Below are 57,671 nucleotides of genomic sequence, written 5' to 3'. Positions count from 1 at the left end.
CATCCTGTTCAATCCGGAACGACAGACCGATCCGTTGGCCATCGCCGCCGGTTTCGCGGTGCTGCTGCTGCCGTATTCGCTGATCGGCCCGTACGCGGGTGCACTACTGGATCGCTGGGACCGCCGTCAGGTGCTGCTGACGGCCAATATGCTGCGTGCGGCGCTGATCGCGGTGGTGAGTGTCGGGCTACTGACGGGGATCAGGGAGACACCGCTGCTGCTGTTCGCGCTCGCGGTGGTGGGGATCAGCCGTTTCACCGCCGCGGGAGTGTCGGCGGCACTGCCCAGGGTATTGGCACGCGCGTGGCTGGTACCTGCCAATTCGGTGTTCGCGACGATCGGTTCGGGCTGCGCCGGATTGGGGGCGGCCGTATCGGTGACGGTAATCGCCGTGCTCGGCGCAGGCGATTACTCCTCGGCGGTAGCAGTCGCGGTGAGCGCGGCCGCGGCGCTCGTCTGCGCGTTACTGGCCGCCGGGTTCGGCGCAGGGGTGCTCGGCCCGGAGCAGCGGGCGGCTCTGACGGGACGGTTACGCGCCATCGCCGCCGGTTTGCGTACCGGTGCGGCGGCCGTATGGTCGTCGACCACGGTCACCACCGCGATGATCGGTATCGGTACCCATCGCATCGCGTTCGGCGTGAACACCCTGATCATGGTCCTGGTACTCCGCGAGGCACCAGCCGATGGCGTATCGGTGGACAGCGGTCTGCTCGGTTTCGGCGTCGCCATCACCGCCACCGCTGCCGGGATGCTGGTCGCCGCAGTCATCGCGCCGGTGCTCATCCCGCGACTTGGCCGTCCACGCACCGTGGTACTCGGCCTGGCAACCGCAACCATCGTGCAGTTGTGCCTGGTCACGCCGGTCGCGCTGGCCACAACCGTCGGCGCTGCCGAACACGCACACCGGCTGCTGCTGGCAGGCGCTTTCCTGTTCGGCCTGGCCGGTCAGACGATCAAACTGACCGGGGATGCGGCCATGCAGATCGATATCGAAGACTCCCGGCGGGGACAGGTGTTCGCCCTACAGGACACCGTGTTCAATATCGCTTTCGTCCTGGCCATCGCGGTCACCGCGCTGATCGTCCCCACCAACGGCCGCTCCCTGCCCGTTGTCCTGGCCTGCGCCGCGATCTACAGCACAGGCATCCTCGCGATCCTGGCCAACAGCCGCCGATAGCTCGCGACCTGGACTGCACGCAACGCGCCGCTCATCCCGGCTTTCCCGGTCGTGCTCGGGTAGGTTGGCCTCCCGGCAACCGAATTCGGCAGGGGAGTCGGCAGCAAGATGGGGTTTTCCGGCGAAAGACCTTGGCGCGCTATGACTTGCGCTGTTCCCGCGGGCCCACCCGCACTGTTCGGCGTCGTACTGGCCGGGCTGCTCAGCGTGCCCGCTCCCGTGACGGCCGCCCCGCACCCGTGGGCGCCGCCTCCGGTGAACAGTTGCGGCGAGGTGGGTTTCGATCCACTGGCTCGGGAGCCAGACCCGTCGGCACCGCCCGGCCCGCCGATGCCCGCGGTGCCACCGCAGATCGATATTCCGGTGCCGATCCCGCAGCTCACCCCGGTGCCGGTGCCCGATCCACCGCACGACAACACCAGGATCGTGCCCGAGCCATTGCCCGCCGATCCATGCCGCAACCCGTGCCCGGATATTCGCGACACCGAGAAACCGAAGGCGCCGGAATCCGGTAGCCAACCGCACGAAGCACCCGCCCCGGCCCCGGACTCCGGTTCGGCCTCGGATAACGACCCCGTCCCCGACAGCGGAAACAGCTCCGGTTCAGGCCCCGGTTCCAGTGCGCCGATCAAACTGCCTCGGTTGCAGTTCGTACCGGAGATCGAACCCATCCCGATCCCGGTGCCCGGCGGTCCGGGCGAAGAACCGCAACCCGCGCCACCGCACGTGGTTCATCCCGCGGAGCCCGGACCGGTCGCCGCGCCCGTCGCCGCACCACAGGTGGAATCGGTGCGGCTGGTCGAACAGCTCACCGGGCACGGTTCGCAGAACCGCACCGATATGCGCTGGCAGGTCGACGGCACCGATCTGGGATTCATGTGGGAGACCCGCCCCGGCCAGATCGCCGTAGTGTTCGGCGACACCTTCGGCAAGGGGTGGGGGATCGGCGGCGCGGGTGGCGCAGACGAGGACTGGCGCAGCAATGCGCTCGGCTACAGTACCGACCGCGACCTGTCCGACGGGCTACGGCTGGACACCATGGTGCAGGACAGCCGCTGCCACGCCGCCGAACTGCTGGGCAGCCGCAAAATCAAGAACTGGGAAACGACCACCATCCCCACCTCCGGGTTCGCGCTGGGCGACCGGCAATACCTGAGCTACATGTCGGTCAACCGCTGGAGTCATATCCCCGGCCTGTGGTGGACCAATTACGGCGGGCTCGCCTACTCCGACGACAACGGCAGCACCTGGACCAAAGATCAGCACGCCAAATGGGAGAACCTGTTCGGGCTCAACCGGTTCCAGGTCGCGGCGATGGTGCCGCACGGCGATCACGTCTATATGTTCGGCACCCCCAACGGCCGGATCGGGGTGATCGGGCTGGCGCGGGTGCCCAAGGACGAGGTGCTCAACAAATCGGCCTACCAGTACTGGGTGGGTGGCACGTGGGCGCCTGCCGCCGAGAACCTGGCCACCCCGTTGGTGCCCGGTATCGCCAGCGAACTGTCGGTGCGGTTCGACGCTGAATCCGGGCAATGGCAGATGGTGTATCTGGATTCGGCGCGCGGCGCGATCGTCATGCGCACCGCGGCGCAACCGCAGGGCATCTGGACCGACGCCGTGCCGCTGGTCTCCACCAGCGACTACCCGAAGGCCTACGGCGGTTTCATCCATCCCTGGTCGACGGCGCAAGACTTGTACTTCACCATCTCGGCATGGGACACCTACAACGTGTACCTGATGCATGCGCGGCTGGATCAGCCGAGCTGACCTGCGGGACGAACCCGCTCAGCGCGCGGGCCGGAACCGTATCGCCTGTCCCGGCCTGGCCTGCGCCATGACATCGGTATCGGCGTCGAGCACCACCGCCACCACCGGGTATCCACCGGTGATCGGATGGTCGGCCAGGAAGACGACCGGCTGCCCGCTGGGCGGCACCTGGATCGAACCCAGCGCCATCCCTTCGGTCGGCAGCTCCGCCATCACCCGGCGCCGCAGCGGCGGGCCCGCCGCGCGTTCCATACGTGCGCCGATCCGATCGGTTTCGGCGCTCACCGTCCAGGTTCCGTGGAACAACGCATCGGGATCGGTGAACCAGTCCTCGCGTGGTCCTGGAAGCACGCGAATATCGAGCGGCGTATGCAGATCCGCCAGACCTGCCGACTCCGCTTGCGGCGCCTGATCGATGATCGGAAAGGTGCGCGGTGCCGGACCGACCGGAAGCACGTCACCGCAGCGCAGCGGTGGGGGACCGATACCGGAAAGAGTGTCGCGGCTGCGCGAACCCAGCACCGGCTGCACATCGACACCACCGCGCACCGCGATATAGCTGCGTAAACCCGTCCGGCTCAGGCCGAGCCGCAAGGCCTGCCCGGCGTCCAGCTCCAGCACACTGGCGTGCCCCACCGGAGTACCGTCCACCATCGCGGGCGCGGGCGCGCCCGTCACCGCGACGGTCAGATGCTGCTCGGCCCGCAGCGTCACACCGCCGAGCAGCACCTCGATGCCCGCATGGCTCTCCGGGTTGCCGACCAGTCGATTGGCCAGGCGCAGCGCCCCACGGTCGGCGGCGCCGGACGGGCCGACACCGGAGTGAAACCAGCCGGGCCTGCCGAGATCCTGGATCGTGGCCAACGGGCCGACGTGCTCGACACGGATCATCGCGCCCGTCCCGCATCGACAAATGCGACCACGGCACCGGCCCGGATCAGCGCCGGGGGATCTCGGTCGACATCCCACATCCGCAGATCGGTGTGCCCGATCAACTGCCAACCACCGGGTGTAGCCCGCGGATAGACTGCCGAATAACCACCCGCCACGGCGACCGCGCCTGCCGGGATGGCGGTACGCGGTTCGGCCCGGCGCGGGACCGCGAGCCTGCCATCCGACTCCAGATAACCGAAACCGGGCGCGAACCCGACAAAAGCACACCGCCACACGGTTCCGGTGTGGGCGGCGATCACCTCGGCGACGGACATATCGAGCAGCCGCGCCACCTCCGCCAGGTCGGCGCCGTCGTAGTGGACCGGGATACGAACCGGGTCCGGTTGTTCGACCAGCGGTGTTCCACGGGAAACATCGTCGAAGTCCGCGACGCGGCGCAGCAGTTCGTCCAACTCCCGGTGCACTCGTTCCACGGCGGCCGCCGACGTCAGCGTCACGAACACGGTTTCCGCGGCGGGCAATAGGTCCATGATGCCGTCGATGCGCCTAGCGCGTAGGGCAGCTACCACCGCGGGCACCTGTTCCGGCGGCGGTGTGATCAGCAGCGCCCGATCACCCGCCATCCTGATCAACCGATCCATCGCAGCTCACCTGTCTCGACTTCCTCGCTGTGCGGCGGTCGTCCACCATCTCCACGGGCCGAAACCGCCGGCCCAGCAGCATTATGTTCTTCACCGCAGTCACTTCGAGATCGTGACCCGGCCCCCAGGACACACTCGGACAAGGATGGCAGTCGCGGCAGTACTGTCAGAGGAACTATGGCCACGTATTTCGATCCGAAGTTCTGGTCGCCGATGCGGGCTGTCGACTTCGGCAAACGACTGCTCGGGCAGTCCTGGCTGGAACAGTGGCTTTCCCGTACCACCGCCTGGGTGGACCCGGTCGCCGACCTCAGCGCGGGCACGGTGACCGCGCTGCTCCCGGACACACTGGTGACCGTGCTCAGCGAGGGCATTCTGAGCAGGTTCGGTGGTCACACCATCACCATCACGCTGCTGGGTCACGAGCTGACCGGCACGCTCGAACTGCTGAAGGTGCGCCGCCGCGGCGCGTATTTCCAGTCCAAAACCGTGCTGACCGACCTGCGCTGGGACACCCACCCGGTCGAGGAGCTCACGGTGGTCGCGCACCGCATGCGGCTGACCCCCGGGGTGCCCACCAAGGTGCGGGCCGACCGGCTGGATATCGAAGGCGCCGTCACCACCGCGGCGCTGGCCGACTGGCTCAACACTCGCCAGCACGACTGGGTACTGACAGTGCGCGAGAACGGCCTGATCCGGGCCGTGCACCAGCGCAGGCGGATCACCGCGCTGATCGATCTGGCGGTGGTGGGCGATCAGTTGTATATCGACGTCCACCGGGCCAGCTGGTTCGGGATGCGGGTGCCGCGCAGCCTGCGCACACCTACCCCGATCCAGCTGCCCGGACTTCCGCACGACGCCCGTATCGAACACGTCACCCGCGACGGCGACCTGGTCCGGTTCCGACTGGAATTGGACGGGATCAGCGGCTCGTTCGACCTCGCGCAGATCCGCTCGGCGATCGTAGCGGGTACCACGCTGATCGTTTTCTGAGCACTCGGTACCCGCTCAGCCCTGGTTCTTCCACCATTCCCGCAGCGCATCCTCGGCTTCGGCGCGGGTGAGCGGGCCGCGGTCGAGCCGGAGTTCCTTCAGATAGCGCCATGCTCTGCCCACCTCGGGACCGGGCCGCAGCTCGAGCAGTTCCATGATCGCGTTGCCGTCCAGATCCGGACGGACCCGGTCGAGGTCCTCCTGTTCGCGCAAGCGCTCGATCCGGGCTTCCAAATCGTCATAGGTGGCGCGCAACGCGGCAGCGCGGCGTTTGTTGCGGGTGGTGCAGTCGGCGCGTACCAGTTTGTGCAGCCGGGGCAGCAGCTCGCCCGCGTCGTTGACGTAGCGGCGGACCGCCGAATCGGTCCACTGCCCCTTGCCGTAACCGTGGAAGCGCAGATGCAGGAAAACCAGCCGCGCCACGTCCTCGGTGAACTGCTTCGGGTACTTCAGCGCCCGCATCCGCTTGCGCACCATCTTCGCCCCGACCACCTCGTGATGGTGGAAGCTCACCCCGCCGCCCGGCTCGTTGCGTTTGGTATCCGGCTTGCCGATGTCGTGCAGCAGCGCAGCCCAGCGCAGCACCAGGTCGGGATCGCCCTCTTCTTGATCGATCGCCTGCTCCAGCACCGTCAGTGAATGCCAGTACACATCCTTGTGCTGGTGGTGTTCGTCGATCTCCAGTTTCATGGCTGGCACCTCGGGCAGCACCCGCTGCGCCAGACCGGTCTCGCACATGATGTCGATACCGTCGATCGGATGCGCGCCCGCGATCAGCTTGTCCAGTTCGGTGCGGACCCGTTCCGCGGTGATGCGGTCGATCTCACCCGCCATCTGGGTGATCGCCGTACGCACCCGGGGATGCAGAGTGAAACCGAGCTGGGAAACGAAACGCGCGGCCCGCAGCATCCGCAGCGGATCATCACCGAACGATTCTTCCGGCGGCGCCGGGGTGTCCAATACGCCGGCGAGCAACGCATCCATCCCGCCCAGCGGGTCGACGAACTCCAGCGAACCGTCCGCGGCGATCCGCACCGCCATTGCATTGACGGTGAAATCACGGCGGATCAAATCGCCGTCGATGGTGTCGCCGAAAGTGACCTGCGGATTGCGGGAGACCCGATCGTAGGCGTCGCTGCGGAAGGTGGTGATCTCCAGCTGCTGATCGGCTTTGGCCGCGCTGACCGTGCCGAACGCCAGACCGCCGGTGTCCCAGATGTGGTCGGCCCAGCCGCGCAGCAGCTCCTGTACCTGCTCCGGGCGGGCATCGGTGGTGAAATCCAGATCGGTGCCGAGCCTGCCGAGCACAGCGTCGCGGACACTGCCGCCGACCAGGTACAGCTGGAATCCGCCCGCGGCGAACAATTCGCCCAGCGGTGTCAGCACATCGGACAGCCGCCCCAGGGTCACCGCCGCCGCGGCGAGTAAGCGGGTACGGCGACCTGGCACTGCGTCGGCTGCGTCGGCTGCGTCATCAGGTTCGGTCGAAACCACGAACGCAAACCTTACCGAGCGGCGTCGAACCGGATTTCGGCGCGACCCGCATCAGGGAGTGCACCGGCCGGAGCCCTGCCGCTACTTGACCGCGGCTCAGGTTGTGCCCCAGGTCGCGACCCATACAAGGATGCGCGGCAATTTGGTTCTAGTATTGCTTGGTGTCTCCGGCCGATCGCGCGAACAGTCGACGCCGCCAGCCGCGGCGCCGCGGTTCGGCAGGCAGTGCGACAAAACCACGTATGCGCACGGTACGGGAGACTTCGGCAGGCGGACTGGTGGTCGACGGCCTCGACGGACCGCCCGACGGACGCAGTGCCGCGCTGATCGGCCGCACCGACCGGCGCGGCCGCCTACTGTGGTCGCTGCCCAAAGGACATATCGAAGAGGGCGAGACCTCCGAGCAGACCGCCATTCGGGAAGTCGCCGAAGAAACCGGCATCAAGGGCGAGGTGGTCGCCGAACTCGGCAGCATCGATTATTGGTTCGTTACCGAGGGCCGACGGGTACATAAAACGGTGCATCATTATCTGTTGCGTTCGGTCGGCGGCGAGCTGTCCGACGCTGATATCGAAGTCACCCAGGTCGCCTGGGTGCCGCTGAGCGAACTGAACAGCCGACTCGCCTACGCCGACGAACGGCGCCTGGCCGAAGTCGCGAACCGCCTGATCGACCGGATGGAGACCGGCAAGCAATGACGCGTGGACTGGGGCGGGTCATCATAGCGATCCTGACCATCCTCGGCTCGGTGGCTGCGCTGCCGGTACTGCTGGAACGGCCCGCCGTCGCCCAACCCAGCGGCACCGGGGACACCTCGACGCCGAAGTTCCTGAAACTGTCCCTGGATTCGGTGACCCCGACCGCGGTGACCACGACCAGCGACCCGGTATTGACGGTGTCTGGCACGGTCACCAATATCGGCGACCGGGTCGTCGACGACATCAGCGTGCGGTTACAGCGCGCCAGAGCCGTCGACGACCCGAGCGAACTGCGCACCGCGCTACGCCTCGACCAGGTCAACTACGAGATCACCGGCCCGTTCGAGGACGTTTCTCAGCGGTTGAGCCCCGGCCAGCGCCAGCAGTTCACCCTGAGCATCGCATTACGTGACAGCCAGCGCGCTTCCCTCGATATCACCGAACCCGGCGTCTACCCGCTACTGCTGAACGTCAACGGCGAACCCGCCTACGGCAGCCAGGCCCGGCTAGACGACGCCAGGTTCCTGCTTCCGGTGCTCGGACTCCCGCCCGCCGCCGAGGGCGGCACCTCCACCCCGGTGCCTGCCGGGCCTGCCGCTCCGGTGGCCACCACACTGCTGTGGCCGCTGGCCGACCGCCCCAGGATGCTCGCCGGAGCACCGGGAACGGTGAACGGGAAAGTCGAACTCACCGACGACGAACTTGCCTCCTCCCTCAGCAAGGGCGGGCGGCTCGATCAACTGCTCGACGCGCTGGAAACCGTGCTCGGCTCCCGCGACAGCAACCGCGACAACGACCTGGCCTCGGCGATATGCCTCGCCATCGATCCGGACCTGCTGCTGACCGTGCAGGCGATGACCAACGGATATCGGGTGCTGGCCAGCCCATCCGATCCCGACGGTGCGACCAGGGAAGGGACCGGCGCCGAACACGCCAAGGTGTGGCTGGACCGGCTGCGGGCACTCACGTCGTCGATGTGCACGGTCGCGCTGCCCTTCGCGCAGGTCGATATGAGTGCCCTGGCCGCGGTGAACGATCCGGCATTGACCGCGCGCGCCTTGACGGCACCGGCCGATCTGATCGATTCGATCCTGTCCACCCGGTCGGTGCGCAACGTGAGCCTGCCCGACTCCGGCAGTATCGACGCAGGCGCCGGTCACCTGCTGCGCAGCAGCGGTTTCACCACGGCCGTGCTGGCAGGCAATGCCGTGGTTCCGGAGGGCACCGCCAACCGTGATTCGGCGGTCAGTGAAAATCTCGGCGCCGCAGATTCCGCCGCAACTGTCGCGAGCGAGCAGGCCCCAGCGGATATCGTCCGCCTGCCCGGCGTCACCAAGCCCGACCCGCATCAGCCCGGACCCGGCCCGGCCGCACCCGGTAGCCCCGCGCCGACAGCGCAGACCGAACCGCCCACCGACCCGGCCCTGCATGTCGCCACCTTCGACATGTGGTCGGCCACAGCGCTGGCCGCGGTCGGTTCGAACCCGCCGACCCCGTCATTCACGCCAGAAGGGGCTCGCTACGAGGTCACCAAGGATTCACGGACCGCCCGCCTGCAGGACGCGCTCGGCGCGGTGTCGTGGTCCGCGCTGAACCCGCGCCCGGACCGGCCGCGTTCGCAACTGCTGATGCCGCCACAGCAGTGGGGCGCCAACCGCGACGAGGCGACCGCACTGCTGCGTCAAGTGGACCTGCTGATCCAGAACGGGCTCGCGTCGCCGCGGAAGTTCACCGATCTACTCGCCCAGCCCCCCAGCCCCGGCCCCTACGAACTGGATTACCTCGGCGGTGCCGTCCGGGACGCCAGCCCGGCCCGGTTCGTGCCGCCCGTGCGGGACCAGTCGCACCGCATCACCCAACTGTTGCGGGCGATGGTGGAGGTGCCCGAGTCCGAGCCGACACCGCGCCAGTTCCTCACTCCGCTGCGCGACGATCTGCTGCGCACGCTGAGCCTGTCGGATCGGCGCGGTGACTCCGGCCAGGCCGATACCTTCGCGCAGCGGCGACTCGACCAGACCACTGCGGCGATCGACGAGATCTACGAATCGGTGACGGTGCTACCGCCCGGCGGCGTCTACACCCTCGCCTCCGAACAGAGCCCGCTGCTGCTGGTCGCCCGCAACGATCTGCCGGTGGCCGTGCGTATCCGCTTCCGCATCGAGGCCCCCGCGGAGACGAAGATCACCGATATCGGCGAACAGCAGCTGCCGCCGCGTGGTGCGCGCTCGTTCCAGATTCCGACCGAGGTCAGCGATAGTCGCAGGCTGGTCATCCCGATTTCGCTCAGCACACCGGAGGGTGTGGTGCTCGGCCACGCCACCTCGGTGTCGGTGCGTTCGAACGCTTACGGCCAAACACTGGCGATAATTACCGCATGCGCCGGAATTCTGCTGTTCGTGTTGGCCGGGCGCCGACTGTGGCGCCGGTTCCGCGGACAGCCCGATCCAGCGGACAAGGGATTCGATCCGGGTATCCGGCGCCGGGTCAACACCTACGGCCGGGCACGCAGGCGTTTGCAGCGGCAGAATCGGGAAACCGGACAGTCCTAGCCACCTCGGTGTACCGCGTCCGGCATGGTGCGACGGGCGCACAGCGCGCTCGAGGGGATGATGAGAGGAGCGCGTGTTCCGAACAGCCGTGCGCGGCGGGCCGGGACACGAGCCATCCGGCTGTGCACCCGGGCGCAGCCGGTCGCAAGACCACAGCACCGGCATGCGGATGCGGCCACCGGCTGATGTTCGCTGCGACACATCCGACGAACCGGGACCGTAGTACGGCGCGGCACAGGAGGCATGATGGGCGACGATGAATCCTCCGCTCATCGGCAAACCCCTGGTTATCGCCCCGACGGTCCGCAGGCCCGCCGGGTGCCTGCCGCGCCCTGGGAGCGGGGACGACCGACGCCGCCGCGGGAACAGGATATGACGCACGACCCGTACGGCGACGCCCACCGCGAGGCCCCGCCGCAGATACCCCGTATCAGCAATCCCGGCACCGGCGAGCAGCGCCGGCTTCCGCCGCAGCCGCGTCCCATGCCGGGCGGGGCGGGGCACCCCGGCGAAGAGGGCTACCCCGTACCCGATCAGCCGCACCGCGCACCCGGTCCGCGGCCGATGCCACCCGCAGGCAGACCAGCGGGCCCACCGTCAGGCCCATGGCAGGCCGTACCGCCCCGGCGGGATCAGGCCGAGACCTGGTACGACCACGACCGAACGCCGTCTCAGGGCGACCAAGACCCACTACGGAACAACCCGATGCCGCGCGGGCACGACCACGCCCCACGCTGGGACGACTCGACATACCGGCTCCCCCAACCCGGGCTCCTCGACAGCCAGTCGCCGCTACACGACCAGAATCGCCCCCGCCCCGATCAAGCTCTCCCGGGGTACGACCCGATGCCGCCCGGGCCCCGAGGCCACGAGCCCAACACCCCGCACTGGGACAACTCAACACATAGGCTCCCCCACCCCGGCCCCTACGACGGCCCGACCCCGCAAGATGACGGGATTCGCCTCCGTCCGGATCAGGCGCTTCCCGGATACGACCAGGTGCCATCCGGGCCCCAGAACCACGATCCGGACGCCCCCCGCTGGGACGGGTCGACATACCGGCTCCCCCCACCAGGAGCGCTCGACAGCCAGATCCCACAACAAGACGGGAGCGGTACCCGCCCGGACCAGGCTCGTTCCGGATACAACCGGATGCCATCCGGGCCCCAGAACGATAATCCCGACATACCACGCTGGGACGATCCGTCGTTCCGGCTCATCCAGGCTGATCCGCTCGATGACCAGGCTCCCCTGGACGAGGAAACTCGGCGTTACGACGACCGGATACCGGGGCACGCCCCACTGCCCGCCGACCATGAGCACGAACGAGGTCCACTCGGGCAGGTACCGGACGGTCCGACACAGCGGCACGCACCCGCGCGACCGCCGGATGACTGGACCCAGCTTCAAGACGACGCAGTTCCTGGGCACGAGCAAGTGCCGCCCAGGCACCACCAACGCCTGCCAGGACATGAACAGGCTCGATTCGTGCCGGACCAAGCGCCCCTGCATGACCAGGCCCAACCACAGAACAGCCGGGACCAGCCTTGGTACGACCAGGCATTACCCGCGCATGATCAGGGGCCTGCCGAGCACGACCGGGGTCAACGCGGGCACGGCCCGATTCCGGTGCGGCCGGACCGGGTACCGCCCAGGCGGGATCAGGCTCCGAGTTACGACAGCAGACAGCCAAGCACTGGGCCGAACGCGATCCCGCCGCGCGAGGGGCCTCCCCAACAGCGGCGACCGCAGCAGCCGCGGCCGGAACACGGTGAGGCGCACGCTCGACCCGACCACGAGCCCTACTCAGCGCAGCAGCTGCGCCCACCGCATGGGCTGCCACAGGATGGGCGCCCGGTTCCGCCGCAGGCGCCGCCTGAGCAATTCCCGCCGCAGCAGCAACCGCCGCAGGTGGCTCAGCCCCGGCAACAGCCTCCGCCCCAGGAGCAACCGCTGCGGGGGCGTCCTCCTGCGCAGCCGGCTCGGGTCAGAGCGGGCGAGGACCGCGGCTCACGTCCCACCACCAAAGGCTTCCAGAAGGTCGACGTAGCCGAGGCGACCGGAGCAACAGCCGGTGACGACACATCGGGCGGTAAATCCGGCGGCAACGCCAAACTGCTACGCGATTCCGGTTCGATCGCCTTCGCCACACTGATCAGCCGGATCACCGGCTTCGGTAAACAGCTGCTGCTGCTCGCGGTGCTCGGCCCGGCGATCGCCAGTGCGTTCACCTCGGCCAGTCTCATCCCGAATATGATCGCCGAGCTGGTGCTCGGCGCCGTGCTCACCGCGATCGTGGTGCCCACCCTGGTGCGCGCGGAGCAGGAGGATGCCGACGGCGGCGCTGCGTTCATCCGAAGACTCTGCACGGCCGCGTTCGTGGTGTTGGCCACCGCCGCGCTGCTGGCGACCGCTATGGCACCGCTGCTGGCCACCCATGTCTTCGTCGCCGCCGACGGCAAAGTGAACACCGCGCTGACCACGGCGTTGACGTTCCTCTTGCTACCCGCCGTACTGTTCTACGGGCTGTCGGCGCTGCTCACCGCGATCCTCAATACCCGTCAGGTGTTCCGTCCTGGCGCGTGGGCGCCGGTGCTGAACAATCTTGTGGTCCTGGCGGTGCTCGGGCTCTACGCCCTCACCCCAGGTGAGATCACTCTGGACCCAGTGCGGATGAGCGATCCGAAACTGCTCGTCCTCGGCTGCGGTGTCACCCTGGGGGTGATCATCCAGGCGGTGAGCCTGCTCCCCGCAATTCGCCGCCAGGGGATCGACCTGCGGCCGCTGTGGGGTCTGGACGCGCGGCTCAAACAGTTCGGCACGATGGCCGCTGCGATCATCCTGTATGTCCTGATCAGCCAGATCGGCGCAGTTGTCGCCAACCACATCTCCTCACAGGCCGACGCAGCCGGTCCAGCGATCTACCAGAACGCCTGGCTGCTGCTGCAGTTGCCGTACGGCGTGCTCGGCGTCACGCTGCTCACCGCGATCATGCCCCGCCTGAGCCGCAATGCCGCCGCCGACGACACCCCCGCTGTGGTGGACGATCTATCCGTCGCCACTCGGTTGACGATGATCGCGCTGATCCCGATCGTCACCTTCCTGACCCTGGCAGGCCCGCAGGTCGGGCAGGCGCTGATGGGTTACGGACGGTTCGCCGAGGACGCCGAACGCCTCGGTATGGCGGTGGCCTGGTCGGCCTTCACGCTCATCCCGTATTCGCTGGTGTTGATCCATCTGCGGGTGTTCTACGCCAGGGAGCAGGCGTGGACGCCGACCTGGATCATCCTTGGCATCACTGCGGTCAAGATCGTCTTCTCTGCGCTGGCCCCATTGGTCGCGAGCAGCAGCGAACAGGTGGTCATCGTGCTCGGCGTCGCCACCGGCCTCGGTTTCACCACCGGGGCTCTCATCGGTGGCTATCTGCTGCACCGCAGTCTCGGTGATCTCCGCATGGCCAATGTCGGGCGGACCATCACCAGGGTGCTGCTGGCGTCGATCGCGGGCGGTGCGGTCATGCTGATCGCGGACAAAGTACTCGGGCTGGACCGGCTCACTCAGTCCTTCGGCGGCCCCGGTTCCTTCGTCCGGGTCGTCATCACCGCGATTGTGATGTTCGCGGTGGCGTTCGGTCTGATGCGACTGATCGGTATTCCAGAAATCGTGGCCATCACGGTGGCCATCTCGCGCAAGCTCGGCATCACCGCCCCCGCGCCCGCGCTGGATCTCGACGAACCCGTCGAGGACGAATACGCTACCCAGGTCCTGCGCAGGCCCGATCCGTATCTGGCCTACTCGAGCTTCGACCCGTACATGGATACCCAGACCATGGTGCTGCCCGTGATCCGCCCGGATTCGGTTGACAACACCGGCGGCGGCGCATTCCCGTACCCTGTTCGGCAGAGAAGCACAAGTGGCGAATTCGCCGGAGTTGCGACATACCAAGGCGAAGGAGGACCGAGGGTGAGCGACGACGCGGTGGGCGACGTCCCAGCCGCCGATTACCCCGCGAAGATGGCGAGCGGTCTGTCCACCGATGTCCCGCCGAACCAGGCGGATCCGTACGAGCCCGCGTCCCCGCAAGGCGACGCCGGTCCGCCCGGCCGCGAATCAGCGCAGGATAGTGATCAGGATCCCGGCGACAGGGAATTGCCGCCGCGCGATCCCATGTACGACACCGGGATGATCCCGGTGTCTGTTCCCCAGATGCCGCCCCCAGGTCCAGAAATGGGGCCACCGCGCCGGTCTCCGCGCGGACCCAAGCTGATGCCCGGCGCATCGGTGGCAGGCGGGCGTTACCGCCTACTCGCCGATCACGGCGGAACAAGGGGACTGCGGTTCTGGCAGGCACTCGACATCAAGCTCGACCGCGAGGTCGCGTTGACCTTCGTCGACGCCGACCAGAAGGCCGCCGACAACTCCGGGCAGGATGGCCCGCAGGCGATCCTGTCGCGCACCCTGCGGCTCGGCCGGATCAACTCGCCCGGCCTGGCGCGTGTGCTCGATGTGGTGCGCGGTAGTTCCGGCGGCATCGTGGTGGCCGAATGGACTCCCGGACGTTCCCTGCGCGAAATGGCCGAAACCGTTCCGTCCCCGATCGGCGCGGCCCGTGCGGTGCGCGCGCTGGCATCGGCGGCCGAACTCGCGCACCGCAGCGGTGGCGCGTTGTCGATCGACCATCCCGATCGGGTGCGGATCAGCGCGGCCGGTGACGCCGTGCTCGCCTTCCCCGGCACTCTCGGTGACGCCGACCCGCAGGGCGATGTCCGCGGCCTCGGCGCGATGCTCTACGCGCTGATCACTGCGCGTTGGCCGATCCGCACCGGTGTCAGCGGCGCCGCGGCCGCCGTCGGCGGGCTACACCTGGCCGATTTCGGTCCAGATGGCTCACCCGTCGAACCCCGCCAGATCCGTCCCGACGTACCGTTCGAGATTTCCGCGGTCGCGGTCCGGTCGCTGGATTCCAGCGCGGGTGTGCGTACCGCGGCCACGGTGCAGCATGTCCTGGAACAGGCGTCGGTGGTCGATCAGAAGACCGATTTCATCCCGGTACTGCGGTTGGGTCAGCGTGCCCCGGCGTCGGCCGACGATTCGCTGGCCGATCCCGAGCTGCTCGCGGCCGAGCGGGAGAAATCGCAGCGGATGATGTGGATCATGGTGGGGCTCGGCATCCTCACCGCGTTGGTCGTCGGCATCGTCATCTGGTGGATGGTGAGCATTTTCGCGCCGGGGGATTCGAGCGAACCGCTCAACGAGCAGGTCAATATCGGTCTCACCACCGATAACGCGCCCAGCTCCACCCCGGCGGCTCCCGCACCGACCGCAGGAACCACGACGGCGGCTGAGCCCGGCGTTGCGGTTCCGGTCGGTTCGGTGTCGGTGTTCTCCCCGGAGGGCACTCCCGACAGCCCCGAGAACACCGACGCAGTACTGGACGACGACCCATCCACCATGTGGCGCACCGACCAGTACTTCCAGCAGTTCCCGGCCCTGAAGAACGGGGTCGGACTGCTGGCGACGTTGCAGTCCCCGGCGAAGCTGAACAAGATCGCGATAACCTCCCCGAGCCCCGGCACCACGGTGGAGATCCGTACCTCGTCGACCACCTCGCCGACGCTCGACCAAACCCGGCTGATCGGCACCGCCCGGCTCGGTGAGGGGGTCACCGAGATCTCCCTGAACACCGATCAGCCCGCACGCTATGTCCTGGTGTGGATCACCGGCCTCGGCAACTCCGACGGCCAGTTCCAGACCGCCATCGCCGATTTGCGTTTCGACACAGCCCGCTGATCGAGCCCGTAACGGCCGTTATCCACAAGGCCGATTTCCGCGCGTTACTCGTGCGCCTCCGATAGGCTCGGGCAGCCCGAAACGGTTGCCGCCCAAACAACCCCCACGTTATGATGCTGCCGCGCTCTCAGCAGGGAGCCTCCCGGGATCAAGCGTTATCGATCCTGCACGCTGCTAATGCTGCAATTTCCTGGTAACGGCCGTGGCCGGTTGCCACCGTGAGCGCTGTCCAAGGGGTTGGCATTGTCGTCCGAACTGAATGAGGGGCTCCGCGGGGGGAGATCGCGACGCGACATCGCCGGCCCTGACTCGTTCGCACCGGGCTTCGCCTCCGATGCCGAATTGCTCCGGGCACACGCCCGCGGAGTGCCGCACGCCTTCGCCGAACTGCTACGCAGACATAACGACCATCTGTGGCAGACCGCGCTCCGCGCCTCTTATACCCGCGAAGATGCCGCCGATTCGCTCCAGGACGCGCTGCTGTCGGCGCACCGGACCGCGGGCTCGTTCCGGGGTGAGGCCGAGGTGCGCAGCTGGCTGCACGCAATCGTGGTCAACGCGTGTCTGGACCGGATTCGCCGCAACAAATCGCGTCCGGCGATATCGCTGTCGCCGGACGCGATACCCGAGCCGATATATCAGCGCGACGATATCGCTGGACTGGAGGTATCGATGGTGCTCGACGCCGCACTCTTCTCACTACCGCCGGATCAGCGCACGGCGGTGGTTGCGGTGGATATGGAAGGGTATACGGTTTCGGAAGCGGCGGCGCTGCTCGGTGTTCCGGAAGGAACGATCAAGAGCCGTTGCGCTCGAGCCAGGCAGCGGCTGCAGGAACGAGTGGAATTTCTCCGGGATCCAGGGAACCGGATGTAGCCCGTTTGCGTCAGTAATAGTGACGAAGTGTTCTACCCCGCTCGACCACATCCTCAGAGAGCACACTGCACCCCCTCAGCCCCGGGCTCGGTGCACGCTCAAATGAAAGAACATTGGAGGTGCGATGGCAACCCGATCCGTTCCGCAGCCTCCGTTCCCGGCTGAGCTGCTCGCCGACCTGCACGCCGGCAACGTGGCCCCTGACCTCGGCGAACAATTATGGCCCGCCGTTCAGCACGACCCGGAGGCCCAGAACTACCTGCACTCGCTCGACGAAGTCCGCACCCAGTTGCGCGAGCTCGGCCGCAGCGATGCCATCCTCCATCCGATGCCCTCCGATGTCGGCGCTCGGCTGGAACTGCTGGCCGAGTATCTGGGCGGAAGCGGCCCCGATGCCGAGGCAACCGTACCGTTCGCCACCCCATCGGAGCAGGCCCCGCCGAACCCGGTTGCGGCCGAACCCATCCCGCTGCATTCGCGGCGCCGTAACCTGCGCCTGCTCGCCGCTGCCGCGGCCGCTATCGTCGCCGCCACCTGTGCTGCGTTCATCGTCGATGTGGTGCGCGACGGCACCAACGAGCCGGTAGCGGCAGCGCCGTCAGCCACGGCCGACACTCCCGAGCCGGGAATCACCTCCGCGGTAGCGTTGCGCGCCCTGGGCCGCAACGACGTCAGCGGCAGGCTCGCCGAACCCGCCGCACTTACCGGCTGTGTGCGGGCCGCGGGCATGGACAGCGGTGTGCTCGGCTCGACCGATATGCGCTATCAGGGCCGTGACGCGGTGCTCATCCTGGTCGGCGGCGGGGAAGGGACCCGGATCACCGCCCTGGTGGTTGGCCCCGGGTGCGGCCCCAGCGATCCACAAGTGTTGGCCGTCACCGACATCGGGTAGCGGCGGGGCCGGGGAACAACAACGCCTACCCTGTTGTTGACCGACACGTCCCCCGCATACTCTTCGGAAGGCCCACATGAGCACGCCAGTTCGCGACCTGATCATCGTCGGCTCCGGACCTGCCGGCTACACGGCCGCGGTCTATGCCGCCCGCGCGGAACTCCAACCGCTGATGTTCGAGGGAACCCAGTTCGGCGGTGCGCTGATGACCACGACCGATGTCGAGAACTTCCCCGGCTTCCGTGATGGCATCATGGGCCCTGACCTCATGGAACAGATGCGTGAGCAGGCCAAACGCTTCGGCGCCGAGATCCGCACCGAAGACGTCGACGCGATAGACCTGTCCGGACCGGTCAAGAAGGTCACCGTCGGCGACGAGACCTATCAGGCGTACGCGGTGGTCCTGGCCATGGGATCGGCCGCGCGCTACCTGAACGTGCCCGGTGAGCAGGAGCTGCTCGGCCGCGGCGTCAGCGCCTGCGCCACCTGCGACGGCTTCTTCTTCAAGGGCCAAGACATCGTGGTGGTCGGCGGCGGCGACTCCGCGATGGAGGAGGCGACCTTCCTCACCAAGTTCGCCTCCAGCGTGACGATCGTGCACCGGCGCGAAGAGTTCCGCGCCTCGCGCATCATGCTGGAACGGGCCAAGGCCAACGAGAAGATCAAGTTCGTCACCAACGCGGAAGTGGTTCAGGTGCACGGCGACAACAGCGTGACCGGGCTTACCCTGCGTGACACCCGCACCGGCGAAACCTCCGAACTCGCGGCCACCGGCCTGTTCGTCGCCATCGGCCACGACCCGCGCAGCGAACTGGTTCGCGGCCAGGTCGAAGTGGACAGTGAGGGCTACGTCAAGGTTCAGGAACCGAGCACCGCGACCGGCGTAGCCGGTGTTTTCGCCGCAGGCGATCTGGTCGACCACACCTACCGGCAGGCCATTACCGCCGCAGGAACCGGCTGCCGCGCCGCAATCGACGCCGAGCGCTGGCTGGCCGAGCAGGGCGATATCACCAGTAACACCCTGGAAAACGCCGACGAGCCCGTCGCCGTTTCCCCCAACTGAGCCTTTCGCCCTCATCTAACGCAAGGAGAAACACCCATGTCCGAAAACGGCAAAACGGTCACTGTCACCGACGCGACATTCGCCGATGAGGTGCTGCTCAGCGAGAAGCCCGTGCTTGTCGACTTCTGGGCCGACTGGTGCGGACCGTGCAAAATGGTCGCCCCGGTACTGGAGGAGATCGCGGGCACGCATGCCGAGAAGCTGACCGTGGCCAAACTGGACGTGGACGCCAATCCGACCACCGCCCGCGATTACCAGGTGCTGTCGCTGCCGACTATGATGCTGTTCGCCGGCGGTAAGCCGGTGAAGCAGATCGTCGGTGCAAAGGGCAAAGCCGCCCTGCTGCGCGAACTCGAAGGCGTCATCTGACGACGTGAATCGGCGACGCGCCGTAATATGCCCCTGACCCGGCAATTGCTGAATTACCGTCCGGGTCTGAGACAATCGACCGACGCTCCGGTCGTGCGAGGGTGTAGACCATCGCATGAGTGGGTACCCGCGTTTGACGGAAGGAAAGGGCCCTCACGCATGCACCGACTTCGTCACGGCGATACCGGTCCAGCCGTAGCAGAGGTTCGGAGCACCCTGGCAAGTCTGGGGTTCCTGCACGCGCACAACGGTATCGACAACGGCAACTCGCGCGAATACTGGAAAGACACCGCGGCCACCTTCGATCACCACCTCGATTCCGCGATCCGGGCATTCCAGCAGCATCGCGGGCTGCTCGTCGACGGTGTCGTCGGACCGGCGACCTATCGGGCACTGAAAGAAGCGTCCTATCGACTCGGCGCACGCACGCTGATCTACCAGTTGTCCGCGCCGCTCTATGGGGACGATGTCGCGACCCTGCAGCGCAGACTGCAGGATCTCGGCTTTTACGTGCACCGGGTCGACGGCTATTTCGGACCGCACACCCACGATGGGCTGACCGCGTTCCAGCGGGAAATCGGCCTGGCCGCGGACGGTATCTGCGGCCCGGACACCCTGCGCTCTCTCGACCTGCTCGGTGCGCGGGTCACCGGCGGCAATCCGCACCGAATCGCCGAGGAGGAAGTGGTACATCGAGCGGGTCCACAGCTGACGGGTAAGCGGATCGTCATCGATCCCGGCCTCGGCGGCCCGGACCGCGGCCATGCCGTGCCGACCGAATTCGGCGACGTATACGAATCGGAGATCCTGTGGGATCTGGCCAGTCGGCTCGAGGGCCGGATGGCGGCCACCGGGATGGAAACATTCCTGTCCCGCCCGTGGGGGGCCAACCCCACCGATGCGGAGCGGGCCGAAACCTCCAACGCGTTCGACGCCGACCTGATGATCTCGCTGCGCTGCGCCACTAATCCCAGCCCGTCCGCCAACGGCGTCGCCGGTTTCTACTTCGGTAATTCGCACGGCTCGGTGTCGATGATCGGCCAGGTGCTCGCAGGATTCATCCAGCGCGAAGTGGTGGCGCGGACCTCGTTACAGGACTGCCGCACCCATCAGCGCACCTGGGACCTGCTGCGTCTCACCAAAATGCCGACCGTCCAGGTCGATATCGGTTATCTCACCAATGAATACGACGCGTCGGTGCTGGCCAACCCGCGGATGCGCGATGTCATCGCCGAAGCGATCCTGATCTCGGTGAAACGGCTGTACCTGCTGGGTCAGGACGATCAGCCCACCGGGACCTACACATTCGCCGAACTGCTGGCCGAGGAGTTGGCCGCAGCCGATCGCAGCTGAGCACAGACCTTTCTCCGCACGTTGCCCCTGTGGACCTTCGAGTCGGCAGGGGCAACGTCATCGGAGTTCGTATAACAGTTCAGATGGTGAGTATCCGAGTCGGCACCGATATGGAGGCGGCTGCGAGCAGCTGATCCAGCGCGCGCTCCACATCTTCCTTCCAGCCGTGATCGGAATCGAGCTCCAGCCGCAATCGCGGAAAACGGTGATGCGCCGCCACCACCTCGAAGCCGACATCCTCCAGGAAATCCGCGTCGATCATGCAGGTCTCCGGTGCACACCCGGTACCGGAATGCCCGGCCGCGCGTTTGCTGTCTGGGGCCCCGATCCGTTCCATCAACCGCATCGAGCCGACCGGACGGTCCGATAGCGCGGTGCTCGGCGGGGCGACCCGGATACCGAACGCTTCCAGCGCACGCACCCCGCGGCGCACCAGATCGGCCACTACCCCCTGCACCAGACGATGCGCGATATCACCGTCCTGAAAGGGCGGCTCCGCGTGCAGAGTTGTCAACAGCACCGCATCCGGGCTCACCGGGGAGGTGGGGAAGAGAGTAGACCGCGGCACTGCGCTCGGTGGTGCGTACAGAGCGCAGCCCGCGCTCTTCCTGTCGACAGTGGCCACCTGCCCGCACGACCCCCATTCGAGCAGAACAGTCGACAGCCAGGCTTCCTTCTCGAAAACCGGATCGCTGAACTCACGCGAATCGGCTGCGACCGCGGGGTCGATCTCCCAGAACACACAGCGTCTAGCATGCGCGGGCAACCGACTGAGCCCGTCCAAGGTAAGTGCTGTGACGCTGGTCGACACCGCTCTACTCAGCCTCCAGCTGTCCGATTCATCTACGCTCACGCCGCATCATTGTTTTCTCGCCAGCAAGAATATGCGATCAAGGAATCCGCCTCGCTCCCACGTCGCTGCGCACCCGGCCCGGGGGACAGGTTAGGGAGCCGAGCCCGGATGCACACGCGCCAATTCAGACATTTCCGGCGTCGTCACAGTGACGTTTCGTCGCCAGGTCATCAATCACAGGCTGCTAGTTCAATTTTCGGTACCTGAGTGTTGCATCAGACCGACAATCCGCTCCAGATCGTCGACCGAACCGAACTCGACCACGATCTTGCCCTTACGCTTACCCAGGCTCACCGTAACCCGAGTATCGAACGATTCCGATAACCGCTCCGCGACATCCTGCAGCCCTGGAGCGGGAACCGGATTACGCCGCGGAGCGGGCGGGGCAGCGGTCTCCGGCTCACGGTTGGCGAGCATGACCGCCTCTTCCGTCGCCCGAACCGACAGCCCCTCGGCGACGATGCGGGCCGCAAGCACCTCCTGTGCGTCGGCCCCCGCCTCCACACCGAGCAGGGCACGAGCATGCCCCGCCGACAGCACCCCGGCCGCGACCCGGCGCTGTACCGGGATCGGCAGCTTCAGCAGGCGGATCATATTCGTCACGACCGGCCGGGATCGGCCGAGCCGACTCGCCAGTTCCTCATGGGTGACATCGAACTCTTCGAGCAGCTGCTGGTAAGCGGCCGCCTCTTCGAGCGGGTTGAGCTGCACCCGGTGGATGTTCTCCAACAGGGCATCGCGAAGCAACGAGTCGTCGGCGGTTTCCCGGACGATCGCCGGGATCGTCTCTACACCGGCTTCCTGGCAGGCCCGCCACCGACGCTCACCCATGACGAGCTGATACCGATCCGCGTCGAGCTTGCGCACCACGATCGGCTGCATCAGGCCGAACTCACGGATCGAATGCACGAGCTCGGCCAGCGCGGCCTCGTCGAAAACCTGCCGCGGCTGTTTGGGGTTCGGCTCGATCTGATCCGGGCGGATCTCGCGGTACACCGCGTCACCGGGGGAGGCCAACTCTGTTTCGGATTCCAGGACCGGACTCGGCACCTCGGATACGGGCCGATATCCAGGGTCGGCACCGATAACGACATTGGCCGCTGCGGTACCCAAGCCGGCTGCACTGCCCAGCCCGCTACCGAGGCCGTTGCTCTTGCGGTAGCCATTGCCGTTCCGGTGTCCGCTGCCAGCGCCGATACCGGTTCGCGGGCCAGGGTCAGGAGCAGTGACCGTGTCGGTGTCAGGACTGGTGCCAGCACCGGTACCCATATCCGGCCCCGTCGGAATCAATGCCGCAAGACCGCGTCCCAGCCCACCCTTCTTCGAGTGACTCATCGGCCTACCCTTTCCTCGTTCCGCCACCACGCCCGATCACCCACTCGATCCAGTTCACACCACACCATCCGCAGCGGCGGCACGTTTCGCCACCGCACGGGCCGCTATTTCGCGCCCAGCGTCCAGGTAGCTCATCGCACCTCGGGACCCGGGATCGTAGTCGAGCACGGTCATCCCGTAGCCCGGCGCTTCGGAAACCTTCACACTGCGTGGGATAACCGAACGCAGCACCACATCGCCGAAATGACCGCGTACCTCTTCGGCGACCTGGTCGGCCAGTTTGGTCCGGCCGTCGTACATGGTGAGGATCACGGTCGATACATGCAGCTCCGGGTTCAAATGCGACTGCACCAGACCGATATTGCGGATGAGCTGGCCGACGCCCTCCAGCGCGTAGTACTCGCACTGGATGGGGATCAGCACCTCCTTGGCCGCGACCATCGCATTGACCGTCAGCAGGCCGAGCGAGGGCGGGCAATCGATCATGACGTAGTCGATGTCGTAGCCCGCGATATTGGCTTCTTGAATGGCTGCCTTGAGTCGTCCCTCACGCGCCACCATCGACACCAACTCGATCTCGGCGCCGGCGAGGTCGATCGTCGCCGGGATGCAGAGCAGCCGCTCGCTGTGCGGACTCTGCTGGATCGCGTCCTGCACCTTGATCTCACCGATGAGCAATTCATAGGTGGACGGCACACCGGAGTGGTGGTCGACACCCAGCGCGGTACTCGCATTGCCCTGCGGATCCAGATCGATCACGAGGACTTTCATCCCCTGATGCGCTAACGCCGCCGCAAGGTTCACTGTGGTTGTCGTCTTACCGACCCCGCCCTTCTGATTGGCGACGGTGATGATGCGTTGCTCATGCGGTTTCGGCACTGCCACCTTTCCTGGGTGCATCAGCTGACTCGCGCGGTGCGCCTCGGCAGCGATCGGCGTCTCGGCGGGGGAGATGTGTCCGAACGGTGTGCTCCCGAATGCTTCCGGGCCGATATTGCTGGCATCCAACATTCCCGGGACACGCGATGTTTCCCGTGAAACATTCGCTGAACCGCTCGACATAGACAGCTCCTAACGCGAAAACTCCAGATCACGCGGCTCCCACCCGAAGGCAGGCGCCGTGACGTCAAACAAGCCATGTCGGATCGAACTCGATGCTCGACCGGGACCGCGGCGCCCGATCGACCGAGCGGAGCTCCTGCCGCACACCAACATCCCTCCGTGGCACCAACGCTCACGCCCGACGCCCCTTAGCTTGCCAGCCCGAAGCGCGATAAGAAAGCTGAATCGCGGCGACGCGCACGCGACACGCACAACTGTGTGGTTCCAGGCGTCCGAAGCAATGTTTCACGGGAAACATGCCCGCGACTCGGTCAGCCGAGCACGCACCCAAGGGGCGCGAGGTCCCGAGGGGCGCATTCCGCTCGCTGCGCTCGCTTACGCGGGTGTACAGGACGTTAGCGTCGTTTCACGTGGAACCGATCCGAGGCGCTTTACCGGAAGCCGACCCGAGGTGTTTCATGTGGAACCGGGAGGGTGCGTTTCACGTGGAACCGGCAGACCGCGGCAGGCTCAGGACTTCTTCCGGACCGCGCGGGCGGCTCGTCTGCTTACTCGTTCGGACCGGGTCTTAGGGGTGCGCTCGGAACGGCGCAGGCGTTCCGCGCTGATCACCAGAGTCGGAGTGGACACCAACCCCGCGCCGCATTCGAGGACCTCGACGTTGCCGGCGCCCGCACGTTCCAATGCGTCGCGATCTCGTTCCAATTCCTCCGCGGCGCTCACACCTTTGAGTGCGAGCATCCGGCCGTGCTCCCGGACCAGGGGGAGTGACCATTGCACCAGCTTCGCCAGCGGCGCCACCGCCCGGGAGGTCACGACATCAGCGCCGCCTGCTTCGTGGATTACGCCGGACTGTTCGGCCCGCCCTCGCACAACGGTTACCTCGAGACCGGCCTCCTCGATGAACTCGCTGAGGAATACCGTTCGCCGCAGCAACGGTTCGACGAGGGTGATCCGAAGGTCCGGCCTGGCGATCGCGAGGGGGATTCCGGGCAGCCCGGCACCGCTGCCGATATCGACCACCGACGCGCCCTCGCCGATCAGTTCGCCGACCACCGCGCAGTTCAAGATATGCCGATCCCAGAGACGCGGTACTTCACGCGGACCGATCAGCCCCCGCTCGACACCCGCCGTCGCCAACGCCGCACAGTACTGCCGTGCGAGGTCGAGCCGAGCGCCGAAAACGGTCGACGCGCTCGCAGGGGGCGCGAGCTCGGCCGGTGTCGCGGCCGCTGGGCCAGGCTCTCGTTCCACGTGAAACATCCTTCCAAGCGGTTATCGGGGGAGGCCCTGCCACGGGGCCGGAACTACGAACTACAGCCGGATACGGCGAAGGGCCCCGGTCCGAAGACCTGAGGCCCTATCCAACCACCGCGCACCGGTTCAGCGCATGCGACGTTCGGTATCGCTCAATCCGGCACTACGACAACGCGCCGGTTCGGCTCCACACCTTCGCTCTCGCTGGCGACACCATCAACCGCCGCGACCGCGTCGTGCACGATCTTCCGCTCGAACGGCGTCATGGGGGCGAGCGCTTCGGGTGCCCCGGTCTCCAGTACACGCTTTGCCGCCGCGGCGCCGAGCGCGCTCAGATCCTCCCGGCGCTTGGCACGCCAGCCCGCCACATCCAGCATCAGCCTGCTCCGCACGCCGGTCGCCTGTTGCACCGCAAGCCGGGTCAGCTCCTGCAGCGCATCCAGCACCTCACCGCCGCGGCCCACCAGCTTCGACAGATCCCTGCCGCCATCGATACTCACCACCGCGCGATCGCCCTCGACATCGAGATCGATATCACCGTCGAAGTCGAGCACATCCAGCAGTTGTTCGAGATAGTCGCCCGCGATCTCGCCCTCTTCGATCAGTGCTTCCTCGAGATCGCTGGCATCGCTCACCACATCGTCGGAGGCGGCTCCGGGATCCACGGTCGTCGCCACGGTGGCGTCCCCTCCGTCGGTCTCAACAGTCATTTGCTTTCCTTCATCTGCTCGTCGGGTGCGCCCGGGTCGCCGGACGTCACCCCGATCAAAGGGTTGCTCTGAGAGCGGATTGCTACCGGTTCAGCGGCGGCGTTTCTGGTTCGCCCGGCCGCGGTTGCCCGGCCGCTTCTGCCCGCCTGACCTCCGCTGGCCCGCCTGTTTACCGCCTCCGGACTTGCCTGCCCCGGCTTTGGCCGCAGGCGCGACGGTCCCATTGGTGGCGGTCTCGTCGCTCGCGGTCGTCGTGCTGGAAGCTGCCGGCTGCTTCTTCTTCGTATCGATCGGCTTGGCGCCCGGCTTGGGGGCGTTCTGCGCCCGCTGTTCCAGCTTTGCCTGCTTCTTCGCTTCTTCTTCTTTCGCCATCCGGCCGAAGACCAGATGCTGCTGCCCGTAGGTCCAGATGTTGTTGGAGACCCAGTAGAGCAGGATGGCGATCGGCAGGAACGGACCACCGACGAGCACACCGAGCGGGAACACCCAGAGCGCCAGTTTGTTCATCAACGCAGCCTGCGGGTTGGCGGCGGCCTCGGGGGTCTGCCGTGCGACAGAGGCGCGAGCGTTGAAGTGGGTGGCCACCGACGCGATGATCATCAGCGGGATGGCTACCGCCGCGATGCTGACCCGGCTGGGCACACCGCCGTAGTCGGCGAAGGCCTGCAGCTCACTCATCGGTGTAGTGATGAACGCCGAAATCGGGGCGCCGAAGATACGGGCACTCAGGAACGATTGGACGTCGGCCGCGCTGAAGACATAGTTGGGGGTGTGCGCGTTGGTATAGGGGTCCATCCCGAGCTGGCCGAAGCCGTGGCCGGTCCGGTTGAACGAACGCAGCACATGGAACAGACCCAGGAAGACCGGCACCTGGGCCAGGATCGGCAGACAGCCCATCAACGGGTTGAAGCCGTTCTCCTTCTGGAGCTTCTGCATCTCCAGCGCCATCTTCTGGCGGTCGTTCTTGTATCGCTTCTGCAGCTCTTTGATCTGCGGCTGCAGTTCCTGCATCTGTTTGGTGGTGCGCACCTGCTTCACGAACGGCTTATAGAGCACCAGCCGCAGCGTGAACACCAGGAACACCACGGCCAGCGCCCAAGTAAGGCCGTTGTCAGCGCCGAAAGCGAACCCGAAAACCCGGTGCCATAACCAGAGGATCCAGGACACCGGATAGTAGATGAAATCGAGCACGGCTCTATGCACTCCCGTCGTTCGTGTCGCCGATCACCGCGGACGGTGATCCTTTACAAGCCTTGGGCGCCTGCACCGAGTCGGTCAGCGGACCGGTTTCCCGCGTCGATTCGGCGACTGCCACGTTCCCGTGCTCGTCGCGGCGCGCACGCTGCTTCCGCTCCGGGACGGGATCCCACCCACCAGGGTGCCAGGGTGCGCATTTGGCCAATCGCACGACCGTCAGTCCGAGGCCGACGACGAGCCCCCTGGTGCGCAGCGCGGTGACCGCGTATTCGCTACAGGTCGGTGTGAAACGGCAGACCGGCATGCGCGTGGGGGAGACGTAGGTCCGGTACAGCTCGATCAGGAATATCAGAACGTCAGCGGGTAGCCGGGTCAGGGTCGGGATGATCTTCACGCCTTGCTCACCTGCTCTGGTTCAGGGGCACCCCGAGTTTACGCAGTCCACTGTGCAGCTGGCGGCGCAGCTCGTCGGACCCAAGGGTGGCCGATCCGGGGAGCGCGCGGATGACGATATCGGCCTCGGTGGGAAGTTCGGGGTGTATCTCGGCGCATATATGACGCAGGCGGCGGGCCACCCGGTGGCGAACCACCGCTGGACCCACCGCCTTGCTGACGATCAAGCCGAACCGCGGGCCTCCCATACGGGCCAGCCCCCCCACGCGGATCAGCACGTCTGTGCTGTCGATACCATCTGCGCCGACCGGGGCGGCCGGATCGATGTCGTGCACGAAGGCGTGCACGACCAGGTCCCGTCTCCCGACACGACGGCCGCGCCGCACCGTCCGGGAGAAATCGGCACGGTGATGCAGCCGATACGGCTCAGGAAGCACCCGAGGTTCCGGGGCCGAGTGAGCGATCAGCGATCAGGGGCGCCTTCGGGCCGGGCATCGGACACCGAATCCGGGAGGGAATCAGGCCGTGAGGCTGGCGCGGCCCTTGCGGCGACGCGACGAAACGATGGCGCGGCCCGCACGGGTCCGCATCCGGAGGCGGAAACCGTGAACCCGCGCCCGACGACGGTTGTTCGGCTGGAACGTCCGCTTGCCCTTGGCCACGGTCAACACTCCTCGAGTTGGTGGGCACCAGGCGGCACCCGAAGCTTTTTGGTGATTCGGTGAGGTCATCGTCGGTGGGTGAGTCCTGGCGAACGGTCAGCACAGAACGGTCACCACACCAAGGGATGACTGTACGAGAGTACTTACCGTCGATAAACCGGTCAAACCGGCCCCACCTGCGCTCGGCCACACCGGGCCGCGAGTTATCCCCAGGCGTTCTCCACACCTGTGGATAATTGTGTAGAAAGACCCCACGAGTGGCATATTCGTAGGGCCAACGGTGCCATGCACCTGCCTGAGACCGGGAGATCCCGGGCAGCGTCCGAAGCGGTTGTCACGTCCGAGCGGTTGCGGATGCGGCAGACGTTATCACGAGGACGTACGCAGCATCACTGGATCGAACCCTACAGTAGACGCAGCGCGCGCCCCGGCCGTCTGCTCCCATCGACCACTCCCGGGGAGGACTACTGCATGGATGACGAGCAGAACGTGTTGGCCACCGTATGGCCCGAGGTGGTCGCCGAGCTGACCACCGGCTCGGCCGACGGGTCCATCGTGCCGGTGACCAGAGCTCAGCAGGCGTGGCTGAAATTGGTGAAACCGCTCACGGTGGCGCAGGGCTTCGCGTTGCTCTCGGTCCCCTCCTCGCTGGCCCAGGAAGCGATCGAACGCGATCTTCGCGAGCCCATTCTGCGTTCACTCGGCCGCAGGCTGGGTCCGCAGGTCGAAGGGCTCGGCGTGCGGATTGCCGCGCCGACCCCGCCGACCCCCGAACGCGCTGGCGGCGCGCCTCGGCACGCCAGGCTGACCAGCAGACCGGAACGCCCCGGCGATCAAGGCCCCGGCCGGCCCACCGAATACTCCGAGACCGAGTACACGCCCGCCCGAGACTACCCCGGGTCCGCGGATGCGCAGCCCGGCGAGTTCCCGCGCGAGACCCGCTATTCGTCCGAGCAGGAATATCCGGGCGACCGGGAGTACAGCCCATCGGGTGAGTACGGGCCTGCCGGTTACGGGGAGTATCCGGGTCCGGGGAGCGACGGCCCGGCACCGCTCAGGCAGGCAACCCACCCGCTCGCCGGCGCGCGTCATGAGCCCGGTCTGCCGCCCCGGCGCGATCAGGCGGCTGCACAGGAGTCGTTGTTTGCGCCTGAACCGCTCCCGCTGCACGGTCCCGTCGATGCAGTCCGGGAACAGCCTGCTGCGGACGATACGGAGACGACCATGTTGTCGAGCGGGCACGATCCGGTGCGCGACTCTCTGCGTGAATCGGTCCGCGAACCCGGTGCGGAGTTGGGAACTCGGGAGAATCCGGGCGAGGAAGCGGTCGTCAACGTCCGCGACTCTTGGCCGACCTATTTCAGCAAATCGCAGGAAAACACCGCCCCTGCCACCCCATCGGCGAGCCTGAACGCCAAATACACCTTCGAAACGTTCGTGATCGGCGCCTCCAACCGGTTCGCACACGCCGCTGCGGTGGCGATCGCCGAGGCACCCGCGCGGGCATACAACCCGCTGTTCGTCTGGGGCGCCTCCGGTCTGGGCAAAACGCACCTGCTGCATGCGGCGGGCCACTACGCCCAGCGGCTGTTCCCCGGAATGCGGGTCAAGTACGTGTCGACCGAGGAATTCACCAACGACTTCATCAACAGTCTGCGCGACGACCGCAAGGTGGCCTTCAAGCGCCGCTACCGGGAGACCGACATCTTGTTGGTCGACGACATCCAGTTCATCGAGGGCAAGGAAGGCATCCAGGAGGAGTTCTTCCACACCTTCAACACCTTGCACAACGCGAACAAGCAGATCGTGGTGTCCTCGGACCGGCCGCCCAAACAGCTGGCCACCCTGGAGGAGCGGCTGCGCACCCGCTTCGAGTGGGGGCTGATCACCGATGTGCAGCCACCGGAGCTAGAGACCCGGATCGCCATTCTGCGCAAGAAAGCGCGGATGGACCGGCTCGATGTTCCGCACGATGTGCTCGAGCTGATCGCGAGCCGGGTGGAACGCAATATCCGCGAGCTGGAGGGCGCGCTCATCCGGGTCACCGCCTTCGCCTCGCTCAACGGCCAGCCGCTGGATCAGTCCCTGGCCGAGGTCGTGTTGCGGGATCTGATGCCCGAGACGGCCGCCTTGGAGATCACGGCTGCGACGATCATGGCGGTCACCGCTGAGTACTTCAACACCAATATGGAGGACCTCACCGGCCCCGGTAAGGCCAGGCCGCTGGCGCAGGCCAGGCAGATCGCGATGTATCTGTGCCGTGAGCTCACCGATCTATCGCTGCCGAAGATCGGCCAGGCGTTCGGGCGCGACCACACCACGGTGATGTACGCGGAGAAGAAGGTCCGCAAGGAGATGACCGAGCGCCGCCGAGTCTACGACCAGGTGCAAGAACTCACAGCCCGGATCAAACAACGCTCCCACTGATTCATCCCCAGGCAGGAACACGGTCCTGGCCTGGGGATATCTGTATCCAGGAGTGATGGATTCCCCAGGGTATCCACAAGTTATCCACAGGTTGTCCACCGGTTTGTCCACACCCCTGCGATCGGTCTGTCCCACATCCATCCACAGCCGATCTATCCACAGTTTCCACAGGCCAACTTCTCCACAGGTCCTGACCTGCTGTGTCGTCGGAAACAGCCTGTGGATTCCTCGAGGAATTCCTGTGGATTCCTCGAGGAATCCACAGGTTGTCCACCGATTGATGCACAGTGTGCACAACCCGGCCAAAACTGTGGATCAACTCGAGGACAACTCGAGGATGGATGTTGAACAACTTTTGGTTCTCCACAGCTGTCCACAGTTCATCCTCGAGTCATCCCCAGGTCATCCACACGCCGCCACGCCGTACGAACTGCAGGTATGGGCGAAATCCACAGTTTCCACAGCCCCTACTACTACTTCAGTTCTTCTTCTAATAGATCTCTGTAAAAAACAGGCGTTGTGGAGAAGTTCTCGGCGAAGCTCACGACCCGGACCGCGACCGATCCGGGCAAGGAGCGGGCATGGAACCTGGTCCGGCGGCCCCGCCGAGCGGTGTGGGAGGACATGAGCCGATACCGTGTCCGTAACCGCGGAGTACCACGCGTGGATCGGAGGGTCGGGCCGAGGACCGGCCACGCACGCGGTACCGTTTGGTGTCGGTCGTCTGTGCCACACTTCCCAGACGGCTTATCCAGCAGAATCCGGCCGCACAGAACACGGAACGGGAGAGGACAGTCGGGCGATGGAGCTTGCGAGCATGAAGTTTCGGGTCGCCCGGGAGGATTTCGCGGAATCGGTCGCGTGGGTCGCGCGCAGTCTGCCGTCGCGTCCGCCGGTTCCAGTCCTGGGCGGGGTTCTGCTGGTCGCAGACGAGGACGGGCTGACCGTCTCCGGTTTCGACTACGAGGTATCGGCGCAGATGCGTGTCGCGGCGGAGGTCGCGGGCCCGGGCCAGGTGCTGGTTTCCGGGCGGCTGCTCGCCGATATCACCAAAGCACTGTCGAACAAGCCTGTGGATGTGTCGGTCGACGGTACCCGCGTGTTGATCAGCTGCGGCAGTGCGAAGTTCTCCCTGCCCACCATGCCGGTCGAGGACTATCCCCAGCTTCCCGAGGTGCCGCAGCAGAGCGGTGAGCTCAACGTCGAGGTGTTCGCCGGGGCGGTGAGTCAGGTCGCGGTCGCAGCGGGCCGGGACGACACCCTGCCGATGCTCACCGGTATCCGGGTCGAGATCGCGGGGCCGCAGGTGGTGCTCGCCGCAACCGACCGGTTCCGGCTGGCGGTGCGGCATATCGAATGGCAGCCCACACGCACCGATATCGAGACCGCCGTGCTGATCCCTGCCCGCACCCTGTCCGAAGCGGCCAAAACCCTCGGACCGTCGGATGCGCCGGTCCAGTTGTCACTCGGGACTGGTTCGGGTGCGGATGGCCTGCTCGGTATCGTCAACGGGGGCAGGCGGACCACCACCCGGCTGCTCGACGCGGAATTCCCCAAGTTCCGCCAACTGCTACCGAAAGAACACACGTCGATAGCGACCCTGGAGGTGTCGGCGCTCAGCGACGCGATCAAACGTGTTGCCCTGGTCGCCGAGCGCGGCGCGCAGGTGCGGCTGGAGTTCTCCGGGGAGGGCCTGCTGCTGTCGGCGGGCGGTGACGACGCAGGCCGCGCCGAGGAATGGCTGTCGGCGGATTTCCGCGGCGAACCGTTGACCATCGCGTTCAACCCCGGCTACCTGACCGACGGTCTTTCGGCGCTGCACTCCGATCGGGTCACGTTCGGTTTCACCACGTCGAGTCGGCCTGCGGTGCTGCTGCCTGCAGGCGAGGAGGATCCGCAGGTGCTCGATTCCGGCGCCTACGCGGCCCTGGAGAGCCCCTACGTCTACCTGTTGATGCCGGTCCGGCTGCCGGGCTGAGCACGGCGTGGGTGATGCGTGCGACACCCGCCGCGGTAACGGCGTCGTTGCTGATCCGTTCGAGATATGTTGTCGTGTCTGCTCGTTCGGTGACATTTCCGCCTGCGTGGTTGTGCGCAACCACGGAAACTGCTGCGGGCCACAGTAAGTTGTCCACAGCTGTGGATAACTCTGTGACAACCTGTGGAATGGTCTGACGGATGCATATCAGGGCGCTGACCTTGCGAGACTTCCGATCCTGGGAGCATGCCGATATCGAGTTATCCACAGGGGCAACCGTTTTCCTGGGGGCGAATGGTAACGGAAAGACGAACCTGCTGGAAGCGGCCGGTTACCTGTCCGGTCTCGGTTCGCACCGGGTAGCTGCGGATGCGCCACTGATCCGGATGGGAGCCGAACGAGCGAGAATCGGTGCCGTAGTGGTGAACACCGGCCGGGAACTTCGGGTGGACGTGGAACTGAACCGGAACGCGGCCAACCGCGCCCAGATCAACCGTTCGCCAGTGCGTAGGCCGCGGGAGATTCTCGGGATCCTGCACACCGTCCTGTTCGCCCCGGAGGATCTGGCACTGGTCCGCGGCGACCCAGGGGAGCGCAGACGCTTCCTCGACGAGCTGTGCACAGCCCGGCTGCCGCGGCTGGCCGCGGTCCGCAGCGATTACGAACGCGTACTGCGGCAGCGTTCGGCGCTGTTGAAAACCGCGGGGCGCCACGCTAAATCGACAGCGGATCTGAGCACCCTCGACGTTTGGGACGGCCATTTGGCCTGCCATGCCGCGGTGCTGCTGGCCGAGCGGCTGCGGCTGGTGCACGACCTACACCCCTATCTTGCCCAGGCATACGCCGCGATCGCGCCGGAATCGCGCCCGGCTGCAATCGGATACCGCAGCTCGACGCTGCCCACCGAGTTCCTCGAGCCCACCCGTGAACCACGCCCGGACGATGTCGAGGCGCTCGAAGCCATCGTGTTGCGTGAGCTGGCCGCGGCCAGGCCGAAGGAGCTGGAGCGCGGGGTCTGCCTGGTCGGCCCGCACCGCGACGAACTGGATCTGTTACTCGGTGCCGCGCCTGCGAAGGGGTTCGCCAGCCACGGCGAATCATGGTCGTTCGCGCTCGCGCTGCGCCTCGGCGCATTCGAGCTGCTGCGCGCCACCGCCGCCGAACCGGTGCTGCTGCTCGATGACGTGTTCGCCGAACTCGATCGCCGCCGCAGGCAGGCGCTGGCACGGGTGGCCGCCGATGCCGAGCAGGTTCTGATCACGGCCGCGGTGCCCGAGGACGTGCCTGCCGAGCTGACCGGAGCGACCATGTCGGTGAGCACTGTGGGTCCCGCCGAACACCGGGTATCGCGGATGGTTGCGGCGAGCGCCGGATAACGTAAAGTGAGCCATCGCGTCGGCACGGGCGGGCCTGGTGCGCGCTGGTGAAAGTTGTCAACAGCCTGTGGATAACTTGTCTTGCCTGGTCACCGGTTCCGCCGCGCCGCATCGTACTAGGTGAGTCGCCGCGTTCGAGTCTCTTCCTCCAAAAAGCGCTATGACCTGGGGGTATGGGAGATTACCCCGAGGAGGGATGCGGTTGCGTAGCCCGCGTCGCCGGGTGGTCGGCGTGAGCTCACAGCCTGGGGAAAAACCGCCCAGAACTGGGGATAAGTCGAACAGGTGAGTGGAGTGCAGCGATGACGGAGCAGCCGGATCCAGGGACGGAGCCGCCGTTGCGCGGGGTCGACCTGGCCCGGCGGGCGCTGGAAGAAGCCCGTGCCGCGGCGCGGGCCAGTGGCAAATCCGTCGGCCAGGGACGCTCGTCGCCCCGTCGCTCCCTGCGTACCGGTCGGGCCCGGCGCCGCAGCGGTTGGTCCGGTGCCCGCCCCGACGACCGTGATCCCCAGCTGCTGTCCACGCTGGCCGGTTCGATCGCCCGTAGCCGGGGCTGGTCCACCAAGGTCGCCGAGGGGATGGTTTTCGGCCGGTGGGCGGGCGTCGTCGGCGAGGACATCGCTGCGCACGCTACCCCGGTCAAGCTGGAGGACGGGGTGCTCAGCATCGCCGCCGAATCCACGGCATGGGCCACTCAGCTGCGCATGCTGCAGAAACAGATCCTGGCCAAGATCAATGCCGCGGTAGGCAACGGTGTGGTGACCTCGCTGCGCATCTCCGGCCCGGCCGCGCCCAGTTGGCGTAAGGGTGACCGGCATATCAAGGGCCGCGGCCCTCGGGACACCTATGGGTAGCGCAAGCTGCTGCGGTGTTCGAGCCAGGCGCGACGCAGTTCCTTTCCTGCGGCTCCCCGTGTGGCTGGGTTCGCCACGGGTTCGCGGCTGACAAATGTGCTGTTGCGGAGGTCGATACCGAGGACATTGTGGGAATGTTGCTGGGGTGATGTCCTGCCGGTTCCAGGTGCGGCGACAGCCCGTCGTCTCGGCGCGTCCCTATAGCAGTTATCTGATACTCGGTGTTACATTGACTGGACGAGTTCGCATCGTGGCGGCCGCATAGGAACGCTCGCCGCGGTCGAAGCGCGCATCCGTTCACTGGAGCAGGGGTTTCACGTGGAACGGCTCCGGCTTGCCGACCGAGAGGGTTGACCGATGATCGCTGATCCGTTCCCTATCGAACCGAGTACCACCGTCCGCCGGGGTGGTGTCGAACTCGCAGTCTTCGAATGCGGTAATCCTTCCGGTGTGCCCATCCTGCTGGTGCACGGGTGGCCGGATACCCACCTGCTCTGGGGTGGGGTGGCCGGTCTGCTGGCCGATCGCTATCGGGTGATCGCCTTCGACAACCGTGGCGCCGGCGCGAGCACGGTTCCCGGCGACATCGCCGCCTACCGCATCGAAGAACTCGCTGCCGATGTCCGGGCGGTCGCAGCTGCTGTCGCGCCGGGGCAGCGTGTACATATGCTCGGCCATGACTGGGGTGCGGTGCTTGGCTGGGAGCTGGCCGCCGCGCTGGACGCCGAATCGGTGCTCGCCTCCTACACCTCGGTTTCCGGGCCGAACCTCGACTTCCTCGGTGCATACCTGCGCGGGCCGGTCTCCTGGGAGCGGCTGCGGAACACCATCACCCAGGGTGTGGCCTCGGCGTATACGTTTGCCTTCCAGGTCCCCGGCCTGCCGAACCCGGCGCTTAACGCGCTGGCGCGGCGGTGGCCGGACTTCCTGGCCTTCTTCGACGGTCTGGATCCCGCCCTGGTGCGTACAGCGCCGACGCTGCGTGACGATATGATCAATGGGTTGGCGCTGTATCGCGCTAATATCCGCCCCCGGATGCGTCGTCCCCGGCCGCGGCCGATCGAGGTTCCGGTGCAGCTGATCGTGTCCACCGGAGATCGTGCGGTGCGGCCGCTGGTCTACGCGGAGGCGGATCGTTGGGTGCGTGACCTCACTCGTCGCGAGATCGCGGCCCGGCATTGGTCGCCGTTCTCCCATGCGGCCGATCTGGCTCGGTTCACCGCCGAGTTCGCCGATCGGGTCGACGCGGGGCGTGGTCCGGGCGCGCGCTGACAGGTTCGGGACGCGGCGGCGCGCAACGGATCTCTCACGTCATCACAGATGGGCTGAAACCGCCGCGAGGCGGATCCGACCCGTGCCGATCCGATTTCTCCCCTTCTGGAAGCCGCCAGGGGTGTCGTAGGTGCGCTGTAAGTTGGGCGGGCAAGTAAGATGGTGACGTAACTAGCGGCGATACCTTCGGCGCGTTGTGCACAGCCCGCGCGTGGACCGCGAATCTCGAGTAGCCAGGAAACCTCGAGCGCCTCATGGTCCGGGCTCACGCGTGCTGTCCGTTCGCCGCGCCGGGGATCAGCAAGTAAGGAGAGCTACCGACCAGTGGCTGCCAAAGACTCCAACGCATCGGGCTCGAACAAGGCGACATCGGCCAATCAGGACTACGGTGCCTCCTCCATTACCGTCCTGGAAGGGCTCGAGGCGGTTCGCAAACGCCCGGGCATGTACATCGGCTCTACCGGCGAGCGCGGTCTGCACCACCTGATCCAGGAGGTTGTGGACAACTCCGTCGACGAGGCGATGGCCGGATACGCCACCCGGGTCGAGGTCACTCTCCTTGCCGACGGCGGGGTCGAGGTGGTCGACGACGGCCGCGGTATCCCGGTGGGAATGCACGCCCAAGGCATCCCGACCATCGAAGTCGTCATGACCCAGCTGCATGCGGGCGGCAAATTCGACTCGGACTCCTACGCGGTTTCCGGCGGTCTGCACGGGGTCGGTATCTCCGTGGTCAACGCGTTGTCCACGCGGCTGGAAGCCGAGATCGACCGCGATGGCTACCACTGGAGTCAGACCTACAAGGACTCCAGTCCCGGCAAACTGGTCAAGGGCGAGCCGACTACAAGGACCGGCACCACGATCCGGTTCTGGGCCGATCCGGAGATCTTCGAGACCACCGCCTACAATTTCGAGACCGTTTCCCGTCGACTGCAGGAGATGGCGTTCCTGAACAAGGGACTGACCATCGTGCTGACCGACGAGCGGGTCAGCGAGGCCGAGGTCACCGACGAGGTGGTCAGCGAGATCGCCGAAGCACCCAAGCACGCCGAGGACGGCGAACCGCAGGCCGAGCCGAAGGTGAAAACCCGCACCTACTACTACCCCGGGGGGTTGGAAGACTTCGTTCGCCATATCAACCGGACAAAAACGCCGATCCACAACTCCGTTGTCGGGTTCACCGGTAAGGGCACCGGGCATGAGCTCGAGGTCGCCATGCAGTGGAACTCCAGCTACTCCGAATCGGTGCACACCTTCGCCAACACCATCAACACCCATGAGGGCGGCACTCACGAAGAGGGCTTCCGCGCGGCGCTGACCACGGTCGTCAATCGGTACGCCAAGGACAAGAGGCTGCTCAAGGAAAAGGACGGCAACCTCACCGGCGACGATATCCGCGAAGGTCTCACCGCGATCGTCAGCGTGAAGGTGAGCGAACCGCAGTTCGAGGGCCAGACCAAGACCAAACTCGGTAACACCGAGGTGAAGTCGTTCGTGCAGCGCACCTGCAACGAGCATCTGACGCACTGGTTCGAGGCCAACCCGGCCGATGCGAAGACCATCGTGAACAAGGCGGTGTCCTCGGCGCAGGCTCGGGTCGCCGCACGTAAGGCGCGCGAGCTGGTGCGCCGCAAGAGCGCCACCGATCTGGGTGGTCTGCCCGGCAAGCTGGCCGACTGCCGGTCCAAGGACCCGAGCAAGTCCGAGATCTACATCGTCGAGGGCGACTCCGCAGGCGGCTCGGCCAAATCCGGACGCGATTCGATGTACCAGGCGATCCTGCCGTTGCGCGGCAAGATCATCAATGTCGAGAAGGCTCGAATCGACAAGGTCCTCAAGAACAACGAGGTCCAGGCGATCATCACCGCGTTCGGCACCGGTATCCACGACGAGTTCGATATCAACAAGCTGCGCTATCACAAGATCGTGCTGATGGCCGATGCCGACGTCGACGGTCAGCACATCTCCACGCTGCTGTTGACCCTGCTGTTCCGGTTCATGCGCCCGCTGGTCGAACAGGGCCACGTTTTCCTGGCACAACCGCCGCTGTACAAGCTCAAGTGGCAGCGCAGCGAACCGGAGTTCGCCTACTCCGACCGCGAGCGCGACGGACTGCTCGAGGCGGGCCTTGCGGCAGGCAAGAAGATCAACAAGGACGACGGTATCCAGCGCTACAAGGGTCTCGGTGAGATGAACCCGAAGGAGCTGTGGGAGACCACGATGGACCCGGCGGTGCGCGTGCTTCGTCAAGTGACGCTCGACGATGCGGCTGCCGCGGACGAGCTGTTCAGCGTCCTGATGGGTGAGGACGTGGAAGCGCGCCGCAGCTTCATCACCCGAAACGCCAAGGATGTCCGCTTCCTCGACGTGTAATCGCGCGCATGGCCGACAGCGAAGGCGCAGATACGCCTAGCTTCAGGCCGGTGCCCCCGATCGCGCAGGCCCGCCCCCGCGCGGTCGGGCCGCTGAACTTCCTCCCGGGTAAGGAGACCCCATGACCGACATCACCCTGCCGCCGGACGGCGCGGGCGACCGGATCGAACCGGTCGATATCAACCAGGAAATGCAGAGCAGCTACATCGATTACGCGATGAGCGTGATCGTGGGCCGCGCGCTGCCCGAAGTTCGCGACGGCCTCAAACCGGTGCATCGCCGGATTCTGTACGCGATGTACGACAACGGCCACCGGCCCGACCGCAGCTATGTGAAGTCGGCCCGCCCGGTGTCCGAGACCATGGGCAACTACCACCCGCACGGCGACACGGCCATCTACGACACGCTGGTGCGTCTCGCGCAGCCATGGACCATGCGGTATCCGCTGGTTGACGGTCAGGGCAACTTCGGCAGCCGGGGCAACGACGGTGCGGCCGCCATGCGTTACACCGAGTGCAGGCTCACGCCGCTGGCAATGGAGATGCTGCGCGAAATCGACCACGAAACGGTCGATTTCATCCCCAACTACGACGGTAAGACCCAGGAACCGGTTGTCCTGCCCAGCCGGGTGCCGCATCTGCTGATGAACGGCAGCAACGGCATTGCGGTCGGTATGGCCACCAACATCCCGCCGCACAACCTCACCGAGCTGGCCGAAGCGGTCTACTGGGCGCTGGACAATCACGAAGCGGCCGAGGAAGCCACCCTCGCCGCCTGCATGGAGCGGATCAAGGGACCCGACTTCCCGACATCGGGCCTGATCGTCGGCACTCAGGGTATCCACGATGCCTACACCACCGGTCGCGGCTCCATCAAGATGCGCGGTGTAGTGGAGATCGAGGAGGACGCCCGTGGGCGTACCACCATCGTCATCACCGAGCTGCCCTATCAGGTCAACACCGACAACTTCATCAACGCGATCGCCGAACAGGTCAAGGACGGCCGGATCGCCGGTGTCTCGGATATCCACGACGAATCCTCCGACCGGGTCGGTCTGCGTATCGTCGTCACCGTCAAACGTGACGCCGTCGCCAAGGTCGTGCTGAACAACCTGTACAAGCACACCCAGCTGCAGACCAGCTTCGGCGCGAACATGCTGTCGATCGTCGACGGTGTGCCACGTACGCTGCGGCTGGACCAGATGATCCGGCTGTATGTGAACCATCAGCTCGACGTCATCATCCGGCGCACCCGCTACCTGCTGCGCAAGGCCGAGGAACGGGCCCATATCCTGCGTGGTCTTGTCAAGGCGCTGGACGCGCTCGACGAGGTCATCGCGCTGATCCGGCGCTCGGCCAACACCGAAACCGCGCGCACCGGCCTGATGGAGCTGCTGGATATCGACGAAATCCAGGCCACCGCGATCCTGGATATGCAGCTGCGCAGGCTGTCGGCGCTGGAACGGCAGAAGATCGTCGACGAACTGGCCAAGCTGGAGGCCGAGATCGCCGATCTGAAGGACATCCTGGACAAGCCGGAACGCCAGCGTGCCATCGTGCGCGACGAACTGGCCGAGATCGTCGAGAAGTACGGCGACGACCGGCGCACCCAGATCGTCGCTGCCGACGGCGATGTGGCCGACGAGGATCTGATCGCCCGTGAGGACGTAGTCGTCACCATCACCGAGACCGGCTACGCCAAGCGCACCAAAACCGACCTGTACCGCAGCCAGAAACGCGGCGGTAAGGGCGTACAGGGCGCTGGTCTCAAGCAGGACGATATCGTCAAGCACTTCTTCGTCACCTCGACCCACGACTGGCTGCTGTTCTTCACCAACAAGGGCCGGGTGTACCGGGCCAAGGCCTACGAGCTGCCCGAAGCCAACCGGACGGCGCGCGGTCAGCATGTGGCGAACCTGCTGGCCTTCCAGCCGGACGAGAAGATCGCCCAGATCATTCGGATCAAATCCTACGAAGACGCCCCATATCTGGTGCTCGCCACCAAGAATGGTCTCGTGAAGAAGTCGCGGCTGTCGGATTTCGATTCCAACCGCAGCGGCGGCATCGTCGCGGTGAACCTGCGTGATAACGACGAACTGGTCGGTGCGGTGCTGTGCTCGGCCGATGACGATCTACTGCTGGTATCGGCACAGGGGCAGTCGATCCGTTTCTCGGCGACCGACGAAGCGCTGCGCCCGATGGGCCGTGCCACCTCGGGTGTACAGGGTATGCGGTTCAATGCCGAGGACGAGCTGTTGTCGCTCAACGTCGTTCGTGCTGGCACCTATCTGCTGGTCGCGACCTCAGGCGGGTACGCAAAGCGGACCGCGATCGAGGAGTACACGGCTCAGGGCCGCGGCGGCAAAGGCGTCTTGACTATTCAGTACGACACGCGACGTGGCACGCTGGTCGGCGCGCTCATCGTCGACGACGACGACGAGTTGTACGCGATCACTTCCAGCGGTGGCGTCATCCGCACGGCGGCGCGGCAGGTTCGCAAGGCGGGCAGGCAAACCAAGGGCGTGCGATTGATGAACCTCGCCGAGGGCGATACCTTGCTTGCGATCGCGCGCAATGCCGACGAGCCCGAACAGATCGACGGCGTCAGCGGTTCTTCCGAGCAGTAGTTCAGTAGTTACATAGCGGCGGCAACGAACGGATCCGAGGATTCCCATTGACCACTCCGAATCAGCCGAACGACGAGCGGCAGCAGACGAACGGCGTCACCGAAAGGATTGCACCGTCACCGATTCCGCCGCGGCCGATCCAGCAACCGGGCGGCAGTGCGGAGAACGAGCCGTCCCGAGACGGGCAGCCCGGCGGTAACCCGTCCGGCGGCGCGCCCGAAGCCCCCCAGGGCCAGGGTTCGGATCCCGCCGGTATCTCCGCCCCCGAGCCGGGCCCGGGCGGCGGCCGGACCGGGGGGAACGGCGGCGGGCAGCAGTCGATGGGCGGAGATCGGCCGCACCCAGGGCCGGAGTCAGGGCCGGAGTCAGGGCCGGGACAGCCCGCGGGCGACGGCCGGACTCCCGCCGATCAGACGACCGCCCGGATGAACGCCGGCGCGCCCCAGGGTGGATCCAACGGGAACGGTGGCGGCCAGTCCAGGTATCAGGAGGGCTGGTCGCAGCTGCCGCAACGGGAACCGCAGTCCAATCTGCAGCGGCCCGGTCACACGCCGGTGTCCGGGGCACGTCCGCAGTCGAATTCGGTCGGCCTGGGCGGTGGTCTCACCAACGCCCGCACCACCGCCGATCTGGCGGCGAAGGCGGCGCGTAAAGAGGCGGCCATGGTGAAGTCGGTCGGCCTCGACGGCCCGACCCGCAGCATCGCGCGTCCGGAACTGGTCAAGGATATGCCCGATCTGTCCGAGATCCGGCATCCGCTGCCCCAGGAGACGCAGGGGCCAGGACCGCAGGGGCCGGTATCGCCCGCGGTACCGGTTGCGGTGGCACAGGCCAGCGCCAGCGGCGAGCCGCTGCGGGCGACCGTCCAGGTGCGCCGCATCGATCCGTGGTCGACATTGAAGATCACCCTGGTGATCAGCGTCGCCATGTTCTTTGTGTGGATGCTCGCGGTCGGTCTGCTCTATCTCGTGCTCGAGGGTATGGGCGTCTGGGAGCGGCTGAACACCACCTTCACGGAAATGGTCTCTCAGGACAGCGGTTCGGCAGGCCTGGTCGATGCCGGGGCGGTGTTCGGCTACGCCGGCGTGATCGGTTTGATCAATGTGGTGCTGTTCACCGCGTTGGCCACGGTCGGCACGTTCATCTACAACCAGTGCTGCGATATGGTCGGCGGCATCCAGGTCACCCTGGCCGACCCGGACTAGCCTGTGCCGATACGGCCGGTATCGCTCGCTCCGGAGCTGGTACCGGCCGTTTTGGTCTTCGGCAACCGCGTAAGGTAATCTCTCTGATCGGCAGCGGTTGACAATTGACGCTGGCACACGGGCCTATAGCTCAGGCGGTTAGAGCGCTTCGCTGATAACGAAGAGGTCGGAGGTTCAAGTCCTCCTAGGCCCACCCACTGAATCCCTGATTCTCATCACAAACCGCGCTCGATTCGTCAGAGCCCGGCCTGGTATCTCCCCAAGTGTTTCCGATCAAGAGACACCCGTTCTCGAACGGCCCGCACAGCATACGTATATTCCCGCCGCCGACAAGCCCGGGCGTCGGCGGCTGGCGGGCGGTCACCCCACAACATGTCGGTGCTTTGCTCGTCGGCAGACTGAGTTCTGGCTTGTGGTCCAGCGCACTAGGGTGGGGAGTATGAAAATTCTTCTGACCATCGGTGTTGTGGTTGCAGTTCTCGTCGGCATCAACAAGCTGCGTCAGCGCAATGACGCAGACCTCTGGCACGAGGTCACCACGCGCTGACAACCGGTGCCTCGGCTGCCGGTTCACCCCTTCGCGGGCGCTCGGACCGGTGGCCGGGCACGGGCGAGCGCCAGATACCGTTATTTGACGCTGTGCTCACCGAACCGGTACTGTTCCGCTCGCGCAACGCGATCACGCAATCGTGTTCCGGCACGGGGCCTTAGCTCAATTGGCAGAGCACTGCCTTTGCAAGGCAGGGGTTAGGGGTTCGATTCCCCTAGGCTCCACAAAGAACGCAGGTCAGGGCATGCTCCCCAGGTTTGCCTGGGGAGAGGCCGAGCGCACCGGCACATCCCAGAAGGCGTGTTCGTGGGCCATGGCCGCACGAAACAGTTCTTCAGCACGCTCCGAGTCGAGGGTGGTTTCGTCGATCATCTGGGCGCAGCGGCGGGCGAGTGCGGCGAAATCAGGATCGGCATAGGTGTCGACCCATCGGCGATACCGGGGATCAGCCGGCGGGTTCTGGGCGAGGATGCCACCGAGCGTCGAATATCCCCACATGCACGGGTAGAGCGCCACCAATCCCTCGGCGTAATCCGCGGCCGAATCCAGCAGAAAAGACGTGTACGCCACACAGGCCGGGCCCTTGGTCGCCCCGTCGAGATCGGCCCCGAACTCGGCAGCCAGGCCGCGGTGCAGCGACAGTTCCTCGTGATAGGTGGCATGCGCGAGGTCGACCAGATCGCCCAGATGGTCAGCGGGAGCCTGCCAGGCCAGCCTGCTGAACACCCGCACATAGTCGAGCAGATACAGGTAGTCCTGCTCCAGCCAGGACCGGAAGACCGCTTCCGGCAGAGTACCGTCGGCGATCCCTGCCACCGTGGGGTGCGTGAGCTGTGCCTCGACCAACGGGCGGCCCAGTTTCTCCAGATGTGCTGCCAAACCCATAGCCACAGTGTGGCAGGGAAGATCAGCTGCAACCATTCGCGCGCTGCCAGGTCTCGAAGGCGGCGGCGAAAAGGTACGGCTACGGCTTTTCGCGCAGGTTCGCGTTGTCGTTGCGTAGCCGGTTGTTGTCGGCGTGCAGGTCGGCGTTAGCGTCTTCCAGGTCGAGGATGCGGCCGATACCGGCCAGATTCACGCCTGCGGCGACCAGGGCGGTGATCCGCTCCAGCCGGGCCAAATCGTTTCCGCTGTAGCGGCGAGTGCCGCCGTCGCTACGGGCGGGGGTGAGCAGTCCGTGACGTTCGTACAGCCGCAGGGTCTGCACCCCGATACCGGCCAGGCCCGCGGCCACTGAAATACCATAAACCGCCTGGTCGGGCGCAGGCAGATGCTGCCCGGAGCCGCGCTGCTGATCCATTCACTCCTCGCTACTTCTCTGTTGATCGGATGTCAACGGGACCAGGTTTGCTGATTGTAGGTGGTTGCGTTGCGCGATGGCAGATGATAAATGAAATCTGTATCCTGTGGTGCAGATTATCTGCCGACCAAGTGTATGGAGTGAGTTGGGGAGACGTCGAGTTATGCCCGCTTCCGAAATGGCGATACACAAGAGTGCAACCGAAAAGAACTTCCAGCAGATCGAAGACCGCCCGGGTGAAGCGCCGGTCATCTGGCCCGACCCGAGCCCGTTGAACGAATGGTGGGATCACATCATGCACGACCGGCCCCGGCCCAGCGCTGCGGCGTGACGGCGGCTGACATGTCCGTTCGGCGCAGGCCCGACCCGTATCCACGGCCCCGTTCGTCGCGGGAGCCTGCGTCGTGGCGGCATGGAACCGTGGCGTGGTTCGATGCGGAGAAAGGGTTCGGCTATATCCAGCCCGACGACGGCACCGACCAGGTGTTCGTCGAGTACACCAGTATCGACACCACCGGGTACAAGACCTTGGTCGCCGGACAGCCCGTCGACTTCACCAGTACGGTCCGCGCCAGGGGTGCTGAGGCGCTCAGTGTGCGGCCCTGATTCCGGGTAAGCGGACGTGGCCGCCGACTGGGTTCGGCGGCCACGTCAGTGGGGCTGGTGGGTTTTCCGTCAGATCGGCCGCATATCGATCGCCTTGCGCAGCTTGGCTTTATCCCGTTCCAGGCGCCGGGCTTCATAGGCGATGGGGAAGTAGCGCAGCCGTTCCGGTAGCAACGGGACCAGCCGGGCCAACACCCAGCCGAGCGCGCGCAGTTTACGTTCGTCGGATTCGCTCCAGGCCAGCCCGAGTTTGCGTCGGGCGGCCTCGGGGGTGGTGCCGACGGTGACGAAGTATTGCATTCGGCCGAACGGTTCGGCGGCCAGCCGCCACAGCGGAGACAGTACGCGCGGCATCCCTGTGGGCGGGGCGATGGTCCGGATCACCTTCAGATAGTCGCGGGCCGTGGGGGTGGCCTGCAGATGGTTTTCCACCTGATCGGCGAAGAATTTCTCGAACTCGGCGTAGGTCGGAGGCAGTTCCTTGGGTGGCACCCTGAAGTTACGCATCAACTGCAGCGTTTCCCTGTAGTACTCCTCCTTTTGTGCCGCGGTGAGCGGGCGGCGGGAGAAGTACTTGGCGTTCTCACTGAAGGCGAAGGTCCCTGTGTGCAGCACCCAGGCCCACGGACCGCTGGACAACGCCTTGTGCTCGACGCCGCTTGCGTCGGTGGTGTTGAGACCTGCGTGCATTTTGCGCAGCCGCTCGGTTTCGGTGAGTGCCTCCTCGCCACCGTAGGTCCACATCATTACCGCGGAGATACTGCGCACCGCGCGACCGATCGGATCGGTGCGGAAGGTGGAGTACTCGTCGACCACGGCGGAGATGGTCGGCTCCATCGTCTGCAGCAGGAACGCCGCGCCCGCGGTGAGCGAGAAAGTGATCAGGCCGGTCTCTTCCCAGGTCCGGCTGCCGGGACCGAACGGGCGGCGGGGCGGAAGGGTGGGTGTGCCGGTGGTGTCGGTGGCGTTGCTGCCCTCGAGGGATGCGGTCATGCTGATCTTCCTTGATCGGCGATATAGACAAGATGAGAAGATGATACTCGAAGCATCTCACTATTGCGCGTCGTGTTTCCGGTAGGCGTTACCGCATTGGCGCCTCGGCGACCGGCATCGGCGGATACGTTGCGAGGGTGGAATGTGTACTGGACCATCTGCTCTCCGCTTCCCCACACGCAGCTCCCCCCATCGATATCAACGATGCATGGGCCCGGCATCGGATCGCTCGCGCCCGATTCGCGAATACCGTCGACGCGGCGACCGCGGGCGGATTCGCCGCCGACCGTCTCGGCTACGCGTTCCTATCCGGATATCAGGAAGCGGTACGTGCGCTGGTGCCCGGTCTGCCGGCGGGTGAGCTGGTTTCGGTATGCGCGACCGAGTCCGGCGGAGCTCATCCCGCAGCGATCGGTACGACACTGACCGAGCACGACGGCGGGTGGCTGGTCGACGGTAGGAAGACGTTCGCGACCCTGGGCACATCGGCGGACCGATTACTCGTCATTGCGGGAACGGGAGCACAGGCGGACGGTCGCAACAGATTGCGCGCGGTACTGGTGCGGCCAGATTCGGAGGGAGTGTCGGTGAGCGCGTTGCCCGAGACTCCCTTTGCGCCGGAGGTGCCGCATGCGGAGATCACGTTCGTTCGAGCACCGGGCGACCCGCTGTCCGGGGACGGCTACCTGGATTACCTGAAACCCTTTCGCACGATCGAGGACATCCATGTGCTCGCGGCGGTGTTCGGCTGGTTGACCGGAGTCGGTCGGGCATCCGATTGGCCGCGATCGGTGCTGGAGAGTTTACTGGCTCGGGTGGCTGCGGTGCGCGGAATCGAGGGCGACGACCCGCGTTCCCCGGGGGTGCATATCGCGTTGACCGGGATCTTCGCCGGGGTGGAGCAGCTGAGCAGCGAACTGGAACCGTGGTGGGAGCAGGTGGACCCGGTGCTCCGGCGACGGTGGGAGCGGGATCGCCCGTTGCTGGGGGTGGCGGGCAAGGTGCGCGCCAAGCGGGCGGATGCGGCGTGGCGGACAGTGGGCGGCGGATGAGTGCCGCAGGGTTGCTCGCGGCCCGCGACAGCATCCGGACATGAGAGCGGGCCTCGGCGAAGGGGGGGAGTTAGCCGAGGCCCGCGTAAGGTCGGCCCGGGGGGGAGGGGCCGACGCCAACGATCCTACGCGAAGATTCGCGATTGTGTGTGCATCGGGACTATGAGTTTCCAACTTTTTTTGGGGCGGTTCACATCGCGTACCTGGCGTGCGATTGCGGCAAACACGGTATCCGGTGCCGGGGAGCGGGGATCGTTGGCCGAGTAGTAGCCAAAAGGGTTGCTGAACAAGGAGATACAGCTACCGACGGCGTGTTTCCCAAGGCTGTTACGACTTCCGTCGTGTCAACCGGGTAGTCGCTGCCCGCCTGCTCTCCGCCTTACAGCACACCGGAATACAGCCTGCACCAGTGTGTCGCGAGGTCGCGGCGGAATCGCTTGCGCCGAATGTGTCGGACCCCGGTGTCACTATGCCGGTGTGGACTTCGGCACGGAAGCAAACCGGCTCAGCGGGCACCCCGCCGCAGTGGCGGGCGACCCCTTGCGGAGCGCGGGCCTGGTGCCCGAGTACCGGTACTCGACGAAACGAGTAGCCGACTACGCGCGACCGCACACCCCTGCATCCCAGATGATTCCCATCGGTCGCACCTCGATCCGGGAACCCCCGAGCATCTTCCGGAACGAGGTGCGGCCTTTCGTTGCCTGAAGGTAGCCCGGGGCCAGAAAAACAGATGAAATTGCCAGTTGTCCCGGCAATACTGACAGCTGCATCGGACGTACGACCGATTGAGCGCACATGATCCGCGGCCAGTCTTCTCGGTCGCTGCACAACTCGTCATCGAGAAATAACAAACTTCAGGAGAAACATGCCCGACGCAATCGTCGCCGAGGGTCTCGTCAAACGATACGGTTCGCTGCGCGCCCTCGACGGGCTCGACCTGACCGTCCCCGAGGGGACGGTCACCGCCCTGCTCGGGCCGAACGGCGCGGGTAAGACCACCACCGTGCGGGTTCTGACCACCTTGCTGGTCCCCGACGAGGGACGCGCCACCGTCGCCGGTGTGGATGTGCTGCGCAACCCGCGTGCGCTGCGCTCACGAATCGGCGCTTCGGGGCAGTACGCGGCCGTGGACGAGTATCTCACCGGTTTCGAGAATCTGGAAATGGTGGGGCGCCTCTACCACATGGGAATACGGCGCAGTAAGGAACGCGCCCGCGAACTGCTGGAGCGATTCCGGCTCGCCGACGCGGCCGACCGCCCGGTCAGGGGCTACTCCGGTGGTATGCGCAGACGGCTGGACCTGGCGGGGGCGCTGGTCGCCAATCCGCCGGTGCTGTTCCTGGACGAGCCGACCACCGGCCTGGACCCCCGGGCCCGGCTGGATCTGTGGGATGTCATCGACGAACTCGTCGCTGGCGGCACCACGTTGCTGCTGACCACCCAATACATGGAGGAGGCCGACCGTTTGGCGGACGCCATCGCGGTGATCGACCGTGGCCAGGTCATCGCCCGCGGCACCGCCGACGAGCTGAAAACGATGATCGGCGGTGACCGGATCGAACTGACCGTCGATCACGCCGACAACCTCGGTACCGCGCAGGAGGCGCTGGCACCGCTGGCCGTCGGGGAAATCCACCTGGAACCGGCGCTGCGCCGGATCATCGTCCCGGTAGGCGATGGCTCGCAGGACTTGGTCACCGCCATCGGCAGATTGTCCGAACGGCAGGTCAAGATCCACGATGTCGGCTTGCGCCGCCCCTCGCTCGACGATGTGTTCCTGACGCTCACCGGCCACGAGACGGAGGAAGCGGTCGATACCGAGACCGTCTCGACCAACGGCTCCGACCCGGTTACCGGAGCGGAACCGCTCGAAACAACGGAAGGAAAGGCCCGATGACCGCGGCGGCAACAGTCGTGGACACAGCCGAAGCCCCCTCGCTGGGCGAACGCGCATCGATGGTGATCAGCGACAGCCTGACCGTCACCAAGCGCAATGTCATCAAGATCAAGCGGGTACCCGATGTGCTGATCTTCAGCACATTGTCGCCGATCATGTTCGTGCTGCTGTTCGCCTATATCTTCGGCACCGCCATCAAGGTGCCCGGACTGGAAGGCGGATACCGCGAATTCCTGATCGCAGGCATCTTCGCCCAGACCGTGGTGTTCGGCTCCACCTTCACCGGCCTCAGCCTGGCCGAGGATATGCAGAAAGGCATCATCGACCGGTTCAGGACGCTGCCGATGGCGCCGTCATCGGTGCTGGTCGGACGCACTGTCAGCGATGTCGTGATCAACGTGGTCAGCCTCGTGGTGATGTCGCTGACCGGTTTGGTTGTCGGCTGGCGGATCCGCGGTTCGTTCCTGGACGCGGTGCTGGCCTATGTGCTGCTTTTGCTGTTCGCCTATGCGATCTCGTGGATCATGGCCACGGTCGGGCTGATCGTGCGCACCCCTGAGGTGTTCAACAATGCCAGCTTCATGGTCATTTTCCCGCTGACCTTCCTGGCGAACACCTTTGTGCCGATCGAAGAGCTGCCCACGGTGCTCCGGTTGTTCGCGGAATGGAACCCGGTCTCTGCGCTGACCCAGGCAACACGCGAACTGTTCGGCAACACCGCACCGGTCGCGCCGGTATCCGATGCGTGGTCGATGCAGCATCCCGTGGCGACGACCCTGATCTGGGTGGTCGTGATCCTGGCGGTGTTCGTCCCGCTGGCCCTGCGGCAGTACAAGAAGACCGTGAGCCGCTGAGCGAACGCGCCCTCAGTGTTCCGCGCCGGTTCCCCTTCCGGGGGCCGGCGCGGCCGCGTCCCGGGAGTAGCCGATCCGCGGGGGAGTCGGGGCGGGCTCCGGCGGTTTCGGACGTGTGCCGCGCACCAACCAGGCCGCGCCACCGGCGGCCGCGACGGCGGCCGCGGCCAGGAGCCGGTTACGGGAACGACTGGACAGATGTAGGGGCCCCAAGGTCATTCGTCAACTCTGACACAGCCAGGCGATTTGCGCAGAGTCCCAGCTCACGGCGGCCATCCGGGCAACATGGCACGATGGTGCGCGTGACCTCGATTGTTCCGTGCCGACCGAGCTGCGCCGCCGCGCCCGAACGTATGAGCCGATGAATCCTCAGCAACCGGCGCCGGTCTGTATGCGCCACCCTGATCGTCCCACCGGCTTGTCCTGCACCCGCTGCGGCAGGCCGGCCTGCCATGAATGCCTGCGCCCGGCCTCGGTCGGCCAGCACTGCGTCGACTGCCTGCGCGCCGGGCAGCGCAATGCTCCACAGGTGCGCACGTTGGCCGCGGCTGCCGCGCCCCGGGTGAAGATTCCGTACGTCACCTATGCACTGATAGCGGTGAACGTACTGGTGTTCGGCGCGACCGCGGCACAGTCACGCGATCTGCTGGACAATTATCGGGGCTCGGCGCTGTTTCTGGACTGGGTGATGTATCCGCCCGCCGTCGCTTCCGGCGACTGGGTTCGTGTCCTCGGGTCCGGCTTCCTGCACTACGGGCCGATCCATCTGCTGCTGAACATGTTCGCACTGTATGTGGTGGGCCGTGATATCGAGCTGGTGCTCGGCCGGGCGCGGTATCTGGCGGTCTACCTCGTTTCGCTGCTCGGCGGTTCCGCCGCGGTGATGGTGTTTTCACAGGACAGTCTGACTGCGGGCGCTTCCGGCGCGGTGTACGGCACCTTCGGCGCGGTCACGGTGATCCTGATCCGGCTGCGGCAGAACGCGAACAGCATGCTGATCCTGATCGGTATCAACGTGTTCATCAGCTTCTCGCTGCCCGGTATCTCGCTGTGGGGCCATCTCGGTGGTCTGGCCGCTGGCACGCTGGCCACCCTGGGCATGGTGTTCCTGCCGGGTTGGTTGAAGGCCAGAACCCCGCAGGCAGCGCAATTGGTCGGCTGGGTCTCGCTGGCTGCGCTCGCGTTGGTGTCGGTGGGGGTGATCGGGGCAGCGTCCGTATCGTTGACCGGGTGAGGTATCAGCGCCGGACGGACGAAGCGGCGAAAAACAGTGTTTCACGCGAAACATCGCCCCTGACGACGACGCCGCCCGGAGATCCGCGCCGTCGAAAGAGGCCGCTTTCGTCAGCCCGCCTACCTCTGCCACCCGGTGTCTTCCCATTCCGTCGCACGTGTTTGCTGACTAGGAAGCTCAGCTCGAGCCTTGGCGCCTGCCGGCATGATTGCCGCCGGTAGCGGTCCTGGCTACTCGTTCTCGAGCCGCGGCAGGTGGCGCCGGAACTGGGGTGGCCTTGCTGGGTGATCTGAGGCGTCGGACCGGAGCGGCGAACCGTGGGCCAGGTGGGTATAGAACCCGCGGGCCAGGTGGGCTTATCAGTGGCCGGTTATGTCCCCTGAAAGACGCAGTTGTTCAACCAGCGTCTCGTACACCTCGTCAGGGCGGACGCCCAGATCCCAGCGGCCGAAGATGAGCAGGCGTTCGGCGCCGTGGTGTAGCACGTCGATCTCCAGCATCGGCACCTTGCGGCCGAGGCGGCGGTAGTGGACGATCCGGGCGCGTAGCACGTCGGAACGGGAGTAGGTGGCGGGTCCGGACAGCCCGCGCACCACCAGGCGCGGATCGTCACCGGGACGGACCGACAGGCGCGGCCGCTGCCGCCACCCGAGACCGGCCAGACCGAGCAACCCCACGGCAGCCAGGCCGACGAGCAATCGGCTCGGCGCGTCGGAGCTGAAGATCGCGGCGGCGGCCATGGCGACACCGCCGACGGCACACGCGACGAGCGCGGGTGTGGGTGTGGTCCATGAGAGGCGTGGCGTGGGGTTCACGGGCGGCACCTGGATCGGTTTCCCCAATCGTTCCTCGAGTTGTCCACAACTTTATCCACAGGTGTGCATGAATGACATGTGTGTAATCAGCTCGCGCTGGAAGCGGAGATACCCGCAGGTCAGAGCCCGATCGATGTCATCGCCAACGCATTGTCATGATCAACCCGATCACCATCAGGCCGAAACCGATCAGGAAGTTCCAGGCGTTCAGATCGCTCATCCAGCCGATCTGCTCGGCCGCCAGATAGTAGACCAGCAACCACAGCAGCCCGGCGAGCATGAACCCGAGCATGATCGCGACATACCAGACCGGAGAAGGACCGGCCTTGACCTTGACCGGGGTCCGGCTGGCGGGGTTGATCGTGTAATCGGTCTTCTTGCGGACCTTCGACTTGGGCATGACGTCCTCGTATTCGGCGTGCAGGTCGTACTTTCAAGGCTATCCCACCAGGTAATCGATAGGACGTCGCGGCGGGTGGCCGCGACACCCCGAGTAGGCTCGAATCCATGCGTGTTCTGGTCGTCGACAACTACGACAGCTTCGTGTTCAACCTGGTTCAGTACCTGGGCCAGCTGGGCGTGGAGGCCGTGGTCTGGCGCAACGATCACGCGGAGCTTTCCGATCCGGATACCGTGGCCGCGCAGTTCGATGGCATTCTGATCAGCCCGGGGCCGGGCACTCCCGACCGGGCGGGCGCCAGTATCCCGCTGGTACATGCCTGCGCCCGGCAAGTCACCCCGCTGCTCGGAGTCTGTCTGGGGCATCAGGCGATCGGTGCCGCGTTCGGCGCGACGGTCACCCGCGCACCAGAGCTACTACACGGCAAGACCAGCGAGGTGTTCCATATCGGCGCGGGCGTGCTGGCCGGGCTGCCCGATCCGTTCACCGCGACCCGCTACCACTCGCTCACCGTTGTCGAAGACACCCTACCCGCCGAGCTCGACGTGATCGGCCGTACCGACAGCGGCATCGTCATGGCCTTCCGCCACCACCAACTGCCCATCCACGGCGTGCAGTTCCATCCCGAATCGGTGCTGACTCAGGGCGGGCACCGGATGCTGGCGAACTGGCTGGAAGTATGTGGCGAACGCCCGGCCGAAGGCCTGGTCGAAATGCTGGAGGCCGAGGTCGCGTCACTGGTGACCCAGTGACCCGGCCCTTTGTACTGCTGTCGGTTGCGGCGAGCATCGACGGCTATATCGACGATGCAGGCCCCCGTCGGCTGCTGCTGTCGAACGAGGCCGACTTCGATCGGGTCGATCAGGTGCGCGCCGACTCCGACGCGGTGCTCATCGGCGCGGAGACATTGCGCCGCGACAATCCGCGACTGCTGGTGAACAGCGAAGCCCGCCGGACGACCCGGCGGGCCGCGGGAAAGCCGGAATATCCGGTCAAAATCGCCGTCACCGGGAGCGGGGACCTGGACCCCGGCCTGCGATTCTGGCATCACGGCGGTGCCAAACTCGTCTACACCACCGACGCGGGTGCGGCACGGCTGGGCGATCGGCTCGACGGCCTCGCCGAGATCGTGCCGCTCGGCGCCGACATCGACCTCGGTGCTCTGCTCGACGATCTCGGCCACCGCGGTATCGCCAGGTTGATGGTGGAGGGCGGCACCCGCATTCTCACCGGGTTCCTTTCCGCGGAACTGGCCGATGAACTGCTGCTGGCCGTCGCTCCGATCCTCGTCGGCGACCCGGCGGCTCCGCGCCTGCTGAACCCGGCAGCCTTCCCCGGTGGGCCGGACCGCCGGATGCGGTTGGCCTCCGCCGAGCAGATCGGAGATATCGCGCTGCTGCGCTATCTGCCCAAACAGGCCCCGCTGCCCGAGTCGCATGCAGCAACCGCACCGACGAGCACCGACCAGCTGTGGATGAACCAGGCGATCGAGCTGGCCCGGCGCTGCCCGCCGAGCAGCACCGCCTTCTCGGTCGGCGCGGTGATCGTCGCCGACGGGGTCGCCATCGCGCACGGCTACTCCCGTGAGAGCGACGCCAAGGTGCACGCCGAGGAGTCCGCGCTGAACAAACTCGATGCCGACGACCCGCTGCTGCGCGGCGCCACCATCTACAGCACACTCGAGCCCTGCACCCAGCGCGCCACCACGACGCGTCTGCCGTGCACCGACCGGATACTGCGGGCCGGGATCGGCCGGGTCGTCATCGCCTGGCGGGAGCCAGCGACATTCGTAACCAACTGCACCGGTGTCGAACGGCTACGCGAGCACGGCGTCGGCGTGGTCGAACTGCCGGAACTGGCCCAGGCGGCGATGTCGATGAACCGCCACCTGGACCTGTCCTGAAAGCTGCGGCCGGAGCACGGCCCGCCGTGATACCGCGGTGACGAATCAGGGCGGGCCGAGTGGCAGCACGCCGGTGTTGATCGTGATCGTGCTGGTGGTCGAGACCGTCGTGCCCGCGGCGGGCTGCTGGCTGATGACCTTGCCGACATCACCGGAATCGAGGGTGATCTGGGTGATCTGGCGAACCTGGTTCACACTGCCCGCCCAGCCTGCCTGCCTGAGCTTGTTCACTGCCTCCGATGCGGTGAGCCCCACCAGGCTCGGCATGGTGATCCGGTCACTGTCGGAAACCTGCACGGTGATCGTCGAACCCTTGTCGACCATGGAGCCGCCCGGCGGATCTGTGGCGAGCACCTTGCCGCGCGGCTCGGTTGAAGGCACCTCACGGATGACGATCTCGAAACCCGCGCTCGCCACCAGGTTCGGTTCGGCCACATCGATCTGCTGGCCCACCACGTCGGGCACCCGGACTTGTTCCGGCCCCGACCCGACGGTCACCCGGACCATACCGCCCGCATCCATCTCGACACCGGACGAGGGCTCCTGGCCGACCACCTTGTCCTTGTTCTCGGGACTGGACGGCTCGCGCGCCACCTCAGGGTGCAGCTGCAACCCCTCGGCGTTCAGTTTCTGCGCGGCCTGCTCCCGAGAGAGCCCGGTCAGCTGCGGTATCGGCACCTGCTGCGGGCCAGTGGACACCTGGACGGTGATGGTGCTGCCCTCGTCGGCACGGGAACCGCCCAGCGGCTGGGTGGCGATAACGTTGCCGGTGGCGATCTTGCCGTCCGGTTTCTCCTGTACCGCCACCCGGAAGCCGAGGTCCTGTAGCTTCTGCTGCGCTTCCGCCATGGAACTGTTCGACAGGTCGGGCACGGCGATCTGGTCCGGTTTGCTTCCCGGGCCGAGCAGCATCCAGAACAGCCCGAACGCCACCGCGACCGCAGCCGCCACACCGAGGGCGATGTAGGTGGTGCGCCGCGTGCTCGCCGGAGCTGAGGTGTCGTAGGAGTCGTATTCGTACTCGTATTCGGTGTCGTCGTCGTGTTCGCCGGTGTGATAACCGTGCGATGCCCCTTCGCCGGAACCGAGGATGGTGGTGCGGTCCTCGTCGGTCATCACCATCGGCGCGCCGGGTTTCTGCCCGCCCAGCACCCGGATCAGATCGGCACGCATCTCGGCCGCCGACTGGTACCGGTTGGCCGGGTTCTTGCTCATCGCCTTGAGAACGACCGAATCGAGCTCGCGTGGCACCCCGCTGTAGACGTGCGACGGCAGCCGCGGGTCCTCCCGCACATGCTGATACGCCACCGCGACCGGCGAATCACCGGTAAACGGCGGTTCTCCGGTGAGGATCTCGAACAGCACGCAGCCGACCGAATACACATCCGAGCGCGCGTCGACGGTTTCGCCGCGCGCCTGCTCCGGCGACAGATACTGCGCGGTGCCGATCACCGCGGCGGTCTGCGTCATCGGGTTGGCGGCATCGGCGATCGCGCGCGCGATACCGAAATCCATCACCTTCACCGCGCCGGCCCGGTTGATCATGATGTTGGCCGGTTTCATATCGCGGTGCACGATGCCGGCCTTATGGCTGAAATCCAGCGCGGCACAGACGTCGGCGATAACCTCCATCGCCCGGCGTGGCGCCAACGGTCCTTCGCCGCGCACGATATCGCGCAGCGTATCGCCGTCGACGTACTCCATGACGATATAGGGCAGCGGACCGCCGTCGATCTCCGCTTCGCCGGTGTCATAGACCGCGACGATGGCCGGATGGTTCAGCGCGGCCGCGTTCTGCGCTTCGCGTTTGAACCGCAGATAGAACGTGGGGTCGCGGGCCAGGTCCGCACGCAGCACCTTGACCGCGACATCACGGCTGAGCCGGAGGTCGCGCGCTTTGTGCACCTCCGACATCCCACCGAACCCGATTATCTCGCCCAGCTCGTAGCGGGAGGAGAGATTCTTCGGGGTTGTCATGGCTGTCCTTGCGGATAAGTCGCTGACGCGGTCGGAGTGACCGAGGGGCCTCGGGCACCGGGAATCTCGGGCAATGGTATGTCGATTGTCGGCACACGGGGCCGTGTAGTGGTGGTCCGTTGTGTCGTCGTCGTCGGCTCCGGCTCCGTGGTGGTGGGTTCGGTCGTCGTCGGTTCCGGCTCGGTGGTGGTTGGTTCGGTCGTCGGCGGCGGTGTCGTCGTCGGCTGCGTCATCGTCGGCTGGGGGACGGCGGACGGTTCCGGTTCCGGTTCCGGCTCCGGCTCGAAGGTGGTGGGGACCGGTGGTGGCAGCTGCCGCGTCGTGGTCGGCGCGACCGTGGAGGTGCCGGTGGTGGTGCTACCGTCCGGGTTGGTGTCACCGCCGAACAGCAACCATGCGGCCGCGGCTGCGAGCACGACCGCACCCGCACCGAGCCCGGCCATCCACTTCTGGCCGGAAGGCTTGCGATGGTCCCCGCTGTCCCGGTCGCCGGGACCGCCGAAATGTTCCTGCTGCCCCGCCGAGGCGCGGGCGCCCGCACCGGCCGCGGCGGCGGGGGCGTAGCGCGCGGTGGCGCTGTTGTCGTAGCCCTGCTGAGCCGAAGGCAGGATCACCGTGGGTCCGGGTGGCAACACCCGGGTCGCGCCCTCGGTCATCGGTCCGGTCGCGGCCATCCCGCGCGGTGGCGGTGGCCTGCGCCCGGCCCGCACCGCGGCGACCGCGTCGGCGAATTCGCCGCCGTCGGCGTAGCGCTGCGTCGGGTCCTTGCCGATGGTGATCTCGATCAGCTCCCGCACGTTTCCGGGCAGGTCCGTCGGCATCGGTGGCGGGGTTTCCCGGACGTGCTTCATGGCGACGGTGATCGCGCCGTCCCCGCTGAACGGTCGCTCTCCCGCCAGCGCCTCGTAGCCGACAATGCCGAGCGAGTACACATCACTGGCCGAGGTGGCGTCCTCGCCGACGGCCTGCTCGGGCGCGATGTACTGGGCGGTGCCCATCACCATGCCGGTTTTGGTGACCGGCGAGGCATCCACCGCCTTGGCGATACCGAAGTCGGTGATTTTCACTTGACCGGTCGGGGTGACCAGGATATTGCCCGGTTTGACGTCGCGGTGCACCACTCCGGCGGCGTGCGCCACCTGCAGCGCCCGCCCGGTCTGCTCCAGCATGTCCAGGCCCTGGACTACCGACAGCCTGCCGAGCCGGTTCAGCACAGTGTTCAACGGTTCGCCCTGCACCAGCTCCATCACCAGGTACGCCATCTCGCCGCCCTGCGGGTCGATGGTTTCGCCGTAGTCGTAGATACCGGCGATACCCGGGTGGTTGAGCTGCGCGGTGGTCTTGGCCTCGGTGCGGAACCGATGCCGGAAGGTGGGGTCGGCCGAGAACTCGGCCTTGAGTACCTTGACCGCCACCCGGCGGTCCAGCCTGGTGTCGAGGGCCTCCCACACCTGACCCATTCCGCCGGTGGCGATCAGCCGCTGCAGCCGGTATCGGTCCGCGATCATCGCACCGTTGTTCAGCATCGGATTCCCCGCAGATTCACTCGCACATCCATCTCGTTCAGCGACCTCGCAGACCCGCATCCAATACCGCGCGAGCCACCGGCGCGGCCACCGACCCGCCGGTCGCGGCCAGCGCCAGGTCTCCGCCGTTTTCCACGATGACCGCGATGGCGATCTTCGGGTTCTGGGCAGGCGCGAACGCCATATACCAAGCATGTGGCGGCGTATTGCGCGGATCGGAGCCGTGCTCGGCGGTGCCGGTCTTGGACGCGATCTGATAGGCCGACCGACCGCCGCCCACGGTGTTGTTCTCCGAGGCGACCATGAGGTCGGTCAGGGTTGACGCTACCTCGGTGCTCACTGTCCGTCCGACCGACACCGGTTCGGTGGTGTCGAGCTCGCTCAGATCCGGGCCCTGCAGCTCGTCGACCAGGTACGGCTCCATC

Annotated in this window: 50 protein-coding genes and 2 tRNA genes (2 of these 52 cut by a window edge); 31 read left to right on the top strand and 21 right to left on the bottom strand. The window is 66.2% G+C overall.

The annotated features are described in order from the left end of the window. Together B0T44_RS13280 and B0T44_RS13275 are read left to right on the top strand one after the other, a co-directional pair. Positions 1 to 1,177: the 3' portion of an MFS transporter gene (locus B0T44_RS13280; RefSeq protein ID WP_077116216.1), read on the top strand. Its footprint begins 104 nt before the window's first position; only the last 1,177 of its 1,281 coding nucleotides appear in the window; its start codon lies off the left edge, out of view; it ends in the stop codon at positions 1,175 to 1,177. A 141-nt stretch (positions 1,178 to 1,318) separates the two neighbouring features. Then, the gene (locus B0T44_RS13275; protein WP_077116050.1) at positions 1,319 to 2,947 is read left to right on the top strand and encodes a glycoside hydrolase family 183 protein; all 1,629 of its coding nucleotides are present in this window, start codon (positions 1,319 to 1,321) and stop codon (positions 2,945 to 2,947) included. A gap of 18 nt (positions 2,948 to 2,965) precedes the next feature. Here the strand turns inward: B0T44_RS13275 and B0T44_RS13270 are convergent, their stop codons facing one another. Next, entirely contained in the window at positions 2,966 to 3,838 is an 873-nt protein-coding gene (locus B0T44_RS13270) for a 5-oxoprolinase subunit C family protein (RefSeq protein WP_077116052.1), read from the bottom strand. After that, entirely contained in the window at positions 3,835 to 4,482 is a 648-nt protein-coding gene (locus B0T44_RS13265; protein WP_077116053.1) for a 5-oxoprolinase subunit B family protein, read from the bottom strand. Before B0T44_RS13265 ends, B0T44_RS13270 begins: the two co-directional genes overlap by 4 nt. A gap of 177 nt (positions 4,483 to 4,659) precedes the next feature. On the opposite strand from B0T44_RS13265, the gene B0T44_RS13260 reads away from it, so the two are divergent. Then, positions 4,660 to 5,475 (top strand): hypothetical protein, encoded by an 816-nt coding sequence (locus B0T44_RS13260; RefSeq protein WP_077116054.1) that lies wholly within the window; start codon positions 4,660 to 4,662, stop codon positions 5,473 to 5,475. Positions 5,476 to 5,490: 15 nt separating this feature from the next. On the opposite strand, the gene B0T44_RS13255 is transcribed toward B0T44_RS13260, so the two are convergent. Beyond that, the gene (locus tag B0T44_RS13255; protein ID WP_425436853.1) at positions 5,491 to 6,969 is read right to left on the bottom strand and encodes a CCA tRNA nucleotidyltransferase; all 1,479 of its coding nucleotides are present in this window, start codon (positions 6,967 to 6,969) and stop codon (positions 5,491 to 5,493) included. A gap of 161 nt (positions 6,970 to 7,130) precedes the next feature. Here B0T44_RS13255 and B0T44_RS13250 point away from each other — a divergent pair, with 161 nt between their 5' ends. The 8 genes from B0T44_RS13250 to B0T44_RS13210 all read left to right on the top strand — a co-directional run bounded on the left by B0T44_RS13250 (position 7,131) and on the right by B0T44_RS13210 (position 20,559). Then, positions 7,131 to 7,667 (top strand): NUDIX hydrolase, encoded by a 537-nt coding sequence (locus B0T44_RS13250; protein ID WP_077116055.1) that lies wholly within the window; start codon positions 7,131 to 7,133, stop codon positions 7,665 to 7,667. After that, positions 7,664 to 10,216: a DUF6049 family protein gene (locus B0T44_RS13245; protein ID WP_077116056.1), complete on the top strand. Its 2,553-nt coding sequence runs from the start codon at positions 7,664 to 7,666 to the stop codon at positions 10,214 to 10,216. The genes B0T44_RS13250 and B0T44_RS13245 overlap by 4 nt, the downstream gene beginning before the upstream one ends. A 1,953-nt stretch (positions 10,217 to 12,169) precedes the next feature. Then, positions 12,170 to 16,006 (top strand): murein biosynthesis integral membrane protein MurJ, encoded by a 3,837-nt coding sequence (locus B0T44_RS13235; RefSeq protein ID WP_077116218.1) that lies wholly within the window; start codon positions 12,170 to 12,172, stop codon positions 16,004 to 16,006. A 294-nt stretch (positions 16,007 to 16,300) separates the two neighbouring features. After that, positions 16,301 to 16,882, top strand: coding sequence for an RNA polymerase sigma factor SigM (sigM, locus tag B0T44_RS13230; protein ID WP_077116219.1), 582 nt, complete (start codon positions 16,301 to 16,303; stop codon positions 16,880 to 16,882). Positions 16,883 to 17,006: 124 nt separating this feature from the next. After that, positions 17,007 to 17,774, top strand: coding sequence for an RsmA family anti-sigma factor (locus B0T44_RS13225; protein ID WP_077116058.1), 768 nt, complete (start codon positions 17,007 to 17,009; stop codon positions 17,772 to 17,774). Between the two features lie 76 nt (positions 17,775 to 17,850). After that, positions 17,851 to 18,837, top strand: coding sequence for a thioredoxin-disulfide reductase (trxB, locus tag B0T44_RS13220; RefSeq protein WP_077116059.1), 987 nt, complete (start codon positions 17,851 to 17,853; stop codon positions 18,835 to 18,837). A gap of 36 nt (positions 18,838 to 18,873) precedes the next feature. Then, entirely contained in the window at positions 18,874 to 19,206 is a 333-nt protein-coding gene (gene trxA / locus B0T44_RS13215; RefSeq protein WP_077116061.1) for a thioredoxin, read from the top strand. Positions 19,207 to 19,365: 159 nt separating this feature from the next. After that, positions 19,366 to 20,559 (top strand): N-acetylmuramoyl-L-alanine amidase, encoded by a 1,194-nt coding sequence (locus B0T44_RS13210; RefSeq protein WP_077116063.1) that lies wholly within the window; start codon positions 19,366 to 19,368, stop codon positions 20,557 to 20,559. A 79-nt stretch (positions 20,560 to 20,638) separates the two neighbouring features. Here B0T44_RS13210 and B0T44_RS13205 read toward each other — a convergent pair whose 3' ends face one another. The 9 genes from B0T44_RS13205 to rpmH all read right to left on the bottom strand — a co-directional run bounded on the left by B0T44_RS13205 (position 20,639) and on the right by rpmH (position 28,028). After that, a complete protein-coding gene (locus B0T44_RS13205; protein ID WP_077116064.1) occupies positions 20,639 to 21,370 on the bottom strand; it encodes a hypothetical protein in 732 nt (243 codons plus the stop codon). A 231-nt stretch (positions 21,371 to 21,601) separates the two neighbouring features. Further along, entirely contained in the window at positions 21,602 to 22,747 is a 1,146-nt protein-coding gene (locus B0T44_RS13200) for a ParB/RepB/Spo0J family partition protein (protein WP_077116065.1), read from the bottom strand. A gap of 54 nt (positions 22,748 to 22,801) precedes the next feature. Continuing rightward, positions 22,802 to 23,758 carry a ParA family protein gene (locus B0T44_RS13195; RefSeq protein WP_245839430.1) on the bottom strand — a complete coding sequence of 319 codons (957 nt, stop codon included), beginning with the start codon at positions 23,756 to 23,758 and terminating at the stop codon, positions 22,802 to 22,804. Positions 23,759 to 24,319: 561 nt separating this feature from the next. Beyond that, entirely contained in the window at positions 24,320 to 25,072 is a 753-nt protein-coding gene (gene rsmG / locus B0T44_RS13190; RefSeq protein WP_077116068.1) for a 16S rRNA (guanine(527)-N(7))-methyltransferase RsmG, read from the bottom strand. A gap of 146 nt (positions 25,073 to 25,218) precedes the next feature. Next, the gene (locus tag B0T44_RS13185) at positions 25,219 to 25,776 is read right to left on the bottom strand and encodes a Jag family protein (RefSeq protein WP_077116070.1); all 558 of its coding nucleotides are present in this window, start codon (positions 25,774 to 25,776) and stop codon (positions 25,219 to 25,221) included. A 90-nt stretch (positions 25,777 to 25,866) separates the two neighbouring features. After that, positions 25,867 to 26,967, bottom strand: coding sequence for a membrane protein insertase YidC (gene yidC / locus B0T44_RS13180; protein ID WP_077116071.1), 1,101 nt, complete (start codon positions 26,965 to 26,967; stop codon positions 25,867 to 25,869). A 4-nt stretch (positions 26,968 to 26,971) separates the two neighbouring features. Continuing rightward, on the bottom strand, positions 26,972 to 27,358 hold the full coding sequence (gene yidD, locus B0T44_RS13175) for a membrane protein insertion efficiency factor YidD (RefSeq protein ID WP_081512079.1): 387 nt from the start codon (positions 27,356 to 27,358) through the stop codon (positions 26,972 to 26,974). A 16-nt stretch (positions 27,359 to 27,374) separates the two neighbouring features. Next, positions 27,375 to 27,803 carry a ribonuclease P protein component gene (gene rnpA / locus B0T44_RS13170; protein WP_077116074.1) on the bottom strand — a complete coding sequence of 143 codons (429 nt, stop codon included), beginning with the start codon at positions 27,801 to 27,803 and terminating at the stop codon, positions 27,375 to 27,377. Between the two features lie 81 nt (positions 27,804 to 27,884). Next, a complete protein-coding gene (gene rpmH / locus B0T44_RS13165) occupies positions 27,885 to 28,028 on the bottom strand; it encodes a 50S ribosomal protein L34 (RefSeq protein WP_077116220.1) in 144 nt (47 codons plus the stop codon). A 471-nt stretch (positions 28,029 to 28,499) separates the two neighbouring features. On the opposite strand from rpmH, the gene dnaA reads away from it, so the two are divergent. From dnaA to B0T44_RS13115, 11 genes are all read left to right on the top strand, one after another. Continuing rightward, positions 28,500 to 30,455, top strand: coding sequence for a chromosomal replication initiator protein DnaA (gene dnaA / locus B0T44_RS13160; protein ID WP_077116076.1), 1,956 nt, complete (start codon positions 28,500 to 28,502; stop codon positions 30,453 to 30,455). Positions 30,456 to 31,257: 802 nt separating this feature from the next. Continuing rightward, positions 31,258 to 32,433: a DNA polymerase III subunit beta gene (dnaN, locus tag B0T44_RS13155; RefSeq protein ID WP_077116077.1), complete on the top strand. Its 1,176-nt coding sequence runs from the start codon at positions 31,258 to 31,260 to the stop codon at positions 32,431 to 32,433. Positions 32,434 to 32,633: 200 nt separating this feature from the next. Further along, positions 32,634 to 33,809, top strand: a complete 1,176-nt coding sequence (recF, locus tag B0T44_RS13150) for a DNA replication/repair protein RecF (RefSeq protein ID WP_077116078.1) — start codon at positions 32,634 to 32,636, stop codon at positions 33,807 to 33,809. A gap of 302 nt (positions 33,810 to 34,111) precedes the next feature. Further along, the gene (locus B0T44_RS13145; protein WP_077116079.1) at positions 34,112 to 34,663 is read left to right on the top strand and encodes a DUF721 family protein; all 552 of its coding nucleotides are present in this window, start codon (positions 34,112 to 34,114) and stop codon (positions 34,661 to 34,663) included. Positions 34,664 to 35,020: 357 nt separating this feature from the next. Continuing rightward, positions 35,021 to 35,935: an alpha/beta fold hydrolase gene (locus B0T44_RS13140; RefSeq protein WP_077116080.1), complete on the top strand. Its 915-nt coding sequence runs from the start codon at positions 35,021 to 35,023 to the stop codon at positions 35,933 to 35,935. A 324-nt stretch (positions 35,936 to 36,259) separates the two neighbouring features. After that, positions 36,260 to 38,308 carry a DNA topoisomerase (ATP-hydrolyzing) subunit B gene (gene gyrB / locus B0T44_RS13135; protein WP_077116081.1) on the top strand — a complete coding sequence of 683 codons (2,049 nt, stop codon included), beginning with the start codon at positions 36,260 to 36,262 and terminating at the stop codon, positions 38,306 to 38,308. A gap of 121 nt (positions 38,309 to 38,429) precedes the next feature. After that, positions 38,430 to 40,934, top strand: a complete 2,505-nt coding sequence (gyrA, locus tag B0T44_RS13130; protein ID WP_077116082.1) for a DNA gyrase subunit A — start codon at positions 38,430 to 38,432, stop codon at positions 40,932 to 40,934. A gap of 47 nt (positions 40,935 to 40,981) precedes the next feature. Further along, a complete protein-coding gene (locus B0T44_RS13125) occupies positions 40,982 to 42,139 on the top strand; it encodes a DUF3566 domain-containing protein (protein WP_077116083.1) in 1,158 nt (385 codons plus the stop codon). A gap of 119 nt (positions 42,140 to 42,258) precedes the next feature. Next, a tRNA-Ile gene (locus tag B0T44_RS13120) sits at positions 42,259 to 42,332 on the top strand. Between the two features lie 246 nt (positions 42,333 to 42,578). Beyond that, positions 42,579 to 42,686 (top strand): DLW-39 family protein, encoded by a 108-nt coding sequence (locus tag B0T44_RS27570; RefSeq protein WP_217697468.1) that lies wholly within the window; start codon positions 42,579 to 42,581, stop codon positions 42,684 to 42,686. Between the two features lie 154 nt (positions 42,687 to 42,840). After that, positions 42,841 to 42,913: transfer RNA gene (locus B0T44_RS13115), tRNA-Ala, on the top strand. Between the two features lie 13 nt (positions 42,914 to 42,926). Here B0T44_RS13115 and B0T44_RS13110 read toward each other — a convergent pair. Continuing rightward, positions 42,927 to 43,574: a TenA family protein gene (locus B0T44_RS13110; RefSeq protein ID WP_077116084.1), complete on the bottom strand. Its 648-nt coding sequence runs from the start codon at positions 43,572 to 43,574 to the stop codon at positions 42,927 to 42,929. 79 nt (positions 43,575 to 43,653) lie between these two features. Continuing rightward, entirely contained in the window at positions 43,654 to 43,989 is a 336-nt protein-coding gene (locus B0T44_RS13105; protein WP_077116085.1) for a MerR family transcriptional regulator, read from the bottom strand. 163 nt (positions 43,990 to 44,152) lie between these two features. Between B0T44_RS13105 and B0T44_RS27155 the strand changes: the two genes are divergently transcribed. Next, a complete protein-coding gene (locus B0T44_RS27155) occupies positions 44,153 to 44,320 on the top strand; it encodes a hypothetical protein (protein ID WP_175647978.1) in 168 nt (55 codons plus the stop codon). A gap of 89 nt (positions 44,321 to 44,409) precedes the next feature. Continuing rightward, positions 44,410 to 44,595, top strand: coding sequence for a cold-shock protein (locus B0T44_RS13100; protein ID WP_077116086.1), 186 nt, complete (start codon positions 44,410 to 44,412; stop codon positions 44,593 to 44,595). Between the two features lie 69 nt (positions 44,596 to 44,664). Here the strand turns inward: B0T44_RS13100 and B0T44_RS13095 are convergent, their stop codons facing one another. Continuing rightward, positions 44,665 to 45,588, bottom strand: a complete 924-nt coding sequence (locus B0T44_RS13095; protein ID WP_077116087.1) for an oxygenase MpaB family protein — start codon at positions 45,586 to 45,588, stop codon at positions 44,665 to 44,667. 137 nt (positions 45,589 to 45,725) lie between these two features. Between B0T44_RS13095 and B0T44_RS13090 the strand changes: the two genes are divergently transcribed. The 4 genes from B0T44_RS13090 to B0T44_RS13075 all read left to right on the top strand — a co-directional run bounded on the left by B0T44_RS13090 (position 45,726) and on the right by B0T44_RS13075 (position 49,391). Continuing rightward, positions 45,726 to 46,640, top strand: coding sequence for an acyl-CoA dehydrogenase family protein (locus B0T44_RS13090; RefSeq protein ID WP_077116088.1), 915 nt, complete (start codon positions 45,726 to 45,728; stop codon positions 46,638 to 46,640). 477 nt (positions 46,641 to 47,117) lie between these two features. Further along, positions 47,118 to 47,345, top strand: coding sequence for a hypothetical protein (locus B0T44_RS13085; protein WP_077116089.1), 228 nt, complete (start codon positions 47,118 to 47,120; stop codon positions 47,343 to 47,345). A 160-nt stretch (positions 47,346 to 47,505) separates the two neighbouring features. Further along, positions 47,506 to 48,537, top strand: a complete 1,032-nt coding sequence (locus tag B0T44_RS13080; RefSeq protein ID WP_077116090.1) for an ATP-binding cassette domain-containing protein — start codon at positions 47,506 to 47,508, stop codon at positions 48,535 to 48,537. A gap of 59 nt (positions 48,538 to 48,596) precedes the next feature. Further along, the gene (locus B0T44_RS13075; protein ID WP_077116221.1) at positions 48,597 to 49,391 is read left to right on the top strand and encodes an ABC transporter permease; all 795 of its coding nucleotides are present in this window, start codon (positions 48,597 to 48,599) and stop codon (positions 49,389 to 49,391) included. A gap of 12 nt (positions 49,392 to 49,403) precedes the next feature. On the opposite strand, the gene B0T44_RS13070 is transcribed toward B0T44_RS13075, so the two are convergent. Then, a complete protein-coding gene (locus B0T44_RS13070; RefSeq protein WP_077116091.1) occupies positions 49,404 to 49,610 on the bottom strand; it encodes a hypothetical protein in 207 nt (68 codons plus the stop codon). 142 nt (positions 49,611 to 49,752) lie between these two features. Between B0T44_RS13070 and B0T44_RS13065 the strand changes: the two genes are divergently transcribed. Further along, entirely contained in the window at positions 49,753 to 50,625 is an 873-nt protein-coding gene (locus B0T44_RS13065) for a rhomboid family intramembrane serine protease (RefSeq protein ID WP_077116222.1), read from the top strand. Positions 50,626 to 50,984: 359 nt separating this feature from the next. On the opposite strand, the gene B0T44_RS13060 is transcribed toward B0T44_RS13065, so the two are convergent. Beyond that, positions 50,985 to 51,440 carry a PH domain-containing protein gene (locus B0T44_RS13060; RefSeq protein WP_245839417.1) on the bottom strand — a complete coding sequence of 152 codons (456 nt, stop codon included), beginning with the start codon at positions 51,438 to 51,440 and terminating at the stop codon, positions 50,985 to 50,987. A 136-nt stretch (positions 51,441 to 51,576) separates the two neighbouring features. Next, positions 51,577 to 51,840, bottom strand: a complete 264-nt coding sequence (crgA, locus tag B0T44_RS13055) for a cell division protein CrgA (protein ID WP_077116094.1) — start codon at positions 51,838 to 51,840, stop codon at positions 51,577 to 51,579. Between the two features lie 107 nt (positions 51,841 to 51,947). Between crgA and B0T44_RS13050 the strand changes: the two genes are divergently transcribed. Together B0T44_RS13050 and B0T44_RS13045 are read left to right on the top strand one after the other, a co-directional pair. Continuing rightward, positions 51,948 to 52,592, top strand: coding sequence for an aminodeoxychorismate/anthranilate synthase component II (locus B0T44_RS13050; protein WP_077116095.1), 645 nt, complete (start codon positions 51,948 to 51,950; stop codon positions 52,590 to 52,592). Continuing rightward, positions 52,589 to 53,743, top strand: a complete 1,155-nt coding sequence (locus B0T44_RS13045) for a dihydrofolate reductase family protein (protein WP_077116097.1) — start codon at positions 52,589 to 52,591, stop codon at positions 53,741 to 53,743. Before B0T44_RS13050 ends, B0T44_RS13045 begins: the two co-directional genes overlap by 4 nt. 45 nt (positions 53,744 to 53,788) lie before the next feature. Here the strand turns inward: B0T44_RS13045 and pknB are convergent, their stop codons facing one another. The 3 genes in view from pknB to B0T44_RS13030 are tightly spaced (at most 37 nt apart) and all read right to left on the bottom strand, a layout consistent with a single transcriptional unit that may run on beyond the window. Continuing rightward, entirely contained in the window at positions 53,789 to 55,720 is a 1,932-nt protein-coding gene (pknB, locus tag B0T44_RS13040; protein ID WP_077116098.1) for a Stk1 family PASTA domain-containing Ser/Thr kinase, read from the bottom strand. Beyond that, positions 55,717 to 57,246 (bottom strand): protein kinase domain-containing protein, encoded by a 1,530-nt coding sequence (locus tag B0T44_RS13035; RefSeq protein WP_077116100.1) that lies wholly within the window; start codon positions 57,244 to 57,246, stop codon positions 55,717 to 55,719. Before B0T44_RS13035 ends, pknB begins: the two co-directional genes overlap by 4 nt. Before the next feature lie 37 nt (positions 57,247 to 57,283). Beyond that, positions 57,284 to 57,671, bottom strand: the final stretch of a protein-coding gene (locus B0T44_RS13030) for a peptidoglycan D,D-transpeptidase FtsI family protein (protein ID WP_077116101.1). Its footprint extends 1,079 nt past the window's final position; the window shows 388 of its 1,467 coding nt (coding positions 1,080–1,467); its start codon lies off the right edge, out of view — the gene reads right to left on this strand; the stop codon is at positions 57,284 to 57,286.

Source organism: Nocardia donostiensis, from assembly GCF_002081715.1.
Lineage (GTDB): Bacteria > Actinomycetota > Actinomycetes > Mycobacteriales > Mycobacteriaceae > Nocardia > Nocardia donostiensis.
The sequence above is the reverse complement of the archived record's forward strand: the minus strand, read 5'-3'. Positions and strand labels throughout refer to the sequence as shown.

What these genes read in the sequence shown, in the direction of transcription:
- B0T44_RS13275 (WP_077116050.1), top strand. Translation starts at nt 1,319, where the DNA reads ATGACTTGCGCTGTTCCCGCGGGCCCACCCGCACTGTTCGGCGTCGTA.
- B0T44_RS13270 (WP_077116052.1), bottom strand. Translation starts at nt 3,838, where the DNA reads ATGATCCGTGTCGAGCACGTCGGCCCGTTGGCCACGATCCAGGATCTC.
- B0T44_RS13265 (WP_077116053.1), bottom strand. Translation starts at nt 4,482, where the DNA reads ATGGATCGGTTGATCAGGATGGCGGGTGATCGGGCGCTGCTGATCACA.
- B0T44_RS13260 (WP_077116054.1), top strand. Translation starts at nt 4,660, where the DNA reads ATGGCCACGTATTTCGATCCGAAGTTCTGGTCGCCGATGCGGGCTGTC.
- B0T44_RS13245 (WP_077116056.1), top strand. Translation starts at nt 7,664, where the DNA reads ATGACGCGTGGACTGGGGCGGGTCATCATAGCGATCCTGACCATCCTC.
- B0T44_RS13225 (WP_077116058.1), top strand. Translation starts at nt 17,007, where the DNA reads ATGGCAACCCGATCCGTTCCGCAGCCTCCGTTCCCGGCTGAGCTGCTC.
- trxB (WP_077116059.1), top strand. Translation starts at nt 17,851, where the DNA reads ATGAGCACGCCAGTTCGCGACCTGATCATCGTCGGCTCCGGACCTGCC.
- trxA (WP_077116061.1), top strand. Translation starts at nt 18,874, where the DNA reads ATGTCCGAAAACGGCAAAACGGTCACTGTCACCGACGCGACATTCGCC.
- B0T44_RS13210 (WP_077116063.1), top strand. Translation starts at nt 19,366, where the DNA reads ATGCACCGACTTCGTCACGGCGATACCGGTCCAGCCGTAGCAGAGGTT.
- B0T44_RS13200 (WP_077116065.1), bottom strand. Translation starts at nt 22,747, where the DNA reads ATGAGTCACTCGAAGAAGGGTGGGCTGGGACGCGGTCTTGCGGCATTG.
- B0T44_RS13195 (WP_245839430.1), bottom strand. Translation starts at nt 23,758, where the DNA reads ATGTTGGATGCCAGCAATATCGGCCCGGAAGCATTCGGGAGCACACCG.
- rsmG (WP_077116068.1), bottom strand. Translation starts at nt 25,072, where the DNA reads ATGTTTCACGTGGAACGAGAGCCTGGCCCAGCGGCCGCGACACCGGCC.
- B0T44_RS13185 (WP_077116070.1), bottom strand. Translation starts at nt 25,776, where the DNA reads ATGACTGTTGAGACCGACGGAGGGGACGCCACCGTGGCGACGACCGTG.
- dnaA (WP_077116076.1), top strand. Translation starts at nt 28,500, where the DNA reads ATGGATGACGAGCAGAACGTGTTGGCCACCGTATGGCCCGAGGTGGTC.
- dnaN (WP_077116077.1), top strand. Translation starts at nt 31,258, where the DNA reads ATGGAGCTTGCGAGCATGAAGTTTCGGGTCGCCCGGGAGGATTTCGCG.
- recF (WP_077116078.1), top strand. Translation starts at nt 32,634, where the DNA reads ATGCATATCAGGGCGCTGACCTTGCGAGACTTCCGATCCTGGGAGCAT.
- B0T44_RS13145 (WP_077116079.1), top strand. Translation starts at nt 34,112, where the DNA reads ATGACGGAGCAGCCGGATCCAGGGACGGAGCCGCCGTTGCGCGGGGTC.
- B0T44_RS13140 (WP_077116080.1), top strand. Translation starts at nt 35,021, where the DNA reads ATGATCGCTGATCCGTTCCCTATCGAACCGAGTACCACCGTCCGCCGG.
- gyrA (WP_077116082.1), top strand. Translation starts at nt 38,430, where the DNA reads ATGACCGACATCACCCTGCCGCCGGACGGCGCGGGCGACCGGATCGAA.
- B0T44_RS27570 (WP_217697468.1), top strand. Translation starts at nt 42,579, where the DNA reads ATGAAAATTCTTCTGACCATCGGTGTTGTGGTTGCAGTTCTCGTCGGC.
- B0T44_RS13110 (WP_077116084.1), bottom strand. Translation starts at nt 43,574, where the DNA reads ATGGGTTTGGCAGCACATCTGGAGAAACTGGGCCGCCCGTTGGTCGAG.
- B0T44_RS13105 (WP_077116085.1), bottom strand. Translation starts at nt 43,989, where the DNA reads ATGGATCAGCAGCGCGGCTCCGGGCAGCATCTGCCTGCGCCCGACCAG.
- B0T44_RS27155 (WP_175647978.1), top strand. Translation starts at nt 44,153, where the DNA reads ATGCCCGCTTCCGAAATGGCGATACACAAGAGTGCAACCGAAAAGAAC.
- B0T44_RS13095 (WP_077116087.1), bottom strand. Translation starts at nt 45,588, where the DNA reads ATGACCGCATCCCTCGAGGGCAGCAACGCCACCGACACCACCGGCACA.
- B0T44_RS13080 (WP_077116090.1), top strand. Translation starts at nt 47,506, where the DNA reads ATGCCCGACGCAATCGTCGCCGAGGGTCTCGTCAAACGATACGGTTCG.
- B0T44_RS13075 (WP_077116221.1), top strand. Translation starts at nt 48,597, where the DNA reads ATGGTGATCAGCGACAGCCTGACCGTCACCAAGCGCAATGTCATCAAG.
- B0T44_RS13070 (WP_077116091.1), bottom strand. Translation starts at nt 49,610, where the DNA reads ATGACCTTGGGGCCCCTACATCTGTCCAGTCGTTCCCGTAACCGGCTC.
- B0T44_RS13065 (WP_077116222.1), top strand. Translation starts at nt 49,753, where the DNA reads ATGAATCCTCAGCAACCGGCGCCGGTCTGTATGCGCCACCCTGATCGT.
- crgA (WP_077116094.1), bottom strand. Translation starts at nt 51,840, where the DNA reads ATGCCCAAGTCGAAGGTCCGCAAGAAGACCGATTACACGATCAACCCC.
- B0T44_RS13050 (WP_077116095.1), top strand. Translation starts at nt 51,948, where the DNA reads ATGCGTGTTCTGGTCGTCGACAACTACGACAGCTTCGTGTTCAACCTG.
- pknB (WP_077116098.1), bottom strand. Translation starts at nt 55,720, where the DNA reads ATGACAACCCCGAAGAATCTCTCCTCCCGCTACGAGCTGGGCGAGATA.
- B0T44_RS13035 (WP_077116100.1), bottom strand. Translation starts at nt 57,246, where the DNA reads ATGCTGAACAACGGTGCGATGATCGCGGACCGATACCGGCTGCAGCGG.